The organism is Vicinamibacterales bacterium, from assembly GCA_036504215.1.
GTDB lineage: Bacteria > Acidobacteriota > Vicinamibacteria > Vicinamibacterales > Fen-181 > FEN-299.
Genome location: DASXVO010000039.1, coordinates 1 through 57671, shown reverse-complemented (window position 1 = coordinate 57671; position 57671 = coordinate 1). Strand labels below are relative to the sequence as shown.

General features: G+C 66.6%; 51 protein-coding genes and 1 pseudogene (1 of these 52 running past the window's edge). 22 read left to right on the top strand and 30 right to left on the bottom strand.

Going from position 1 to position 57671, the window contains the following annotated elements:
• The 4 genes in view from VGK32_11525 to VGK32_11510 are tightly spaced (at most 53 nt apart) and all read left to right on the top strand, a layout consistent with a single transcriptional unit that may run on beyond the window.
• Positions 1-1385, top strand: the 3' portion of a protein-coding gene (locus tag VGK32_11525) for a thiamine pyrophosphate-dependent enzyme (protein ID HEY3382391.1). The gene continues 211 nt to the left of window position 1, outside the view; 1385 of the gene's 1596 nt are visible here — the last part of the coding sequence; the start codon falls outside the window, past its left edge; its stop codon occupies positions 1383-1385.
• Positions 1386-1438: 53 nt separating this feature from the next.
• A complete protein-coding gene (locus VGK32_11520; protein HEY3382390.1) occupies positions 1439-2011 on the top strand; it encodes an indolepyruvate oxidoreductase subunit beta in 573 nt (190 codons plus the stop codon).
• Positions 2008-4242: an acetate--CoA ligase family protein gene (locus tag VGK32_11515; GenBank protein HEY3382389.1), complete on the top strand. Its 2235-nt coding sequence runs from the start codon at positions 2008-2010 to the stop codon at positions 4240-4242. The genes VGK32_11520 and VGK32_11515 overlap by 4 nt, the downstream gene beginning before the upstream one ends.
• Complete coding sequence (locus VGK32_11510; GenBank protein HEY3382388.1) at positions 4235-4885, top strand: hypothetical protein; 651 nt, start codon at positions 4235-4237, stop codon at positions 4883-4885. The genes VGK32_11515 and VGK32_11510 overlap by 8 nt, the downstream gene beginning before the upstream one ends.
• A gap of 199 nt (positions 4886-5084) precedes the next feature.
• Here VGK32_11510 and VGK32_11505 read toward each other — a convergent pair whose 3' ends face one another.
• Positions 5085-5390, bottom strand: coding sequence for a hypothetical protein (locus VGK32_11505; protein HEY3382387.1), 306 nt, complete (start codon positions 5388-5390; stop codon positions 5085-5087).
• 6 nt (positions 5391-5396) lie between these two features.
• Positions 5397-5753, bottom strand: a complete 357-nt coding sequence (locus VGK32_11500; protein HEY3382386.1) for a hypothetical protein — start codon at positions 5751-5753, stop codon at positions 5397-5399.
• Positions 5754-5927: 174 nt separating this feature from the next.
• Between VGK32_11500 and VGK32_11495 the strand changes: the two genes are divergently transcribed.
• Together VGK32_11495 and VGK32_11490 are read left to right on the top strand one after the other, a co-directional pair.
• Positions 5928-6827 (top strand): SPFH domain-containing protein, encoded by a 900-nt coding sequence (locus tag VGK32_11495; GenBank protein HEY3382385.1) that lies wholly within the window; start codon positions 5928-5930, stop codon positions 6825-6827.
• 44 nt (positions 6828-6871) lie between these two features.
• Positions 6872-7069: a hypothetical protein gene (locus VGK32_11490; protein HEY3382384.1), complete on the top strand. Its 198-nt coding sequence runs from the start codon at positions 6872-6874 to the stop codon at positions 7067-7069.
• Between the two features lie 287 nt (positions 7070-7356).
• On the opposite strand, the gene VGK32_11485 is transcribed toward VGK32_11490, so the two are convergent.
• The 4 genes from VGK32_11485 to VGK32_11470 all read right to left on the bottom strand — a co-directional run bounded on the left by VGK32_11485 (position 7357) and on the right by VGK32_11470 (position 9689).
• The gene (locus VGK32_11485) at positions 7357-7581 is read right to left on the bottom strand and encodes a hypothetical protein (GenBank protein HEY3382383.1); all 225 of its coding nucleotides are present in this window, start codon (positions 7579-7581) and stop codon (positions 7357-7359) included.
• 63 nt (positions 7582-7644) lie between these two features.
• Positions 7645-8199 (bottom strand): TlpA disulfide reductase family protein, encoded by a 555-nt coding sequence (locus VGK32_11480; protein ID HEY3382382.1) that lies wholly within the window; start codon positions 8197-8199, stop codon positions 7645-7647.
• 109 nt (positions 8200-8308) lie between these two features.
• Complete coding sequence (locus VGK32_11475) at positions 8309-9073, bottom strand: zf-HC2 domain-containing protein (protein HEY3382381.1); 765 nt, start codon at positions 9071-9073, stop codon at positions 8309-8311.
• A gap of 46 nt (positions 9074-9119) precedes the next feature.
• Positions 9120-9689: a sigma-70 family RNA polymerase sigma factor gene (locus VGK32_11470; protein ID HEY3382380.1), complete on the bottom strand. Its 570-nt coding sequence runs from the start codon at positions 9687-9689 to the stop codon at positions 9120-9122.
• A gap of 307 nt (positions 9690-9996) precedes the next feature.
• Here VGK32_11470 and VGK32_11465 point away from each other — a divergent pair, with 307 nt between their 5' ends.
• Both VGK32_11465 and VGK32_11460 read left to right on the top strand, forming a co-directional pair.
• The gene (locus VGK32_11465) at positions 9997-13098 is read left to right on the top strand and encodes a hypothetical protein (GenBank protein ID HEY3382379.1); all 3102 of its coding nucleotides are present in this window, start codon (positions 9997-9999) and stop codon (positions 13096-13098) included.
• Between the two features lie 121 nt (positions 13099-13219).
• Complete coding sequence (locus VGK32_11460; protein HEY3382378.1) at positions 13220-13453, top strand: zf-HC2 domain-containing protein; 234 nt, start codon at positions 13220-13222, stop codon at positions 13451-13453.
• A gap of 13 nt (positions 13454-13466) precedes the next feature.
• Here VGK32_11460 and VGK32_11455 read toward each other — a convergent pair whose 3' ends face one another.
• Together VGK32_11455 and gdhA are read right to left on the bottom strand one after the other, a co-directional pair.
• Entirely contained in the window at positions 13467-16430 is a 2964-nt protein-coding gene (locus VGK32_11455; GenBank protein ID HEY3382377.1) for a PEP/pyruvate-binding domain-containing protein, read from the bottom strand.
• Positions 16431-16500: 70 nt separating this feature from the next.
• Positions 16501-17892 carry an NADP-specific glutamate dehydrogenase gene (gdhA, locus tag VGK32_11450; GenBank protein ID HEY3382376.1) on the bottom strand — a complete coding sequence of 464 codons (1392 nt, stop codon included), beginning with the start codon at positions 17890-17892 and terminating at the stop codon, positions 16501-16503.
• Positions 17893-18057: 165 nt separating this feature from the next.
• On the opposite strand from gdhA, the gene VGK32_11445 reads away from it, so the two are divergent.
• A complete protein-coding gene (locus tag VGK32_11445) occupies positions 18058-18393 on the top strand; it encodes a metalloregulator ArsR/SmtB family transcription factor (protein HEY3382375.1) in 336 nt (111 codons plus the stop codon).
• 53 nt (positions 18394-18446) lie between these two features.
• Here the strand turns inward: VGK32_11445 and VGK32_11440 are convergent, their stop codons facing one another.
• Positions 18447-20579: a VWA domain-containing protein gene (locus VGK32_11440; GenBank protein HEY3382374.1), complete on the bottom strand. Its 2133-nt coding sequence runs from the start codon at positions 20577-20579 to the stop codon at positions 18447-18449.
• 84 nt (positions 20580-20663) lie between these two features.
• On the opposite strand from VGK32_11440, the gene VGK32_11435 reads away from it, so the two are divergent.
• Positions 20664-21830: an acyl-CoA dehydrogenase gene (locus tag VGK32_11435; protein ID HEY3382373.1), complete on the top strand. Its 1167-nt coding sequence runs from the start codon at positions 20664-20666 to the stop codon at positions 21828-21830.
• A gap of 159 nt (positions 21831-21989) precedes the next feature.
• On the opposite strand, the gene VGK32_11430 is transcribed toward VGK32_11435, so the two are convergent.
• From VGK32_11430 to VGK32_11420, 3 genes and pseudogenes are all read right to left on the bottom strand, one after another.
• Positions 21990-22490 carry an HIT domain-containing protein gene (locus VGK32_11430; protein ID HEY3382372.1) on the bottom strand — a complete coding sequence of 167 codons (501 nt, stop codon included), beginning with the start codon at positions 22488-22490 and terminating at the stop codon, positions 21990-21992.
• A gap of 79 nt (positions 22491-22569) precedes the next feature.
• Positions 22570-22965 (bottom strand): annotated as a pseudogene (locus VGK32_11425) (HU family DNA-binding protein).
• 9 nt (positions 22966-22974) lie between these two features.
• The gene (locus VGK32_11420; GenBank protein HEY3382371.1) at positions 22975-24765 is read right to left on the bottom strand and encodes a 30S ribosomal protein S1; all 1791 of its coding nucleotides are present in this window, start codon (positions 24763-24765) and stop codon (positions 22975-22977) included.
• Positions 24766-24906: 141 nt separating this feature from the next.
• On the opposite strand from VGK32_11420, the gene VGK32_11415 reads away from it, so the two are divergent.
• Positions 24907-25428, top strand: a complete 522-nt coding sequence (locus VGK32_11415) for a DUF6335 family protein (GenBank protein HEY3382370.1) — start codon at positions 24907-24909, stop codon at positions 25426-25428.
• Here the strand turns inward: VGK32_11415 and cmk are convergent.
• A complete protein-coding gene (gene cmk, locus VGK32_11410) occupies positions 25418-26083 on the bottom strand; it encodes a (d)CMP kinase (protein ID HEY3382369.1) in 666 nt (221 codons plus the stop codon). The two genes, VGK32_11415 and cmk, sit on opposite strands and share 11 nt — an antisense overlap.
• A 78-nt stretch (positions 26084-26161) precedes the next feature.
• Here cmk and VGK32_11405 point away from each other — a divergent pair, with 78 nt between their 5' ends.
• Positions 26162-27334 carry a hypothetical protein gene (locus tag VGK32_11405; GenBank protein ID HEY3382368.1) on the top strand — a complete coding sequence of 391 codons (1173 nt, stop codon included), beginning with the start codon at positions 26162-26164 and terminating at the stop codon, positions 27332-27334.
• Here VGK32_11405 and VGK32_11400 read toward each other — a convergent pair.
• The 6 genes from VGK32_11400 to uvrC all read right to left on the bottom strand — a co-directional run bounded on the left by VGK32_11400 (position 27306) and on the right by uvrC (position 33427).
• Positions 27306-28091, bottom strand: a complete 786-nt coding sequence (locus tag VGK32_11400; protein HEY3382367.1) for a pseudouridine synthase — start codon at positions 28089-28091, stop codon at positions 27306-27308. The two genes, VGK32_11405 and VGK32_11400, sit on opposite strands and share 29 nt — an antisense overlap.
• A 21-nt stretch (positions 28092-28112) precedes the next feature.
• Positions 28113-28895, bottom strand: a complete 783-nt coding sequence (scpB, locus tag VGK32_11395) for an SMC-Scp complex subunit ScpB (protein HEY3382366.1) — start codon at positions 28893-28895, stop codon at positions 28113-28115.
• 168 nt (positions 28896-29063) lie between these two features.
• Positions 29064-29822: a segregation/condensation protein A gene (locus VGK32_11390; GenBank protein HEY3382365.1), complete on the bottom strand. Its 759-nt coding sequence runs from the start codon at positions 29820-29822 to the stop codon at positions 29064-29066.
• A 22-nt stretch (positions 29823-29844) separates the two neighbouring features.
• Positions 29845-30873: a tryptophan--tRNA ligase gene (gene trpS, locus VGK32_11385; GenBank protein ID HEY3382364.1), complete on the bottom strand. Its 1029-nt coding sequence runs from the start codon at positions 30871-30873 to the stop codon at positions 29845-29847.
• Positions 30870-31508, bottom strand: a complete 639-nt coding sequence (locus tag VGK32_11380) for a site-2 protease family protein (protein ID HEY3382363.1) — start codon at positions 31506-31508, stop codon at positions 30870-30872. Before VGK32_11380 ends, trpS begins: the two co-directional genes overlap by 4 nt.
• 65 nt (positions 31509-31573) lie before the next feature.
• The gene (gene uvrC, locus VGK32_11375) at positions 31574-33427 is read right to left on the bottom strand and encodes an excinuclease ABC subunit UvrC (protein HEY3382362.1); all 1854 of its coding nucleotides are present in this window, start codon (positions 33425-33427) and stop codon (positions 31574-31576) included.
• An 82-nt stretch (positions 33428-33509) separates the two neighbouring features.
• Between uvrC and VGK32_11370 the strand changes: the two genes are divergently transcribed.
• Positions 33510-34301, top strand: a complete 792-nt coding sequence (locus tag VGK32_11370) for a CDP-alcohol phosphatidyltransferase family protein (protein ID HEY3382361.1) — start codon at positions 33510-33512, stop codon at positions 34299-34301.
• Positions 34302-34308: 7 nt separating this feature from the next.
• Here VGK32_11370 and VGK32_11365 read toward each other — a convergent pair whose 3' ends face one another.
• Genes VGK32_11365 through efp form a run of 3 tightly spaced genes read right to left on the bottom strand, consistent with a single transcriptional unit; the run spans position 34309 to position 36040 of the window.
• Positions 34309-34854 (bottom strand): hypothetical protein, encoded by a 546-nt coding sequence (locus VGK32_11365; GenBank protein ID HEY3382360.1) that lies wholly within the window; start codon positions 34852-34854, stop codon positions 34309-34311.
• A 13-nt stretch (positions 34855-34867) separates the two neighbouring features.
• A complete protein-coding gene (locus VGK32_11360; GenBank protein ID HEY3382359.1) occupies positions 34868-35452 on the bottom strand; it encodes a thymidine kinase in 585 nt (194 codons plus the stop codon).
• 33 nt (positions 35453-35485) lie between these two features.
• The gene (efp, locus tag VGK32_11355) at positions 35486-36040 is read right to left on the bottom strand and encodes an elongation factor P (GenBank protein HEY3382358.1); all 555 of its coding nucleotides are present in this window, start codon (positions 36038-36040) and stop codon (positions 35486-35488) included.
• Positions 36041-36263: 223 nt separating this feature from the next.
• Here efp and VGK32_11350 point away from each other — a divergent pair, with 223 nt between their 5' ends.
• The 3 genes from VGK32_11350 (at position 36264) to VGK32_11340 (ending at position 40690) form a co-directional block, all read left to right on the top strand.
• Complete coding sequence (locus VGK32_11350; protein ID HEY3382357.1) at positions 36264-36662, top strand: Hsp20/alpha crystallin family protein; 399 nt, start codon at positions 36264-36266, stop codon at positions 36660-36662.
• Positions 36663-36838: 176 nt separating this feature from the next.
• A complete protein-coding gene (locus VGK32_11345) occupies positions 36839-38005 on the top strand; it encodes a trypsin-like peptidase domain-containing protein (protein HEY3382356.1) in 1167 nt (388 codons plus the stop codon).
• A complete protein-coding gene (locus tag VGK32_11340) occupies positions 38006-40690 on the top strand; it encodes a M1 family metallopeptidase (GenBank protein HEY3382355.1) in 2685 nt (894 codons plus the stop codon).
• On the opposite strand, the gene VGK32_11335 is transcribed toward VGK32_11340, so the two are convergent.
• From VGK32_11335 to VGK32_11315, 5 genes are all read right to left on the bottom strand, one after another.
• Positions 40620-41213, bottom strand: a complete 594-nt coding sequence (locus VGK32_11335; protein HEY3382354.1) for a DNA-3-methyladenine glycosylase — start codon at positions 41211-41213, stop codon at positions 40620-40622. The genes VGK32_11340 and VGK32_11335 overlap by 71 nt on opposite strands.
• A 2-nt stretch (positions 41214-41215) precedes the next feature.
• Entirely contained in the window at positions 41216-42502 is a 1287-nt protein-coding gene (locus VGK32_11330; protein ID HEY3382353.1) for a HEAT repeat domain-containing protein, read from the bottom strand.
• A 25-nt stretch (positions 42503-42527) separates the two neighbouring features.
• The gene (gene uvrA / locus VGK32_11325) at positions 42528-45545 is read right to left on the bottom strand and encodes an excinuclease ABC subunit UvrA (GenBank protein HEY3382352.1); all 3018 of its coding nucleotides are present in this window, start codon (positions 45543-45545) and stop codon (positions 42528-42530) included.
• 77 nt (positions 45546-45622) lie between these two features.
• On the bottom strand, positions 45623-46078 hold the full coding sequence (locus VGK32_11320) for a hypothetical protein (GenBank protein ID HEY3382351.1): 456 nt from the start codon (positions 46076-46078) through the stop codon (positions 45623-45625).
• Positions 46079-46166: 88 nt separating this feature from the next.
• Positions 46167-47162: a D-cysteine desulfhydrase gene (locus VGK32_11315; GenBank protein ID HEY3382350.1), complete on the bottom strand. Its 996-nt coding sequence runs from the start codon at positions 47160-47162 to the stop codon at positions 46167-46169.
• A 58-nt stretch (positions 47163-47220) separates the two neighbouring features.
• Between VGK32_11315 and VGK32_11310 the strand changes: the two genes are divergently transcribed.
• Positions 47221-48207, top strand: coding sequence for a hypothetical protein (locus VGK32_11310; GenBank protein ID HEY3382349.1), 987 nt, complete (start codon positions 47221-47223; stop codon positions 48205-48207).
• 185 nt (positions 48208-48392) lie between these two features.
• Here VGK32_11310 and VGK32_11305 read toward each other — a convergent pair whose 3' ends face one another.
• Positions 48393-49721 (bottom strand): Xaa-Pro peptidase family protein, encoded by a 1329-nt coding sequence (locus tag VGK32_11305; GenBank protein ID HEY3382348.1) that lies wholly within the window; start codon positions 49719-49721, stop codon positions 48393-48395.
• A gap of 107 nt (positions 49722-49828) precedes the next feature.
• The gene (locus VGK32_11300) at positions 49829-51421 is read right to left on the bottom strand and encodes a C69 family dipeptidase (GenBank protein ID HEY3382347.1); all 1593 of its coding nucleotides are present in this window, start codon (positions 51419-51421) and stop codon (positions 49829-49831) included.
• Between the two features lie 84 nt (positions 51422-51505).
• On the opposite strand from VGK32_11300, the gene VGK32_11295 reads away from it, so the two are divergent.
• The 5 genes from VGK32_11295 (at position 51506) to VGK32_11275 (ending at position 57010) form a co-directional block, all read left to right on the top strand.
• The gene (locus VGK32_11295) at positions 51506-52339 is read left to right on the top strand and encodes a hypothetical protein (protein HEY3382346.1); all 834 of its coding nucleotides are present in this window, start codon (positions 51506-51508) and stop codon (positions 52337-52339) included.
• A complete protein-coding gene (locus VGK32_11290) occupies positions 52336-53286 on the top strand; it encodes a DUF4129 domain-containing protein (protein HEY3382345.1) in 951 nt (316 codons plus the stop codon). The genes VGK32_11295 and VGK32_11290 overlap by 4 nt, the downstream gene beginning before the upstream one ends.
• The gene (locus VGK32_11285) at positions 53271-54446 is read left to right on the top strand and encodes a DUF4350 domain-containing protein (GenBank protein HEY3382344.1); all 1176 of its coding nucleotides are present in this window, start codon (positions 53271-53273) and stop codon (positions 54444-54446) included. Before VGK32_11290 ends, VGK32_11285 begins: the two co-directional genes overlap by 16 nt.
• 237 nt (positions 54447-54683) lie before the next feature.
• Positions 54684-55631: a MoxR family ATPase gene (locus tag VGK32_11280; protein HEY3382343.1), complete on the top strand. Its 948-nt coding sequence runs from the start codon at positions 54684-54686 to the stop codon at positions 55629-55631.
• Positions 55628-57010, top strand: coding sequence for a DUF58 domain-containing protein (locus tag VGK32_11275; GenBank protein ID HEY3382342.1), 1383 nt, complete (start codon positions 55628-55630; stop codon positions 57008-57010). The genes VGK32_11280 and VGK32_11275 overlap by 4 nt, the downstream gene beginning before the upstream one ends.
• Positions 57011-57139: 129 nt before the next feature.
• Here VGK32_11275 and VGK32_11270 read toward each other — a convergent pair.
• The coding region (locus VGK32_11270; protein HEY3382341.1) for a stage II sporulation protein M at positions 57140-57671 on the bottom strand (532 nt) is incomplete at its 5' end.

Below are 57671 nucleotides of genomic sequence, written 5' to 3'. Positions count from 1 at the left end.
GCCGCCGCACGATGACCTCGATGAAGCACGTCGGCCTCAATGTGGCCGCGGACCCGTTCATGAACTCCGCGATCGTGTCGATCAACGGGGGACTCGTCGTGGTGGTGGCCGACGATCCGGGCATGCACAGCTCGCAGAACGAGCAGGACACCCGTTACTACGCCGACTTCGCGCGCATCGTCTGCCTCGAGCCGGCGAACCAGCAGGAAGCCTACGAGATGACCCGCGAGGCGTTCGACCTGTCGGAACGCTTCCATATCCCGGTGCTCATCCGCATCGTGACGCGGCTGGCCCATAGCCGTGCCGTCGTGCGTGTCCGCGATGCGCGCCCGCAACAGCCCGTCCGCAAGGCTTCCGAGCCGTCGTCGTGGATCCTCCTGCCGGCCAACGCCCGAAAGCAGTGGCACGACCTGCTCGCGCGCCAGCCGACGTTCCTCGAATGGTCCGAGGCCTCCCCGTTCAACCACCTGCGGTTGAACGAGGACCGTCGGGATCTCGGCGTGATCACCACCGGGATCGGCCGCAACTACTACCTGGAGAACCTGGACGAGCTCGGCTTTCAGCCCTCGCACCTGCACATCGGCGCCTACCCGGCGCCGGTGGAGCTCGTTCGCCGGCTGGTGGGGCACGTGGGCCGCGTGCTCGTGCTGGAGGAGGGCTATCCGTTCGTCGAACGGATGCTGCGAGGGATCGTGTCGCCCGACCTGGAGATCCTCGGGAAGGAGTCGGGACACGTGCCGCCCGATGGCGAGCTGACACCTGACATCGTGCGGCGTTCGCTCGGCTTGAAGGCACGCAAGGGCCTCGACGCGCCGGACATCACGCTGCCCAACAGACCGCCGCAGTTGTGCGTGGGCTGCCCGCACGCCGATTCGTTCGACGCGATCAAGCTGGCGCTGGCGGGCTTCGCGACGCCGGTGGTCACGTCCGACATCGGCTGCTATACGCTCGGCGCGCTGCCGCCGTACTCGGCGGTCGAATCGTGCGTCTGCATGGGCGCGTCGGTCGGCATGGCCAAAGGCGCGTCCGATGCAGGGCTCAGGCCGGCGGTCGCGCTCATCGGCGACAGCACTTTCCTTCACTCGGGCGTCACGCCGCTGATGGATGCGGTGGCGGCCGACACGGACATGACGCTCATCATCCTCGACAACGAGACCACCGCGATGACGGGCGGTCAGCCGACGATCCTGCCGCCCACGCGGATCGAGAAGCTGGTGCTGGGCCTCGGCGTGGCCCCGGCGCACTGCCACGTGATCACGGCCCACCATCGGCACACCGAGGCCAACCGCGAGATCATGCGCAAGGAAATCGAGCACACGGGCCTGTCCGTGATCATCGCCGTCCGCGAGTGCATCGAGACGCTGAAGTCGAAGAAGAAGGCGTAGAGCCCAGAGCCTGGAGCCTGGAGCCTGGAGTCCAGAGCCTGAAGAGGTCACCAGTGAAATACGACATCATCCTTGCCGGCGTCGGAGGACAGGGTGTGCTCTCGGTCTCGGCCATCATCGCGTCGAGCGCGATGAAGGAAGGGCTGTTCGTGAAGCAGTCCGAGGTCCACGGCATGTCACAGCGCGGCGGCGCCGTGCTCGCGAACCTGCGGCTCGCCGACGCGCCGATTGCCAGCGACCTGATCCCGCTCGGATCCGCGTCGATGATCCTGAGCATGGAACCGCTCGAGAGCCTGCGGTACCTGAAGTACCTGTCGACCGACGGCGCGGTGATCACGTCCACCAACCCGATGGTCAACATCCCGGACTACCCGGACCTCGAGGAGCTGCTGGGGCATATTCGGGCGCTGCCGCACGCCCGGCTGGTGGACGGCGAGAAGCTCGCGCGGGCCGCCGGCTCGGCGCGCGCCACCAACATGGTCATGGTCGGCGCCGCCTCGCATCACCTGCCAGTGAAGGTCGAAACGCTCGAGCACTACATCCAGACCGTGTTCGCCGCGAAGGGCGAGAAGATCGTCGAGACGAACCTCGAGGCGTTTCGGTCGGGGCGGGAGGCGGCGGCATGACGATCGACTCCGGGCGGATTGCACAGGTCATCGCCTCGGCACGCCCGCGCAGCGTCCTCCTCGAGACCGAGGGGCTGGAACTGCTGCAGGCGATTGGCATCGGCGCGCCGGCGCACGTGTTCGTCGCGAATGCGGAGCAGGCGGCGCAGGCCGACACGACGGCGCTCGCTGGCGATCGTGTCGTCATCAAGGTCATCTCGCCGGAGATTCTGCACAAGAGCGATGTGGGCGGCGTGAAGATCGTGGAGCACCGGCGCGACGCAATCGCCGCGACGATCCGCGACATGGAGGCGCGCCTGGGCGGCCCGCACGTCGTCGGATTCACGATCAACCAGTTTGCCAGATACGACACCTCGCTCGGCAACGAGTTGATCCTCGGGCTCCGGTGGACGGATGACTTCGGCCCGGTCGTCACGCTCGGCGCAGGCGGGATCTATACCGAGTTCCTGGCGGAGAACTTCAAGCCCGGACGCGAGATCGGCATCTTCTCCCCCACCGTCACGCACGATGACGAGATTCGCGAAGCCATCGCGCGGCTGGCCGTCGGACGCCTGGCGACCGGGCGGCTGAGGGGCCAGGCGCCGCGCATCGCCGTGGCCCCCATCGTCGACGCGGTCCGGCGGTTCACGGCGCTCGCCAGCGCGTTCGCGCCCGAGGAGATCGTCGAGTGCGAGATCAACCCGCTCGTCATCAGCGACGGCCGGTTGACGGCGCTCGACATCCTCGTGAAGCTCGGCACCGGGCAGGTGCCCGCACAGCCGTCTCGGCCGCTCGGCAAGCTGAAACACCTGCTCGAGCCCCGCTCGGCGGCCATCATCGGCGTGAGCGAGAAGCTGAACCCCGGTCACATCATCCTGAACAACCTGATCCGCGAGGGGTTTCCACGCGACCGGATCGTCGTCGTGAAGCCTGGCAGCGCCGACATCGAAGGTTGCCGATGCGTGCCGGACATCGTGTCGATCCCCGGCACGGTGGATCTGTTCATCCTGGCCGTCTCCGCCGCGCAGACGCCACAGGCGATCACCGACATCGTCGAGGGGCAGAAGGCCGAGAGCATCATCGTGATTCCGGGCGGCCTCGAAGAGAAGTCCGGCACCGAGGCCATTGTCGGACGCATGCGCGAGTCACTGGCGTCGGCGCGCGCCAGCACGTGGCAGGGACCGCTCATCAACGGCGGCAACTGTCTCGGTGTTCGGTCGCTGCCCGGCCACTACGACACGATGTTCATTCCGGAGTACAAGCTGCCGGTGCCCTCGGGCGAGGTCTCGCCGGTCGCCTTCGTGTCGCAGAGCGGCGCGTTCGCCGTGGCCCGCATGAGCAAGCTCGGGATGCTGAACCCGAAATACGCCATCACGTGCGGGAACCAGATGGACCTGACGGTTGGCGACTACCTGACCTACCTGAAGGACGACCCGAGTCTCGAGGTGTTCGCCGTCTACATCGAGGGGTTCGCGAAGCTGGATGGGCTGACCTTCCTGCGGGCGGCGAGGGAGATCACCGCGAGCGGGCGCAGCGTGATCCTGTACCGCGCCGGTCGCACCGCGGCAGGCGCCAAGGCCTCGGCCAGCCACACGGCGTCCATCGCCGGCGACTACACGGTGACGCGGGAACTGGCCCGGGCGGCCGGCGTCGTCGTCGCGGAGTCCATCGGGGACTTCGAGGAACTCGTCCGACTGTTCACGTTCCTCCGCGGCAAGCGCGCCGATGGAACCCGTCTCGGCGCCATCTCGAACGCGGGGTTCGAGTGCGTGGCGATCGCCGACACGCTCGGCCGGTTCGAACTGCCGACCTTCGACGCGGCCACCTCGGCGCGGCTCGAGGCCATCTATCGCGAAGCCAGAATCGACTCGGTCGTCGACGTCCACAATCCGATCGACCTGACGCCGATGACCGGCGATGCCGCCTACGAACACGTCGTGCGTGCGGTGATGGAAGCCGACAACGTCGACGTCGGCATCGTTGGCTGCGTGCCGCTGACCTCGGCGCTCAACAGCCTGCCCGCCGGCGACGGCCACCGCGACGACCTCACCAAGCCGGACGCGATTGGGCCGCGGCTCGTGCGGCTGAAGCGGGAATTGTCGAAGGCGTGGGTGGCGGTGATCGATGCCGGCGCCCTCTACGATCCGCTCGCCGCGCTGCTCGAGCGCCACGGCGTCCCGACGTTCCGTGCCGCCGACACCGCCCTGCGCCTGTTCAACGTCTTCGTGGCGGCGCGACAGGGACGTGGCTGAGTTCTCTTCGTCCGAACGTGCCCTGGTGCGGCGCCTGCCGACGCCGGACCGGGTCCAGTGCTATCTCAACTCGCTGCCGTACAACACCGAGCCCCCGCCCGGGGGCCCGACATTGAGGAGCTTCAGGCAGGTGGTGCGGCTCGGCACGGCGCACTGTCTCGAGGCCGCGCTGGCGGCAGCCGTCATTCTCGAGGCGCACGGCTACCCGCCGCTCGTCCTCAGCTTCGAGTCGATCGACGAGCTGGATCACGTGCTGTTCGTGTATCGACGCCAGGGCCGGTGGGGCTCAGTCGGACGGTCGCGCGATCCGGGCCTGCACGGGCGCAAGCCGGTGTTCCGGACGGCGCGGGCGCTGGCGCGAAGCTACGAGGAACCGTACGTCGATTTCACGGGGCGGATCACCGGTTACGCCGTCGTGGATCTGCGAGTCCTGGGCGACTACGACTGGCGGCTCTCGGAGAAGAACGTCTGGAAGATCGAGCGGTTGCTGCTCGAGTACCCGCACCGTCCCATCCGGTCGTCCGACGCGCGGATCGACCGGCTTCGACGCCGCTATTTCGCGTTCAGACGTGAGAACCCGGGTCGCAAGCCCGTTGACTACCGCGGCCGGGAACACTGGACGGACCTGGCGGAGGGGGGATGAGGGGGGGTACAGGTGCTGCGGGTGCTGGACGTGCTACGGGTGCTGAAGGTGCGGTGCTGAAGGTGCTGAAGGTGCTGGCGACGCTTGGTGCTGAAGGTGCGGTGCCTGAGGTGCGGCACCCCCGGCCCCTTCAGCACCCCCGGCACCGCACCTTCAGCACCTATGGCACCCGAGGCACCTTCAGCACCCGATTCCCGTCTCAGTCCAGCTCGAACCCCCGCTTCGGTGGCGGGCCGACGGGGCCCTCGCGGGCCTGCCGCAAGGCTTCCTCGAACCGCTTGGAGAGCGCGTCACCTCGCGTCTTCTCCGCCTCGACCGACTGCAGGAACACCGCCTCGCGGCGGGCTTTCTCTTCAGCGAGAATCTGCTGCGCGGCATCCAGATCGGGTTTGTCCTCTCGCTCGGGTTCACTGTGCGAGATGACCCGGCCGAGGTTCGTGTCGAACACCAGAACAGCGCTGCAGCACGGGCAGGTCACTTCCAGTTCGGACTCGAGCTTGGCCATGCTTGGTTACCTCCGTCGTCCCTTGCCCCACGTGAGACGCACCGGCGTGCCCGCGCCGTCGCGAGCCGTCACCTCGACGCCGAACGCCGACTGCCGCTTGGTGTCGAAGCGCTGACCGAAGCCGGCCACGAACACGGTGATCGGCACATCGAGCCGCTGCCCCGCCGCCAGTTCCCGGACCTGCACCCTGTAGTGGTCGTTCAGCCAGACGTCGACCTCCGTCCACCGGCCGGCCGTGCGGTTGAAGACCGTGACGCGGTCGGCCGCAACCACAATCGACTCCGGTTCCTCGCCGCGACAGGCCACGACCATCGTGACCACCAGGAGGGCCAGCGCGGCCCACGCAAGCGTACGCGTCTTCATCGCCGACACTATAGCAGCTTCGCAACCCACCTCACACCGCACCCGGCACCGCGTTCGGCGCTCGGCACCTGGCGCCTCCCCGCGCACCGAGCGCGTCGCACGTGGTGCTCAGCAGTTGACATGATGATTTCAATATGATATCATTTTAATAGCACCACCAAGGAGGGTGCCACGATGACGCTCGACAATTCGACCATCATCCGGGAGAAACAAACGGCCGCGCTCTCGGGCGGGCTCGTCCTTGCGATTCTGCTGCCCCTGCTCGTGCTGCTGGCCGGCCTCATCGTCGTCGAAGCCAGACGCGGCCCTGACGTCGTTGCCTGGCACATCATCGCCTACGCCCTCCTGGCCGCTGCAGGTGGCGTGTGCCTGGGCGGGCTGTTCGTCGTCAACCCGAACGAGGCGCAGGTTCTCCAACTGTTCGGCCGCTATATCGGCACGGTCAAGGTGCCGGGGCTCCGCTGGGCGAGCCCGTTCTACACGAAGAAACGGATCTCGCAGCGCGTGCGTAACTTCGAGAGCCAGCGGTTGAAGGTGAACGACATCGAGGGCAACCCCATCGAAATTGCGGCGGTCGTCGTCTGGCGAGTCGTCGAGACCGCGGAAGCGAGCTTCGAGGTGGACAACTACGAGAACTTCGTGCACGTGCAGAGCGAGGCGGCGCTCCGCAACCTGGCCACCAGCTATCCGTACGATGCGCACGACGACAAGATCACCTCGCTTCGCGGCCAGACAGTTGCGGTCGCCGAACACTTGAAGACCGAGATTCAGGACCGTCTGGCGAAGGCCGGTGTGGAGGTGATCGAGGCGCGGATCAGCCACCTGGCGTACGCGGCGGAGATTGCCGCGGCGATGCTGCAGAGACAGCAGGCGGGGGCGATCATTGCGGCACGTCAGCGCATCGTGGAGGGCGCCGTGGGCATGGTCGAGATGGCGCTCGAGCGGATGTCGGGGAAGGCACTGCTTCAACTCGACGAGGAGCGGCGAGCGACGATGGTGAGCAACCTGCTGATCGTGTTGTGCGGCGAACGCGCGGCGCAGCCGGTCATCAACGCCGGAACCTTGTATCAATAGCCGCCGCCAGCGTGGCGGCGTTCACCTGGCGGCAGAGAATCAACGTGGCCGAGCGCAAACCGTTTCTGCTTCGTCTCGATCCGGCCCTGTTCGACGCGCTCCAGCGATGGGCGAACGACGAGGTGCGGAGCCTGAACGGACAGATCGAGTTCCTGCTGATGAAGGCGCTGCGGGACGGCGGGCGGGCAAAGTCCCTGCGTCCGCCCGGCTCCTCGTCCCGCGGCGGCGGAAACACCGTGTGAGACCCCTGCCGGCACGTCACCACCTCGGTAGCCGGAGACCCGTCGTCGCCGGAGCCAGGCCATCTTCATGCCGCCCCGATCGTGCCGCCCGGAGGGTGTGGAAGACCTCAGAACCGAGGAGCGGCGGCCGCCGCCGTCGTGATGACGGCCGTGTCGAGTCTCGTCGGAGCCGTGGTCGCACTGGGCGTGGTGATCGCGTTGCTTACAGTTCTACTTGGCTTCGTGCTGGCCAGGAGAATCGGCCGGCGGGGCGGGGCGTAGCGCGAGGCAGGAGACTCTCGGACGAATCAGCCTTCTTCCTCGAACTCTCCCTCTTCGGCGGGAAGTAACCGCGTCGGCGCGCGCAGCGCCTCGCGGTGATCGAACAACGGCAGATCGCGAACGTGGAGCGGCGACACGCACCCGGGCGCTTTTCCTTCGACGACGATCGTGACCGGACTGCCTTCGACGCCTTCACGGAAGCCAATCAGGCAACCACAGGCGAGCCGGGCGTGCGTGAACCCCTTCAACATGACTGACTACCTCTCCGCACGCGGCCAACGCGTGACCGCGCGTGTCCTACAGGAGAGATCATACTACAGCAGCGCCTTGATCTCGCTCTCGAACTGCTCCCTGCTGACCGGGCCGAGATGCTTCACGCAGATCTTCCCGTCGCGCCCGATGATGACGGTCACGGGTACCGCGAAGATCGGCCCGTACGCGTTCTGAATGTCCTCGCGATCGAGTCCGACGAGCAGCGGATAGTTGATCTTGAACTGCTGTGCGAAGGGCGGCAGCTTGTCCGGGGTGTCGTCCACCGACACGCCAATCGCCTGGAACCCCTTGCTCTTGTACTTCTCCTGCAAGGCCACGAACCACGGGATTTCCATCTTGCAGGGCGGACACCAAGTCGCCCAGAAGTTGAGCAGAACGACCTTGCCCTTGAAATCGCTCAGCTTCACATCCTTGCCGTTCATGTCCTTGAGCGTGAAGGCCAAGTTCGCCGGCGTCGCGCTGACCGAGCAGCCGCCGCCCGCCGCTTCCGCGGACGTCCCGTCCGAGAACCACTCGATCATCCGCTCGGGCAGCGGCGTCAGCAACGCGAGCACCAGCACGCCGAGCGCCGCAACCACGACCCATCGCATCTTCATCGGAACCTCATCTCAAACGGGCGGGATGTGAGCCTCGCGGGGGGCCGACGAATTGCGCCCCTTCCGCCAGCCGTTCAACTCCATGGATTCGGAAAGCCACCGATCGGTGTCAGTATCGCGCCGATTCGAAGTACTTGGCAATCGGCTGGATGTCGGGGGCCGTTTCGCTGGCCACCAGCACGAAGGTCGTTGCGCCGCGCGACCACATGCGCGCGACGTGGCCGGCGATCGACATCTGAGCGTCCCCCCGAGCCGTCTGGGACATCATGAACAGCGAGAGCGGTCTGCCGCCGTGTCGATAGAGGACGTGCGCCACGCTCCCGTCGGTCGAGTAGCATCGGCGGGCACCGAGCAGAGTCAGCCGTTCTCGCGCGAGGCTGCCGGGCACCGGCAACCGCCAACCGTAGTCGGCCTGCAGCTGCGCCGCAACGGATTGCGAACTGGCGGCCGGTGTCGACGGTTCGAACAGCGCGAAGCACTTGAGATGGTCGAGCGTCAACTCGGCCACCACGATGGCGGGCGAATGGGTGATGGCCCCGTAGACCAGGACGCTGCAAAGAGCGAGCACGACGAGGCTGGCGCCGGCCAGGCTGAGGCCTCGCCAGCCGAGGAACCACGCCCCGGCAGATGCCGACACCTCCGGCTGCCGCAGCGCGAGTCCGGCACATCGCGCCCGGAGGGCCGGCGGCGCCGGGGCCACGAGCTGGCGCGCCCGCACGTGCAACACGCGGCGCACGGTTGATTCGGCTGACGCCCGCCGTGCGCACGCCGCGCACGCCGCCAGGTGCGCCTCCACGGCCGCCCGATCGGCCGGGGCCGCTTCCTCATCGAGGTACGGCGTCAGCAGCCGCTCCGTGTCCTGACAAGTCGCCATCTCAGCTTCCAACGACAGGCCGCGTCGTACGGGCATCGTGCCGCGTCTACTGTTCACGCGGCGCGGGACTCAGACGGTCGTACAGCATCCGGCGTCCCCGCGAAATGCGCGACATCACGGTGCCGATCGGGACATTCAGCATCCCGGCGATCTCCGCGTATGTGAACTCCTCGACATCGCGCAACCAGACCGCCTGGCGAAACGCTGCCGGCAGCGCGTCGAGCGCCCGGCGCAGGTCCAGATCGAGCGTGTCGCGCAACAGGAGTTGCTCGGGAGTTTCGGCCTGCCCGGCGAGCATCGCGGTCACCGTACGTTCTATCTCGTCGGGCTCGACCGCAACCGGTTCCTTTCCCGCGCGCCGAAGCCGGTTGAGAAACGTATTGTGCAGGATGGTGAACAGCCAAGCCCTCAGATTGGTGCCGGGTTCGAACTGGTCCACCGCGCGAAACGCCTTGAGATAGGTGTCCTGCACCAGATCCTCGGCATCGGCTGGGTTGGCGGTCAACCGGATTGCCGTGCCATACAGGCCGTCCAGGCACGCGAGTGCCTCCCGCTCGAAGGCAGACGCGGTTCCGCCATCAGCCGGCCCCGCTCGACGACCTCGCGTGAACACCATCGTCTTGCCGGGCCTGGTTTGTAGAACCCCACCGTTGCCCGGATTATTCCCCCCCGAGATTCTTTCATACGACGGCCCGGCTGCAAAGGCGGGCTGTCACCTGCGAGGCACGAACGGCGAAAACGATTGGGGACAGAGGACATCGAGACAGGCCGAAAATGGAATGCCGCGTCTGGTATCAGTCTTGCTCCACCGCCTTCGGGACCGATCCATCCGGTTGCAGCGCGTTGGTTGTGAACAGTAAGATTCGCCCATGGGCTTCCCATCGGTCCTCGGTACCCGAAATCCGTTGAACGAGGTGACCGCTATGCGTACGCGCACCAAGGGTGCGTTTTCGGCGATGCTCGTCGCCTGCGCCCTGACTCTGGCCCTCCCTGGCGCCGTCGGCGTGACGAGCGCACAGACGCCTTTCGTCCCCTACTACGGCAAGAACCTGGTTCACTACGGCAACTTCGATTGGCACATCTACGCGACCGACCACTTCGAGATCTACTACTACAGCGAGGTGGCGACGCACCTCGAACGCGTGGCCGGCTACGCCGAGAGCGGGTACCAGCAGGTCAGCGCCGACCTGAAACACGACCTGGCGTTCAAGGTGCCGCTGATCCTGTTCAAGACGCACGTGGAGTTCGAGCAGCAGAACGTCATCCCGGGCGCCGCCCAGGAAGGCGTGGCCGCGTTCGCCGAACCGACGCGCAACCGCATGCTGCTGCCGCTCGACGAGCCGCCCGATCTGCTCTACCGGACGATCACCCACGAACTGACGCACATCTTCGAGTTCGACATCATTCCGCAGTCGCTGATCCGCCGCGAGGCCCCGCTATGGATCAACGAGGGCCTGTCGGACTACGAGACCGGATTCTGGGCGCCGCTCGACCTGGCCACCGTCCGCGACGCCGCGGTCGCGGACATCGTGCCGAAGATGAGCAAACTCGAGGGATACGGCAACTTCTCCAACCCGCGCCTCATCTACAACCTCGGACACGCGGCGTTCGAGTTCATGGAGTCGCGCTGGGGCAAGGAAGGCATCCGCCAGTTCCTGTTCTCTCTCCGCAAGAGCGTAATCGGTGGCGGTGACAGCGCGTACGACGAGGCCTTCAAGCTGAAGGCCGAGGATTTCGACCTGCAATTCGAGAAGTACCTGAAGGATCGTTTCAAGCCGTTCCGCGACAAGGAACGGCCCGCGGACTACGGCCGCGACCTCGCGCCCAACCCCGAGAAGACACGGTACGTCAGCGCGCTGTCGGCCGAGCCGTCTCCGTCCGGCGATCTCATCGCCATCTTCACCGGCAACCGCAAGGACCGCGAGTACGACATCATCCTCATCTCGTCGAAGGACGGTCAGGTCGTGCGCAACCTGACGCCCGGCTTCGACCAGGATCGGGGCTTCGACTCGATCTCGATCCCGGGCACGCGATGGAACACGGTCCCGTGGATGGGCTGGGCCCCAGGTGGCGACCGCCTCGCCTACGTCGTCCGCATGGGCAAGGAAAAGGGACTCATCGTCGAGGATGTCGTCTCGCGAAAGACCGTGCAGCGGATCCCGCTGAGCGTGGACGAGCCCGAGTCGCCGTGCTTCTCGCCCGACGGACGCTCTATCGTCTTCTCGGGCCTTCGAAACGCGAAGAGCGACATTTTCAGCGTGAATCTCGGCGACGGCGCGATCACGAACATCACTGCCGACCAGTTCTACAACTACGCGCCGACCTTCTCGCCCGACGGCAAGTACCTCGTGTACCTGGCGCGCGTCAGCGGCAACGAGAAACTCTTCCGCTTCGACCTGGACACCAAGAAGAAGACGCAACTCACCTTCGGCACGCACGACGACGCCGCCGCGCGGTTCCTCGACGCCGAGACGCTCGTCTTCGCGTCGACCGCGATCGATCCGACCCAGTCGGTCGACCCGGAGGTGGCGCGCAACGGCAACATCTACAATCTGTGGACGCTGAACCTGAAGAACGGCGAGTTGAAGCAGTTCACCGACTCACTCGGCGGCAACACGTCGCCGGTCATCCTCAAGGAGGGAAAGAACTCGAAGGTCGCGTTCATCACCTACTACAAGGGTGAGTACGGCCTCCACGCGATGGATCTGACCAAGCCCCTCAAGACGGCGACGACGGCGGACTTCGGCGCGCCCGGGCCCATCATCGACTTCCAGGCGCCCCTCAGCCACACGCTGGTCGCGCAGAACCAGAAGAAGAAGGGCAAGTTCGAGAAGATGTTCATGGAAGGGCGGCCGCCGATCGCGGTGGGCGTCACCAGCAATTGGGACGTGTTCGGCGGGACGGAACTCGCGCTGAGCGACGTGCTCGGTGACCACCGGTTCACGTTCACCGTGGGAGCGATCCAGCAGTACACGACGTTTGCCGGATCGTACCAGGACGTCTCTCACCGCCTCCAGTGGGCTGTCCAGGGCTTCCAGCAGAAGCAGTTCTTCTACGGCAACAGCGCGTACTACGACCCTGTGTACACGCAGTTCCTGAGCCGCAGCGATGCGACCGCCACGCGGACGATGCGCGGCGGCACCGTGTTTGGCATCTACCCGCTCGACACCTATCGACGCGTCGAATTGTCGGGCGGACTGGTCTACTACAGCGAGGAGTTCAACGATCCCGCGCTGCAGGACTACTCGAACCAGTACCAGCAGTCGCTCTATGGCCGGACGCTCCTCAATAACGGGACGACGATGCCGCTCGGTGTGCGGTTCGTCCAGGAAACGACGGTCTTCCGGGAGTACGGGCCCCTGGCGGGCAACACCCTCTCTCTCTCGTACGATGTCTCGCCGAAGATTGGCAGCCTCCTGTCACGCCAGACGGTGGATGCAGACCTGCGGTACTACCAGCGTCTGGCAACCAACGGCGTGCTTGCGCTGCGGTTCCGAGGGTTCAAGAGCTGGGGCGACTATCCCGACTACACCTACTTCGGCGGAAACTCCGACATGCGGGGGTACGACTACCTCGAGTTCATCGGACACAACGCGTTGTACGCGAACGCCGAACTGCGGTTCCCGATCATCGAGGCCATGCTCACGCCGGTTGGCGTGATGGGCGGCGTGCGCGGGACGTTCTTCTTCGACATCGGCGGCGGCTGGTACAACGGCACGCCGTTCAAGTTCGCGACGTCGCAGCCGGAGACCTTCACGCCGCTCACGGGCTCGGCTCAGGACGCGCAGGGCAATCTCATACCTGTCTACGGCGACGCGCGCACGGTCAGCGGGTTCCGCCTGCGCGACGGCCGGGCCTCGTATGGCGTCGGCGTCGAGACCTTCATGCTGGGCTTCCCGATCCACTTCGACTGGTCGTGGCGGACGTTGTTCAACAAGAACTGGGAGAACGCGCTCTTCGGCGACAGCGCCGCCGCCAGCTGGCGCAAGCCACGCTTCGCGTTCTGGATCGGGTACGACTGGTAGCCAGCCGCTCGGCGGCCGCGGCGGGAGTCGAGGAACGGGGGACGAGGGACGGAGAACGGGTCGAAGATGCCGTTTTCGGTTCTCCGTTCCCCGTTTTCCGTTTTCCGTCTACTCTGTCCTCATGCCCTCCTGCCCTGAGATCCTCGCGCTGCTGGCCGACTTCCTGGAAGGGCGCCTGCCCGAGCGGGAGCGTCGGAGCCTCGAGCGCCATCTGAGCGACTGCCCGGGCTGCGAGGCGGCCCTGTCCACCTATCGCGCCACGGTCGGCCTTCTCCACTCGCTTCGAGAGGAGGACTTGCCCCGGGAGTTGCGGCTCCGACTGCGCGCCTATCTCGACAAGACCGCCCACAACTGAGCCGACGCCGCGTCTACGCCGGCTTCAGAATGGCGCCTTCGTTCGTCTTGCCGTTCATCTTCACGACCAGTGGCGTCCCGAAGCGGAGGTGACGGACGCACGACGCCTCGGCAACCGCCGGCTGCGCTGCCAGCCAATCCCAGTCCACGAATCCGTCACCGGCATCCGGGTTCACCGTGAAGTACCCCACGTTCGACGAGGTGAGGTTCTGGAAGAAGTGCGTGCCCTGAGACGGCGTGACGGTGAAGTCGCGGAAGCCGGCCTCGACGATGGCACGCGCGCCGGCGATTTGATCCCAGGCCACGGGAATCCCCAGGAACGGCTCGCTCGATCCCCATCGTCCGACACCGACCAGCACGTACGGCACGTTGTCCGCCAGCAACTGGCGGTTGAACCGCGCGACATCGAACGCCACGTCCTGACTGCGCTCGCGTTCGAACCGATGGAAGTCGACGACGACAATATCCCGGATGGTATCGAGCCGACCATTGCCCATCACCGACCGACTGTGACAGATGGCCGCGGCGCGGTCCTCGTCGGTTATGGCCAGTTCCGCTGCCTCGCGCGACAAGGCCAGCGGCCGAAGTTGGAGGAACGCGAATTCCGCGGGCTCACCGGGTCTCAGCGGGAAGGTCACCGCGAATTCGACCTCGACGGCCGAGCTGGTGCCCGCCTCACCGATCTCCAGCATGCGCGTCAGGATTTCCGGGAGCGGGAAGAACCCGTGCTTGAGGATCGGCGCGAAGCTGATGAGTCGAACGCCCGGACGCGAGGTGCCGTCGTAGATGGCGTCATTCTCGCTCGAGTAGGTCGAGGCGAGCATCGCCAGCGTGCCGTCGGCTTCGGCGATGTCGAGCCCGAAGCGTGTGAGCTCGCCGCCGCGCGGCCCATCGCCCTCCCCGGGTTCGCCGAGCTGGAGCGCGTAGAACTGCCGCTGGGAATTCCTGAGCGCCAGCTTGACCGACGAGAACTGCAGGAGGTGGTGCGGGTAGCGCGGACAGAACCGCAGGCAGGCTTCTCCGTCCACCACCGTCATCCCGAGGCCGAGCGCCACGGCGGCCACGCCGTCGGCCGCCCCGAGCGGGGGCACCGGGTAGAAGTTGTGCGACCGGGCCACGCCGGCGAAGTCCGGATAGAAGCGCGGGCCGTGCGGGGTGCCCACGAGCTTCTGCAGGATCACCGCCATCTTCTCTTCCTCGAGCCTGTACGGTGTCGCACTCAGGTACCGCTTCGCGTGCTGCGAGAAGGTGGACGCAAACACGCGCCGAATCGCGTCCTGGAGCTGTCCGAGCCTCACCCGCGGATCCGCATCGTCGTTGGCCAGCATGAATGTCGAGTAGATCCCGGCAAAGGGCTGGTACTGCGAATCCTCCAGCAGACTCGACGAACGCACGGCCAGCGGGTACCGGATCAGATCGAGGAACGCGTCGAGATTCACGACGATGTCATCGGGCAGCGGCGCATCCAGGAACCGGCTCAGAACTTCATCATCGTCGTCGCAGCCGATCGCGAAGCCGCGCAGCCCGTTCTCGTCGAGGAACCGATCGAAGACGTCGGTCGCGACCACGACCGAGGGGGGCACGGTCACCCGCGCGTCGGGGAAGCTGTCGCGGACGGCGTATTGATCGAGCAGCATGTTCACGAACGCCAGGCCGCGAGCCTTCCCGCCGAGCGAGCCGCCGCCGATCCGCGTGAACCGGCTTCGACGGTCGAAGGTATGGCGATCGAAGTCGGCAATCACGGAGCGCTCCCGCTGTTCGCGGTACCGCTCGATCGAGTCGATCAAATCGCGGCGCAGCGCTTCATCGTCGGGAAAATCGGACACCTTGCGCGGGCGCATGTGGTGCGCGACGGCGAACTCGGTGCGCGCCTTCAGCCATTTCGAGAAGTGGTTGCGCTCGGAGTGGTAGGCGATGCTCTCCCCTGGCACCGTGTGGAGCAGCTCCTCCAGCGACCGCAGATCGGTCGCGCGGCCCACCTCGTCGCCGTCCGGCAGCCGAAAGACGAAGTCGCCGAACCCGAAGTTCTCCACCATGAACTGGCGCAACTCGTGGAGCAGCACCGGCGAATCCTTGAGGACGAACGCCGCACCCACCGACTCGGCGACCAGCCTGTTCTCCGGAATGCTGGACTGGAGCATGACCGGCACGTCGGGATGCACGGCGCGCACCTGGCGCGCGAATTCGGCGCCGGCCTCGGGCGACACCGCACCGTTCATCGGGAATTCGATGTCGGAGATGACGCCGAGCACGTTTTCCTGGTACCGGGAGAACGCATCCCATGCCTCCTCGAACGTCCCGCAGAGGAGGATCTTCGGCCTCGCCTGGATTCGCATCAGCCGATGCGAGAGGTTCACGCCCTCCGGCGCGAGTTGCTGCGACTGGTGCATCAGTTCCGCGTAGATCACCGGCAGGAACGACGAGTAGTACCGGACGTTGTCCTCGATGACGATGATCACCTGCACGCCCATCAGGGCGGCGTCGCGCGCGACGTTGCGGCGGTCCTCGATGTCCTTGACGATGGCGAGCAGTATCGTCGTGTCGCCCTGCCAGAGGTAGACGCGCTCGAGGTCGCGGGCGTCGTGGCGCGCAAGGAAGAGCGACAGCTCGCGGCTGTCGTAGGCGAGCAGCACGACCGGAATGTCGAGCCCGGCCGCCCGCACGCGCCGCGCCAGCGTGAGCGCGTCCATGTCACCGACGTGCATGGACGAGATGATCAGGTTGAAGCGGCCGGCGGCCGCGAGTTCCAGCGCCTCGACGCCTGACGACACGCGCGTGATCCCCGGGCTGTGACGGAAGCTCAGGTCGAGAAACTCTCCGAGAATCACCTCGCCGAGCTGTCCGTCCTCCGCGAGGATGAACGAGTCGTACACGCTGCTGACGAGCAGGATGTTCTCGATGCGATGCTGGGCGAGATCCTGGAAGCCGCGAAAACGGCCGAAGGCGAGCGCGCCGGTCTCTGGTGCGATTTCGGCCATGACGGGTGTGAGGGAACGAAAAGGCGGTGGCGCGGGAGAGGGGCCCCGCGCCACCGGACATGCAGGTATTCTAGACCAACCCCTGGTCCATCATCGCATCGGCCACCTTGAGGAAGCCCGCGATGTTGGCGCCGTTCACGTAATTGCCCGGGCAGTTGAACTCCTTCGCGGTCTCGTAGGCGGCCTTGTGGATCGCAATCATGATCCCGTGGAGCCGCTGATCCACCTCTTCACGAGTCCAGCTGAGGCGCAGGCTGTTCTGCGACATCTCGAGACCGGAGGTCGCCACGCCGCCTGCGTTCGCCGCCTTGCCAGGCCCGTAGAGGATCTTGGCCTGCAGGAACGCGTTCACGCCGTCGAGGTTCGTCGGCATGTTCGCGCCCTCGGCAACGACGTAGACGCCGTTGCTGATGAGGTGCATGGCATCCTTGCCGTTGATCTCGTTCTGCGTGGCGCTCGGGAACGCGCAGTGCGCCGTGTGGTTCCAGAGCGGGTTGTAGTCGAGCTTCGGGTCGACGGGCGTGTAGACGACGCCCTTGAACTTGTCGGCGTACTCCTTGATGCGGCCACGGCGAACGTTCTTGAGCTCCATCGCAAACGCCAGCTTCTCGGCGTCGATGCCCTGCTCGTCGTAGATGTAGCCGCCCGAATCCGACAAGGTGACCGCCCGGCCACCGAGCTGGGTGATCTTCTGGACGGCGTACTGGGCGACGTTGCCGCTGCCGGACACCAGGCAGGTCTTCCCTTCGAGCGTCTCGCCACGAGTCTTCAGCATCTCGGCGGCGAAGTAGACGGCGCCGTAGCCAGTCGCTTCCGGACGAATCAGCGAGCCGCCCCAGTTCAGGCCCTTGCCCGTCAGGACGCCCGTGAACTCGTTGCGCAGTCTCTTGTACTGGCCGAACAGGAAGCCGATCTCCCGGCCGCCCACGCCGATGTCGCCGGCGGGTACGTCCGTGTTCGGACCGATGTGGCGGAACAGCTCGGTCATGAAGCTCTGGCAGAACTTCATCACTTCGTTGTCGCTCTTTCCCTTCGGGTCGAAGTCCGACCCGCCCTTGCCGCCGCCCATGGGCAGCGTGGTCAGCGAGTTCTTGAAGACCTGTTCGAAGGCGAGGAACTTGAGGATGCCGAGGTTGACCGAGGGGTGGAGACGGAGACCGCCCTTGTAGGGGCCGATCGCGCTATTCATCTCGATGCGGAAGCCACGGTTCACCTGCACGTTCCCCTGATCGTCCAGCCAGGGCACCCGGAACATGAGGACCCGCTCGGGCTCCACAATCCGTTCGACGATCTTCGCTTTCCGGTACTCCGGCCGACGCTGCAGCGCGAGGTCGAGCGATTCCAGAACCTCGGTCACCGCCTGGTGGAACTCAGGCTCTGCCGGGTTCTTCGCTTTGACTTCAGCCAGAACATCCTTGGTGTAACCGGACAGCTTGTGTTCCCCTTCTTTCGCGACCACCATGACGAGTCCTCCTTGGAGATTGACAACCGCAACGACCAACGACCCAGGGGCACCAGCGACAGGCTCAATGGCACTGTCAGTTGAGGTTGTACTCTCTTGCGCAAAGAGGGCGCAATAGACGTTTAAGCGTATTCTTATGTATAATAATTTCGGCGTATGGCTAGAATGACTTCGTCTTTCGACGTCTTCCAGGCGATTTCCAGCCCGATTCGTCGGGCTCTGCTCGATAAACTCAGTAGTCGCGAACAGACCGTTCGGAGCCTGGCGGCCCCGTTCGAGATGACGCTGCCGGCCATCTCCCAGCAGCTTCAAATCCTCCGGCGCGCGGGCCTCGTGAGCGCCCGCCGCGCCGGTCGCTGGCGCGTCTACCGCCTGAACGCCGAACCCCTCCGCGAGATCGGTCGGTGGCTTGAAAACTACGACCGCTTCTGGACAGCGCGGCTGAAGGCTCTCGGCGAAGACCTCAAGCGCTACGAACAGCGGGAAGAGCGCTGGCGGTAGTCGGCGACGCGGGAACGCGGCCAGACGGCCGGCCGAGCCCGCTCGATCCCAACCTACGACGTAATCCGCAACGGCACCAGTTCCTTCGCCTCGCCCTCGACGCCTTTGGCCTTCACTTCGACGAGGTACTCGCCGGCGGCAAATCCCGCGAGCGGCAAGTCCACCTGATACGGCTTCCCCGCAGCCTCCGGGGCCTTCACCAGTAGATCGGCCATCCCGTTGCCGACGCGGTTCAGCACGCGCGCGGTCACAACCGGCGTTTCGTTGCCCGGCGCGAATGCATCGAACCGGATCAACAGTCGCTCCGTGCGCCGGAACTCGCGACCGGCGGTCGGGACCGAGTCGGGGTTCGCCACGAGCGCCCGGTACTCCAGCGCGTTGCCGGCACGGAGGACCGACGGCGTGCTGAGCGCGATCTGCGGCGTGGTCAGGTCCGGCACCTTGAACTCGCGAACATCCGTGTCCACCGTCTCACCCTTCGGGCCGTGGACCGCATAGCGAATCTGGAGCGGCCCCGGATCGGCGTCGAAGGTCGCACGCGCCGGCCCGCGGACGGCGGGGAGCGTCCCCTTGCCCTCTGCCGTGGGCGGCTTACCCGCCGCGCCGTCGTTGGCGGGAGGCGGGGCGGCTTCGGGCGACCCGTCGCGCGGGGAGTCCGGCACGTCCCCCCTGAAGTACGGGCCCTCGACACCCGACGCGATCAGCGTGAGACCAGTCGTTGCCGTGCGCTCGACACCCGGCACGGACGGAAGCGGCTCCCAGACGAACGTCACCCTCGTCTTCCCGTTCTCGCCTCGCGTCGTCCCCAGCCAGGTGCGGATGTAGCGGCCGCGCCTCGATTCGGACATCGAGCCCAGTGCCTTGCTCACCGCGCTGGGGATGGGCGGCGGCGGCGGCGCCAACGACTTGGCGAGTTCCTCCTTCGTGAGCGCCCAGTACCCCTTGCGCGCGCGCACCTGGACGCCCGGCCGCCGGATGCGCACCTTGATCTCATGGTACTTCCCGTCGGCAGCGGTTCGCGTCGAGTTGTAACCGAGCAGGTAATAGGCGCTCGAGTCCTTGACGACCTGTTTCAGCCCGCCTTCGAGATCGTTCCGGTTCACGATCGCGCGGCCGTCGGTGTTCTCGGCGAGCACACGCAGTGTGTCCATCGTCGACTGGAGGAAGCGCCGGTCCGTCTGCTGTCCGACGTTCTCGTTGATGTCGAACTCGGATCCGGCCAGGCCGCGCGGATCGAGCGTGTAGATGGTCGTGTTGCTCCGGTTGGCCGCGTCGTACACCTCGCGCAGTTCCTGCTGGATGTCGAGATTCGCGAAGAAGGACGTCCGGTCGTCCACGTCAGCCATCGGATTACCGCGGTTTGGATTGCCGATGCCCGGCATGCCGGCAATCGGGTCGTTCAACTGCGGCGGCAGGATGTTGCTGAACCCTTCGCTGACCAGAATCACGGCCTTGCGCCCTTCGCGGAGGGCCCCCATGTGGACAACGAGCGACCGAAGCGCTGACAGGGTCACCTGGTTCCGCACCTGTTCGACGATGGTTGCCGGGTACATCGCGTACTGCTCTTCGAACTCGTTGCGAGGAATGTAGTCGAACTTGCGCCCTTCGAAATGCTGCACCGCTTCCATCAGCTTGTCGCGGCTGCGCGTCATCAGCAACGCGCTCACGGGCGTCAGCGGGAACATCACGCCCACCATGTCCGTGGCGGACAGCTGCTTCTGGATGAACGAGGTGAGCGCCGGCTTCACGACCATCGACGCTCCGCGGCGCACGTGGTAGTCGTCCAGGAACAGCGCGAACAGCCGCACATCGTCGCGGGCCGCCTCGGATTCCTCGTCGTAGTCGCTGCGAATCTCCTTCGGCTCAGGGTCGCCAGGAGCCGGGTTGCCCGTCACTTCTATGAAGCGAAACGTCTCGATCGCCTGCGGCTTGCCATCCTCGGTCACCTCGAAGTCGGTCTGCTTGAGGTCGGGGATCGGCTTGCCGTCCTTGTCGCTCGCGATCACGTCGACCCGCACGAAGTTGACGCCCGTGCGGAAGGTCGGCCCCGGTTGCGGCGTCGCCGGCTTCTGCCCACCTTGGGCCGCCGGCGCCTGTGCCGATGGCGGAGGCGCCTGCGTGGCGCCGAGCCATTCAGACGACGGCACGGACAGCAGGAGTGCGACAGCGCCGAGAATTCGGATCACGCGGTGTTTCTGTCCCATAGGGAGAGCCCGATTGTCTGGATACGTTGATGATAACATTATGTGTTCTTCCCAGGAGACATGCCAATGGACCAGGAATCGCTCCAGAGCGGCGTTCCCCTCACCGTTCTCGCCGAGGACGAGCAACTCTTCCGTGACAGCGTGCTCGAGTTCGCGCAGCAGCGCATCCGGCCCCTCGTCCGCGAGATGGACGAACATGCCAAGGTTGGTCGGCCGCTCGTCGATGACCTGTTCGCGCTCGGGGTGATGGGCATCGAGATCCCCGAGAGCTTCGGCGGCGCCGGCGCGCGCTTCTTTCACGCGGTGCTCGCCGTGGAAGCGCTGTCACAGGTCGACCCCTCCATCGGCGTTCTCGTGGACGTTCACAACACGCTCGTCATCAACGCATTGATGCGCTGGGGCACCGACGACGTGAAGCGGCGGTTCCTGCCGGCGCTCGCCAGCCGCACGGTGGGTGCCTACGCGCTCTCCGAGGCCGGATCGGGCAGCGATGCGTTCGCGATGGCGACGCGGGCCGTCGAAAGCGGCGACGGCTTCCGCCTGAACGGTCAGAAACTCTGGATCACCAACGGCAATGAAGCCGACCTGTTCATCGTCTTCGCCAACGTGAAGCCCGACGCCGGCTATCGCGGAATCACGGCGTTCCTCGTCGAACGCGGCTGCCCCGGCTTCACGGTCGGCAAGAAGGAGGACAAGCTCGGCATTCGCGCGAGCAGCACGTGCGAGCTGCTCTTCGAGGACTGCATCGTCCCTGGGCAGAACGTGCTCGGTGAGGTCGGCAAGGGCTACAAGGTCGCCATCGAGACGCTGAACGAAGGCCGCATCGGCATCGGCGCCCAGATGATTGGCCTGACGCAAGGGGCCCTCGATCACGCGGTCGCGTACACGAAGGAGCGAAGGCAGTTCGGCAAGGCCATCGCCGATTTCCAGGCCGTGCAGTTCCAGCTGGCCCAGGCGGCGACCGAACTCGAGGCCGCGCGGCTGCTCGTGTACAACGCGGCGCGCCTCCGCGATTGCGGCCGGCCGTTCCTGAACGAGGCGGCGATGTGCAAGCTGTTCTCGTCGCAGGTTGCCGAACGAGTCACGTCGCTGGCTGTCCAGCTCTACGGCGGGTACGGTTACGTCAAGGACTACCCCGTCGAGAAGCTGTTCCGCGACGCGAAGATCGGCCAGATCTACGAAGGCACATCGAACATGCAGTTGCAGACGCTTGCCAAGCAGCTGCTGGGATGACGCCATCATTGTGTTATTGGCGGGGAGCGGCCCGGTTGTAACGTCCCGACCCGCGATTGAATCTCGGACGCGGGGGGGGCGCGGCGCACCGTCCTCGTGCCTTATACGGTGGAGAGCTAGGAACGCAGACCGGAGGACGATGGACGGAGAAGGCGGTCGCTAGGCCGTCCGGACCAGGGTTTCGAAGAGCGGCCGGAGGCGGTTCCCGGTGGCCTCGAGTTCCTCTGGCACGACGCGCACGTTTCCCACGACGGACATGAAGTTCGTGTCGCCCGCCCAGCGCGGCACGACGTGGATGTGCATGTGGTCCGCCACGCCCGCGCCGGCCGGCCGCCCCAGATTCATCCCGACGTTCAGACCCTGCGGATGGTAGGCCTCGGTCAGCGCCATCTCGGCGCACCGCGTCAGCCGAATCATCTCGGAGAGTTCGTCGGGCGTCGCCGTGGCGAGCGTCGCGATGTGGCGGTTGGGCACGACCATCAAATGGCCGTTGTTGTAAGGGAACAGATTGAGGATGACAAAGCAGGTCGCGCCACGGAAGAGCACGAGGGGCGCCGCGTCTTCCTGCACCTGCGCGTCGCAGAAGACGCACCCATCCGACTCGCCGCTGCCGCTGACGTAGGCGAGCCGCCAGGGGGACCACAATCGCTCGAAGGACATGAGGCGGCTAGATCCCTGTCGAAACCGGCTCGGTCGGCCCGGGAGCCAGTTCCAGTTCCTCGGTCGCCGAGGCACGGTTGATCAGTTCCTTCAACTCCTTGCCCGGCTTGAAATACGGCACCTTCTTCGGCGGTACGTCCACCTTGTCGCCGGTCTTCGGGTTCCGCCCCTTGCGCGGTTCCCGGCGGCGGAGGCGAAAGCTGCCGAAACCCCGAAGCTCGATCTTCTCACCACGCTGCAACGCCGTGATGATGCTGCGGAAGACGGTATCGACGATGACCTCCGAGTGCTTCTTGGTGAGGTCCGAGACTCGTGACACTTCCTCCACGAGCTCCGCCTTCGTCATGCTGCCCCCTGGTACCACAGGCTCACTCCTCCTGGAACAGGCACGGGTCGAACGGTCACTCGATCGAGACTGGCGCTCCGAACGGTCAACGGTTGGAAAGGCCGCCGCCACCGCGCGGCGGCGGCCCATCCACGTTCCCTACTCCACGTTCTTCAGATGTTCCGCAATCGTCGCACCGACACTGCCACCATCCGTGTAGTTCTGCCAATCGGCCCGTTCCTGGTCCATCCGGAGCGCCCGGAGACTGAGCCCGATCTTTCGTTCGCCGGGACTGAGCTTGATGATCTTCATCGGATAGTTCTGCTCGACCTGCAGTTCGATCTTCTCGCCGCCCTGCGTGTCATCGAACTCCGATATGTGGATCAGCCCCTCGATCCCCTCGGCCAGTTCCACGAAGGCGCCGAAGTTGGTCAGCCGTACGACCTTGCCTTCGACCGTGTCACCGACCTGGTGCCGAGTGAAGAACTCGTCCCAGATATCGGTGGCGAGTTGCTTGAGCCCGAGTGACAGGCGCTGATTCTCCGCGTCGATATTCAGGACGACGGCCTCGACCTTGTCGCCCTTCTTCAGCACCTCGGAGGGGTGCTTGACGCGCTTGCTCCACGACATGTCGGAGATGTGGATCAGGCCGTCGATGTCCTCTTCGACCTCGACGAACGCGCCGAACTCCGTCAGGTTGCGCACCTTGCCGACGATGCGCGAACCCACCGGGTACCGGTCCGCGAGCTCCTGCCACGGGTTGGACCCGATCTGCTTGAGGCCGAGCGAGATGCGCCGGGCCTGCGGATCGAGGCCGAGCACCAGTGCTTCGACCGTGTCGCCGACGTTGAGGATCTTCGACGGGTGCTTGACCCGCTTGCTCCACGACATCTCGGAGACGTGGATGAGCCCCTCGACGCCTGGTTCGAGCTCGATGAAGGCACCGTAGTCGGTCAGGCTCACGACCTTGCCCGCGACGCGGCCGCCGACCGGATACCGCTCCGCCACGGCCGACCAGGGGTCTGCCGAGAGCTGCTTGTACCCGAGCGAGACGCGCTCGGTCGCCGGGTCGTACTTCAGGACGATCACGTCGATCTCGTCGTTGACCTTGAACAGTTCGGACGGGTGTCCGACGCGGCCCCACGACATGTCGGTGATGTGCAGCAGGCCGTCGATGCCGCCCAGGTCGATGAAGGCGCCGTAGTCGGTGATGTTCTTCACCACGCCGCGCAGCACCTTGCCCTCGGCCAGCGTCTCGAGCGTGTGCTTCTTCTTCTCGGCGTTCTCCTCCTCGAGGAGGACCTTGCGGGAGAGCACGATGTTCCCGCGCTTCTTGTTGACCTTGATGACGCGCATCCGGAGTTCCTGACCGCGCAGCGCGTCCAGGTTCCGCACCGGCCGGACGTCCACCTGCGAGCCGGGCAGGAACGCCCGCACGCCGATGTCCACCGCCAGACCGCCCTTGATCCGTTCGATGACGCGGCCGATCACGACCTTCTTGTCCGCGAAGGCCTTCTCCACGTCGTCCCAGATCTTCATCTTCTCCGCTTTTTCGCGGGAGAGGACGACGTATCCGTCGCGGTCCTCGGTCCGCTCGAGCAGGACATCGACGATGTCGCCGGGCTGAACGGTCACCTGACCGTTCTCGTCGAAGAATTCCTGCACGCCGATGATGCCTTCCGACTTGTACCCGACGTCAACGATGACCTCGGAATCGGTGACCTTCAGCACCGTCCCCTTGACCACTTCACCTTCCGCGATGTTGCGGAAGCTGCTATCGTAGAAGTCAAGAAGCTGGGCGTATTCCGCAGAGTCGGTGTCGAGCTGGTCTCCGGGCTCCGTGGGTGTCCCGGCGGCCGGTGTCGGCTCACCTCCTTTGTGCTGGGCCTCAGGGTCGGTCGTACTCTGGGTACCCAGTTTCGTGCCGTTGGCGGTGTTGGCGTTCGCCATGAATTGCGCGTCCTCCTCTATCGAGATTTGCCGGTTCACAGCACCGGCGGGCTGAAGTAGCGAATCGCTCAATGGCGATAAGCATTTCATTTTAGGATAGTTATCGCCAGACTGTCAAGAAAACGGAAAGGACCGGGTACCATGGCCAAGCGCAAGGTCGCGACGCGACCCGGCCGCGCGGCGGCCGGCAGGAAACCCTCGAAACGTGCGGGGCAAGTCCGGAGCAGCGGTACCGAGAAGTCCACTTCAGCGGCCGTGCCCAAGGCCACCCGGATGGCGGCACAGCCAACCCTGCCTTCATCGCTCGACTTCGACCGGCGCCCCTCGGCGGCCAGGAGCGGCCGCGCCGAGCTGGCTGAGCGGTTCCGCGAGCACCACGAGACCGATCCCAGCATGACCGGGGGCGACGTCGACGCCGACTGGCCTTCGGCCTACAGCGTGGGCGACGAGGCACCCGGCGGCGACAACCCGACGCCGGACCAGGCCGTCGTCGAGGACATGGGGCGGGCGCTGGGCGTGGCCTACGCGGACGAGGAAGAACTCCAGGCGGCCGACAAGATCGAGGATCGCGACCGGCACCGCTGGGAACTCGACCCGGCCTCCGCGGAGGATTACCCGGAACGGATCAAAGGCAGGAAGACCAGGAAGTCGACTACCTGTTGACCTGTGTCCGTTCGACGATGCCCAGGACGCGCGCCACGACCTCGTCGATCGTGAGCCCGGTCGTGTCGACGAGGTGGGCGTCGGGAGCCACGGCGAGTGGGCCGACCGCGCGGGTGCGGTCCGATTCGTCGCGGGCGGCCATTTCGTTGGCAACCTGCGTCACGTCACCCGCCCCGTTGTGCGCCTGGTCGTTGGCCCGTCGCCGCGCCCGTTCCTCGGCTGATGCATCCAGGTAGATCTTCACCTCCGCGGCGGGGAAGACGACCGTCCCGATGTCGCGGCCTTCCATCACGACGCTGCCAGCCGCGCCCATCGCCCGCTGCTGCTCGACGAGCGCAGCTCGCACGCCGGCAATTCGCGCGACGCGGGCCGCGCCCCGGTCGATCGCCGGCGTCCGAAGCGCCGTGGTCACATCCACGCCGTCCACCTCGAGGACGCGGTCCGACGCCCGAATCGCAACCGACGCGGCGAGCGCGGTCAGGCGCCGCTCGTCATCGAAATCGATCCTGTCCCGAATCGCCCGCCACGCCACCGCGCGGTACATCGCGCCCGTGTCGATGTGCCGGTACCCGAGCGCCGCGGCAACCGCACGCGCGACCGTTCCCTTGCCCACTCCCGAAGGCCCGTCAATCGCAATCACCCACCGCTTCCGCATGTCCGCCTCTCCGCCTCCGCGCCTTCGCGCCTTCGCGGGCAGGGACGCCCGCGGCCGGACAGTGTAACATCTTCGACCATGCGAGCTCCTCTCCGGTGGACGGTCGTCCTGCTCCTGTTGGCTGCGGTCCTGGTTGGCGTTCGGCTGATCGCGCGGCCGTACGTGCGAGCGACCTCGCTCATCGTGCGGAGTGCCGGCCTCGAACGGCAGCATCCCACACTGGCGGCCCTGCAGACCGACGCCGTCGCCGAGCGCAGGGAAACCGTACCGTCGCGCTACGGTCCACTCCGGGCGAAGATCTACACGCCCAAGCTGCATACCGACGGGGCGTTGCTGCTCACACCCGGCGTCAACGCCCTGGGCATTGACGAGCCGAGGCTCGTGGCGTTTGCGCGCCACATCGCCTCGACGGGATTCCTCGTGCTGACGCCCGAGTTGCCCGACCTCAGCGAGTACCGGATCACCGCGCGGTCCACCGACATGATCGAAGATGCGGCCCTCTGGTTCTCGAACCGAACGGACCTCACGCGCGGGACGCGCGTTGGGCTCGCGGGCATCAGTTTCGCCGGCGGACTGTCGGTGGCGGCGGCGGGCCGGCCGGCCCTGCGCGGCCGACTGGCCTTCGTGTTCTCGTTCGGCGGCCACTCGAATTTCCCGCGGGTCGTCCACTATCTGTGCACCGGCGTCGAACCTGTCCCGCCGGGCGTGGCCGCACCCGGCAGGACGCCGGCTCCGCACGACTACAGCGTCGCGATCGTCACGTTGGATCTGGTCGAGCGGCTGGCGCCTCCCGAGCAGGTGGAACCGCTCCGCCGGGGCATCCTGAAATTCCTCCACGCGTCACATCTCGCGCTGTTCGATCAGAAGAAGGCGGAGGCGGAGTTTGCGGAGGCGCGCGCGATGGAGGCGGCGATGCTGGAACCGGGGCGGACGTTCATGCACCTCGTGAACATCCGCGACGCGCAGGCACTCGGGCCGAAACTGCTGCCCTACGTCGGCGATCTCGGCAGCGACCCGGCGCTGTCCCCCGACCAGTCCCCCGCGCCCGACGCCCCGGTGTTCCTGCTGCACGGCATCGAGGACAACGTGGTGCCGGCGGTGGAGACGCTCATCCTGGCGGAGCACCTCCGGGCCGGGACCGCGGTCCGCGTGCTCCTCACTCCGCTCATCAGCCATGCGGAGGTCGATCGCCCGGCGCAGACGAACGAAGTGGTGGAGTTGATCAGGTTCTGGGCGGGGATGATGATGTAGGGCGGGTTTCAACCCGCCCCGACGGCTGCTGTACCGCCCTCTTCAGCACCGCCACCTCTCTGCTCGTCAGGTGTCGGAACGATCCCAACTTCAGCCTCGGATCCTCGATTGGCCCGATCCGCACGCGACGGAGCCTCACCACCGGGTGACCGACGGCCTCGCACATGTCGCGAACCTGACGCGTTCGTCCTTCGTGCAGGATGAAGGAGACGAGTCCCTGGTCGCGATTCTGGCCCAGACCAGCGTCGACCAGCGCCACCTCGGCCCGCGCGGTCTTGCGGCCCTCGATGACGACGCCGTGGGCCAGACGACGAAGCGCATGCGCGTCGGGGATGCCGCGGACGCGCGCGTGATACTCCCGGGCCACCTCGTGACTCGGATGCGTGAGCCCGGCGGCCAGCTCGCCGTCGTTGGTCAGGATCAGCAGGCCTTCAGAATCGTAGTCGAGGCGTCCGACGGGAAAGACGTAGTCGTGGATGCCGGGCAGCAGGTCGAGGACGGTCGGCCGCCCTTCGGGGTCCGATCGCGTGGTGACGTAGCCTCGGGGTTTGTTGAGGAGCAGGTACAGACGCCGTGCCGTACGCTTGATTGCGCATCCATCGACGCGGATGTCGTCAGCCTCGGGATCGGCCCGGGTCCCGAGCTCGCGCACGACCAGGCCGTTGACCGACACGCGCCCTTCCGCCATCAAACGCTCGGCGGCGCGGCGAGACGAGACACCAGCCGAAGAGAGGATCTTCTGAAGGCGGATCTGCATAGGACTGGCGGCTGTCCGATCTCAGCTCTGCTCTTCCGGTTCCGGGAACAGCGTCTTGTCCGGGTCCACTGCCCCGTCGAGCGGCAGGAGCGTTTCGGATGGTCCCGCCTCGGCCAGGCCCGTCGGCGGCTCGAAGCCGAGGACGTCGGCCATGTCCTCCATCTTCGGCAGGTCGTTCAGGTCCTTCAAGCCAAAGCGGATCAGGAACTCGCGCGTCGTCGCGTAGAGGAACGGGCGGCCGACGACCTGCTTGCGCCCGGCGATCTTCGTCAGGCGGCGCTCGAGCAGCGTGGCCACGACGCCCGAGGTGTTGACACCGCGGATCTCGGTGATCTCAGGTGCGGTAATCGGCTGCTTGTAGGCGATCACGGCCAGCGTCTCGAGCGCCGCCACCGAGAGCTTCGAGCTCTTGCGCTCGTGGAACAGGCGGCGCACCCACTCGGACAGTTCGGGGCGGGTGACAATCTGGAACCCGCCCGCGACCTCGACCAGGTGCAGCCCGCCGCGGCCCTGCTCGTAGTCCACGCGCAGTGCGTCGAGCGACGCCTGCACGTCTTCCTTCGGCTCGGATTCGAGCACCTTGAACAATGTCTTGGGCGTGAGCGGATCGGGCGACGCGTAGACCAGTGCCTCGATGACGGCCTTCAACTCGTCAGACGCCTTGCCGACATAGGGTTGGTCGGACTCGCCGGGGTCGGCCGCTGCCGATTCGGTCGGCTCGGCGGTCGCGGCGGTCGCCTCTGACCCGGCCGCGGGGGTTGGTTCGGCGATCTCGTCCTGCTTCTTCTCGCTATCCACGCTCATGTCCTGGTCGTCCTTGCGCACGGGCGAGACGCCCGTGCCACTCCACCATGGCCGCCCGTGCCACTCCACCGTGGCCGCCCGTGCCACTCCACCATGGCCGCCCGTCGCACTCCACCGTGGCCGCCCGCGTCACTCCACCGTCTTACCGCCGCCACCCTCAACCAGCCGCTAACCGCTCTTCTTCGCCTTGTAGATTCGGATCGGGCCGAAGCTGCCAGCCTGGAACACGCGCACGACCTTCATTCGAATCATCTCGAGCAGCGCGAGGAAGGTCACGATCATGTCGCCCTTCGACTGCACGTCGTCGAACAGATCCTCGAATCCGCACGCCTCGGTTTCCGACAGCCGCGCGAGCAACTGTTCGATCCGGGTCTCGATCGGGATCTGCTCGACCGGCAGAACGACCTTCGGTCGGTGCTTGGCCCGCTCGATCACCGCGCGGAACGCGGCCATCAGGCTGAACAGGTCGACCTCGAGTTCCGGTTCGTATTCCTCGCCGGCTATCGGCGCGACGCGGCCGTCGGGTCGCTGCCACTGCGCGTCGCGCAGCGTCTCGCGTTCGTGCAGCAGTTCTGCCGCCTGCCGATAGCGCTGGTGCTCGAGCAGGCGCCGGACCAGCGCCTCTCGGGGGTCCTCCTCGGGATCTTCCTGCGACGGATCCGGCCGCGGCAGCAGCATCCGCGACTTGATGTGGATGAGCGTGGCCGCCATCACGAGGAATTCGCCCGCCACATCCAGGTCCAGATCCTGCATCAGCTCCAGGTACCCGAGGTACTGGTTGGTGATGAGCGCGATCGGGATGTCATAGATGTTCACCTCATTCCGCTTGATGAGGTGGATGAGGAGATCGAGAGGCCCCTCGAACTGATCGAGCTTCACCGAATAACTGTCGAGCGACGACTCGAATTCCTCGACCGGAGGTTCCATTCCTGCTCGCACCTTGACGAGTTTAGTACCTGACCCGCACGGCTTCCCTGACCCGCTCCATCGTCTCTTTCGCGACCAGACGTGCGCGGGCGGAGCCCTCGAAGAGGATCTCGCGAATGCGGCCGGGCTTCGACAGGACTTCGACGCGCCGCGCCCGCATCGGCTCGAGGACACCGTTCAGGGCGGCCACCAGCTTCTTCTTCACCTCGACGTCGCCCACCTTGCCGAGCCGGTAGCGCGACTTCAGATCCTCGACCTCCTCGACGTTGCTGTTGAAGGCATCGTGGTAGAGGAAGACGGGATTGCCTTCGACCGTGCCAGGGATGTCCGCCCGAATCCGTTTCGGGTCGGTATACATGCTCATCACCTTCTTGCGCACGGCCTCGGCATCGTCGGTCAGGTCGATCGCGTTACCGTAGCTCTTGCTCATCTTGCGGTTGTCGAGGCCGGGCAGGCGCGCGAACGAGGTGAGCAGCGGCTGCGGCTCGACGAGGACGTCCTTCCCCGTGGTCTCGCCGTCGCGTACGCCGATCTTCTCGCCGTAGAAGTTGTTGAAACGGCGAACCACCTCGCGGGACAGCTCGAGATGCGGCACCTGGTCCTCGCCCACCGGGACGAATTTCGCGTCGTACATCGCGACGTCAGCCGTTTGCAGCAGCGGATAAGCCAGGAACCCAATTGTCGAGAGATCCTTCTCGGACAACTGCTCGCGCTGCTCCTTGTAGGTCGGCACGCGCTCGAGCCACGGAATCGGCACCACCATCGACAGTAAGAGGAACAACTCGGCGTGCTCGGGCACGAGCGACTGCACGAACAGCGTGGATCGCTCCGGGTCGATGCCGGCCGCAATCCAGTCCGCGGCGTTGTCGTACGCGTTCTCGGTCAGCGAGGCCGTGTCGGCGTACTCGCTGGTCAACGCGTGCCAGTCCGCCACGAAGTAGAAGCACTCGTACTGATCCTGGAGCGTCGCCCAGTTCCTGAGCGCGCCAACCAGATGGCCGAGATGGAGTCTGCCGGTCGGGCGCATGCCCGAAACAACGCGAGGTTTCACAGTAGCCACGATAGCAGGTGATGGTACGGCCGGCCGACCACGATGCTGAAGCCACCCGATAGCAGCAGCGCGTAGAGCAGGACGAATCCGTACGGGCGAAGGCGATCGAACTGTGCGGCCAGGCGCTCGGGCAACACACCCGCGAGCACCGAACTTCCGTCGAGCGGCGGAATCGGCAGCATGTTGAAGATCGCCAGGAGCAGGTTGACCTGGAGCGCGACCGCCACCATCTTCCACATGGGGATGATGACCGCGCTCGTTGAACTCCCAGGGGCGAGTGGCAGCGGAACATGGATGACCGCGGCCGCGATGAACGCCAGCAGCAGGTTGCTGATTGGACCGGCCGCCGCGACCAGGAGATACGCGCGCCGCGGATGGTCGAACCGCCACGTGGCCACCGGTACCGGCTTTGCCCATCCGATGAGCGGCGCCCCGGTGACGAGGCCGACCAGGGGGAAGAGGAGCGTGCCGATCGGATCGGCGTGAACCAGCGGGTTCAGGGACACGCGTCCGAGCAGACGGGCGGTGGGATCGCCGAGGCGGTCTGCGGCCCACGCGTGGGCCGATTCATGGACCGTCAGCGAAAACACCAGCACGAGAAACGAAATGAAGACCTGACCGAAGTTGATGTCCACGTGTTGAGCCGAGAGCTAATCAGGCTAACACCGGGTTCCGTGGGCTGTCAAAGACACCGGCGACATCAACCCGACCGGCCAAGGGCGGCGAAATAGGCGAGTACCGTGTCGGCGACCTTCGGGCCGACGATGGCCGTCAACTCCTCGCGGCTGGCGCGTCGCAGGCCGGCCACGCTGCCGAACGCCGTGAGCAGCGCCCGCCGCCGGCGAGGCCCGACGCCGGGGACGCCGTCGAGTTCGGACGTGAGGTCCCTGATCCGGCGGGCCTGTCGGTGGAACGTCACCGCAAAACGGTGAGCTTCGTCGCGAATCTGCTGGAGGAGCAGCAGCGCGGCATCCGCCCGCGGGAGGGCCAGCGGTTCGTCGCGGTCGCGCGTGAAGACGAGTTCCTCCTTCTTGGCGAGGCCGACGGCTACGAGATTCGCGAGGCCAAGTTCCTCGAGCGCCGCGTACGCGGCCGACAGCTGCCCCTTGCCGCCGTCGATCAGAATCAGATCGGGGAACGGCCCGCCCGCCTCCAGGACACGCTGGTACCGTCGCATCACCACCTGGTTCATGGCTGCGAAGTCGTCGAGGTAGCGGCCGGTCTTCAGTCCGGACTTGATCCGGAACTTCCGGTAGTCTCCCCGCTTCATCCTCCCGTCTTCGCACACCACCATCGACGCCACCGTCTCGCTTCCCTGGATGGTGGAAATGTCGAAACACTCGATGCGGAGCGGTACGCCGGGCAGGCCGAGGACGACGCGAAGCGTGTCGAGCCCGTCGTAGTGGGCCGCCTGTCCCTGATTGTGGCGCGACTCGTACGCGATCGCCGCATTGCGGGCGGCGAGGTCGAGCAGACCGCGTTTCTCGCCCCGCTTCGGCACGACCAGCCGCACCCGACGGCCCGCCCGCGCCGACAACCAGGCCTCGGTCGCCTCGGCCTCGGGCAGTTCAACGGGGAGGTGGATCTCCGGCGGCGCCTCGCGATCCAGATAGAACTGAGGCAGAGTCGCCTGCAGGGTATCGGTCGCGCCGACAGTCCCGGAACCCATTTCGGAAAATGGTCCCGACCCCAATTCCGCGAACAGGCCCACGCGTTCGACGACGCGGCCGTGGCGGACCTGGAAGACCTGGATGGCCGCGCCGGCGGGGCCGATCTTCACACCGAACGCGTCGCGGTCGCCGAGTTCGACCGACGCCATCTTCTGCTGGCGGTCGCGCAGCGTCTGGACCGTTCGCGCGGCGTCGCGCAACTGCGCCGCCTGCTCGAAGCGCTCATCCGCCGCGGCGGCCGCCATTCGGCTCCTCAGTTCCTCCAGCAACTCGTCGGTCCGGCCCTCGAGAAACAGCCGCGTGTCCTCCACTGCACGGGCGTACCGGTCCTCGGTGCACAGCGATCCGACGCACGGCGCCAGGCATCGCTTGATGTCGTATTCGAGGCACGGCCGGCCGCGCCGCCCGTTGATTTCCTCGTTGCACGAGCGGATACCAAACAGCCGGTGGCTGAGCGACATCGCCCGGCGCGCGAGGCTCGCCGGCATGAACGGTCCGGCGTAGACCGCCCCGTCGCGCTCGACACTTCGCGCAACCAGCACCCGCGGGAACGGTTCGGTCGTCGTCAGCCGGAGGTAGGGGTAGTTCTTGTCGTCGCGCAGCAGGATGTTGTATTTGGGCATCCGCTGCTTGATGAGATTGTTCTCGAGCGCCAGCGCCTCGACCACCGAGTCGGTGACGATGAACTCCAGCCCGTCCGCCTCGTCGAGCAGGGCATCGGTCTTCGGGCTGGTGCCATAGGCCCCGAGGTAGCTGCGAACACGATCCCGAAGAGAACGTGCCTTGCCGACGTAAATCGTTTCCCCAGCAGCATTTGCGTACAGGTAGACACCCGGCTGTTCGGGCAATCGATCGATCCGGCTCTTGAGATCACAGATGGGCATGGACTACTATGTTGCGTTTTTCGCACGGTCGGCCGGTCTTCGATTATAGCCGCGGCCGCGTGGGCGCCGGGTAGTGCCGGCGATGGAGCCTGAACCGCTGATGACGTTTACGGGCGCTATCGGAAAGGTCTGCAACTGGCCGCTCCGCGCGATCATCGCGACGTGTGTCGCGCTACGGATCTCGCCAAACGTCCTGACGTTCACCGGCGTCGTCGTCAACATCACGGCCGCCTGGCTGTTGGGCGTCAAGGCGTTCCGTACGGCCGGTTTCGTGATGCTGGCCGCCAACATCTTCGACTTCATCGACGGCAAGGTCGCCCGGGCGCGCGACCGCGAGACGCTGTTCGGCGCCTTCTGGGACTCGGTGATGGATCGCTTCTCGGACATCACCCTGTACATCGGTCTCGTCTATCTGTATACGAAGGCAGGGCGCGCCGACTACGTCATCATCGCCGCACTGGCGATGATGTTCTCGGTGATGACCAGCTACACACGGGCCCGCGCCGAGTCGATCATCGAGAAGTGCAAGGTGGGATTCATGGAACGGCCCGAGCGGATCGTGCTGTTCATGATCGGCGCCTTCACGAACCGGATGGCCGCGGTCCTGTGGGTCATCCTGATCCTGTCCATCGTCACCGTGGCGGATCGAATCTACTTCACGTGGCGCGAGTTGAACGGGGTGAGGGAGAGCAAGAAGTCGCTGCCGGCGCTGGTCTTCTGGCGCGCGTTCTTCTGGACCGACGAGCGCGCCACCTGGCAGTACGACCTGTGGGTCATCGCCATCCTCGCGTTCACCTGGCTGACCCCGCCCGCCTGGATCGGTGACCCGATGACCAGCGGCCCCGGATTGATCGGCTGGCTGCTGGGGCACTGACCCGCCGCTACACGTCTTCCCGGTAATCCTTGAGACCGAGATGCAGACCGGTATCTGCAAGCTTCAGGACACCCGTGCCGATGAGATCGCGCAGAATCCGGCGGACGGCGCCGTAGAAACGGCTCGGCACGACCATCAAGGCCGCCGTCGGATCCGTGCGCGCGGCCAGTAGCAGCACGGGATCCCGGCCTTCGCGCCAGGTGACGGCACCGATTCGACCGTACCGAATGAACCGCCGGTCGGTCCAGACGCCGTCGCGGTAGAAGCCGCGTTCGATCCGCGTGGACATCGGGACGACGTAGCCGTAGTAGAGGAGCATCATGCCCTCGCCGAAGAGCTGCTCGGCGGCGGCCGGGCGGAAGAGCAGGTTGAAGACGAACAGCACGCCGATCGCGACGCCGATGCCGACCTGCAGCACGAAGAACGGCGGGCGCGCCGCGGGCCACGTGAGCAGCGCGGTGCGCCGACGCTGCCAGTAGCGCACCTGCTCGACGAGCGCGCGCACGTCAGCGATCAGGAAGCCGAGGCCGAAGAGCAGCAGCAGCCGAGCCATGGGCCGGCCGACCTCAGACGGGCTCGGAGACCGAGGCGAGAGACGGGTCGAAGCAGCGGCGGCACCGGGCCTCGTAGGTCCCCTGTGCGCCCAGCAGGACACGGTCCTGACTCGCCACGAGGCGCTGCGTGTGATTGGCCGGACTGCCGCACACCATGCAGATGGCCAGCGTCTTGGTGATGTACTCGGCAATCGCAAGCAGTTGCGGCATCGGCTCGAAGGGCTTGCCGAGGTAGTCCTGGTCGAGCCCAGCGACGATCACCCGCTTGCCCTTGTTCGCCAGCTCGTTGCACACCGCCGGCAGGTCTGCGTCGAAGAACTGTCCCTCGTCGATCCCGACGACCTCCGTGTCGTCATCGACCTCGGCAATCAGCCCGCGGGAATTCGCGACGGCTTCCGACGCAATCCGCATGTCGCTGTGCGACACGATGTGGTGCTCGCTGTACCGATTATCGAAGGTGGGCTTGAAGATCTGTACCTTCTGGCGCGCGATCTGCGCGCGGCGAAGCCGCCGGATCAATTCTTCGCTCTTGCCGCTGAACATGCTGCCGGTGATCACCTCGATCCAGCCGGCTTGTTGTGTGCGTGGAACGTCCACTCGCGTGCTCCCCCCGAGTCCTGAGCCCCGAGCCTAGGCTCGCGACTGATACTCGCCCGTCTCCGTCACGACGCGTATCTTCTCGCCCTCGTTGACAAACGGAGGCACCTGCACGACCAGACCGGTTTCGAGCTTGGCCGGCTTGAGCTGTGCGCTCGCCGTCGCCCCCTTGATCGCGGGCGCCGTCTCCACCACCTTCAGATCCACGGTCTGCGGGAGTTCGATGCCGACCGGCTCGCTGCCGTAGAACTCCATCTTGATCACGGCTTCCGACACGAGATAGCCCACGGCATCCCCAAGGACCTCGTCGGTCAGCTGGATCTGCTCGTACGTGTCGGTGTCCATGAAGTGGTACGCCGAGCCGTCGTGGTAGAGGTACTGCATCGACTTCTCGTCGAGCGTCGCGCGCTCGACTTCGTCTTCCGACCGCAGCTTCTGATCCGCCAGCGCGGTCGTCCGGATGTTCCGCAGTTTCACGCGGACGAAGCCGCGCAAGTTGCCGGGCGTCACGTGCTGCAATTCGATGACGCGCATCAGATCCGCGCCCATCTTGATCAACATTCCCTTACGGAGTCTTGTCGCTTGCATGTCACCACCTGGCGTGTCGGTCACTGGGGACTTCGGGTCCTGGCGGGAGCTCCAACGGCAGGCCTTACCCGCGACTCATTGCGCCACGCCTTCAAGAAGTCGCAAGAGTCGAAGTTAGTAAGTGTAGCACAGCCGGCCGCGTGAGCCGCCGACCCGCCCACCCGCTGCCAACGCCGCGGCGGCCGCCTGCTGCCCCCACCCGGCGCGTATGCTACGATGGGCTGTGGCCTTCACACGCTGGGATCCGCTCCAGGACCTGCTGGCGCTGCACGAGCGCATCAACCGTCTCGCCGGCGCCGACGAACCCGGATGGATGCCGCCCGTCGATTTGTACGAAACCCCCGAAGGCTACGTCGTCACCGCCGAGGTGGCGGGACTCTCACGCGACGACATCCAGATTCAATTTCAGGACGGCAAGCTGACGTTGCGCGGAGAACGGCCGGCGCGCGACATCCCGTCGCCCCGCTTCGAACGCGTCGAGCGGGGGCACGGCCGGTTCGCCCGCACGTTCGTCCTTCCGCACGCCGTGAACGTCGCGAGCATCAGCGCCGACCTCGACAACGGAATCCTGACGATCACCGTCCCCAAACTGTTCGATCTCCGCCGGATCGACGTCCAGTAGCCCCGCCTTCGTCGCTCTTTCTCAGCTGTCCGCTGTTCGTGCTCGGGTTTCGCGACTTCACATCGGCCCGCCCGCCGTCGTCGGTTTCGTCCGTGTCTCGTTTTCGATTCTTCATTTCGCGTTCTGTTGCTACGCTATCTGTGCGGGCACCCGTGTCAGCCCGATAGGTTCTCCACATGCACCGAAATCTGTTCTTCGGCCTGATGTTCGTCCTCGCCGGCTTCGCTGCCGGCCTTGTCGTCACCGGACGCTTCCACCAGACCACCGACTCCACTGCGGCACCGCAGGCAGCCACGCGCGCGGCCGCCACGACGCAGCCGAACGCGCTCGCTCCGTCGGGGTTGCCTGACTTCAGCGGGATCGCCGCCCGGGGTGTCAGCGGGGTCGTCAACATCTCGGCCGAGAGCATCGTCCGCTCGACGTCCCCGTTTGCCAACGACCCGTTCTTCAGCCAGTTCCTGGGCGAGGACGAGGACTGGTTCGGCGGGCGCAACCGGCCGCAGCAGAGCCTCGGGTCGGGCGTCATCATCTCCGCCGACGGCTACGTCGTCACGAACAATCACGTCGTCAGCGGGAACGTCCGGCAGATCACGGCGGTGTTGCCGGACAAGCGCGAAGTGAAGGGACAAATTGTCGGTCGTGATCCGACGACCGACATCGCCGTCGTCCGCATCAACGCCACCGGCCTCCCCGTCGTACCGTGGGCCGATTCGAGCAGGTTGAAGGTCGGTCAATGGGTCCTGGCGATCGGCAGCCCGTTCCAGCTGAACCAGACGGTGACGCTCGGGATCGTCAGCGCGACCGGCCGGATGGGAGTCGGGGTCGCGGACTACGAGGACTTCATCCAGACCGACGCGGCAATCAATCCGGGTAATTCCGGCGGCGCGCTGCTCGACGCACGAGGCGAGGTCGTCGGGATCAACACGGCGATTCTCAGCCAGAGCGGCGGCTACCAGGGCGTCGGGTTCGCGGTGCCGAGCAACCTCGCGCGACGCGTCGCGGACGATCTGATCAGATTCGGCGAAGTGCGGCGCGGGTCGATCGGCGCACTGCGCATCGAGGCGCTCACGCCCGAGTGGGCCGAGCAACTGGGCGTACCCAACGTCCGCGGGGCGTTGATCACCCAGATGGCGCGCGCGTCATCGGCCTTCCAGGCCGGCCTGCGGCCGGGCGACGTCGTCGTCGGCTTCAACGGCCAGGCCGTCGAAGACGATGCACGGTTCCGGCGCTCGCTGTCGGATACCAAGATCGGCAGCACGGCGACGATCGACATCCTGCGGGAAGGCCGCAAGATGCAGATCAAGGTGCCGGTGGTCGGGCGAAGCGCCCCCCGGACGCGGTAGATGTCTATCCTCCGTCAACTGGGCACCGTCGTGTCGTTCGCGGCCTGCTGTCTCATCGCGACGGCGGCCGTCGCCGAGCGCCTGCCCCTCGACGTCATTCCCCTCCACTATCAACTCACCCTCGCTCCCGACTTCACGACGACCAGCTTCGATGGCGATCTGACGATCGACCTCCGCGTGGACAAGGCGACGAACAAGATTGTCCTGAACGCGGTCGACCTCGAGGTCTACGACGCGATCGTGTTGTTGCCCTACGACCGGACGCTGACGCCCACGGTCTCGACCGATCCGCCTCACCAAACGGTGACGTTCACGACGCCCAGGAAGCTGTCGCAGGGAACGATCAAGCTGCAACTCCGCTACGGCGGCCGCCTCAACTCGGAGTTGCGAGGCTTCTACCTGAGCCGCGCGAACGGGAAGAAGTACGCCATCACCCAGTTCGAGGCCACCGACGCGCGGCGCGCGTTTCCCTGCTTCGACGAACCGGCCGTCAAGGCGAGCTTCACCATCGCCGCGGTGGTGGATGAACACGACACGGCCATCTCGAACGGCCCACTGCTCTCCGACACGCCGGGGCCGAAGGCCGGCAAGCACACACTCAAGTTCAGCACGACGCAGAAGATGCCGTCGTACCTGGCTGCGCTGGCCGTCGGCGACTTCGCGTGCGTCGAGGGAGGTGCCGATTCGATCCCCATTCGAGTGTGCACCACACCCGACCGCCGGCAGCTCGGACGGTTCGCGCTCGACGCCGCCGAGAACGTCCTGCGCTTCTACAATCACTACTTCTCGATCCGCTATCCGTTCCGCAAGCTGGACCTCGTGGCCGTTCCCGACTTCGATGCGGGCGCCATGGAGAACACCGGCGCCATCTTCTTCCGCGAGCAGGATCTCCTCCTGGACGAAGCGACCGCCACACAGGCCAATCAGGTCACGGTGGCGTCTGTCATCGCGCACGAGATTGCGCACCAGTGGTTCGGTGACCTGGTGACGATGCGCTGGTGGGACGACCTGTGGCTGAACGAGGGATTTGCCACCTGGATGGCCTCGAAGCCACTTGTGGCGTGGAAACCGCAGTGGCACGCGGAGCTGGCCGACATCGCGGAGACCGGCCGGGTGATGGATCTCGACACGCTCCGGTCGGCCCGGGCGATCCGGACGACGCTCACGACCCCCGCCGAGATCGACGAGGCATTCGACGCGTTTGCCTACTCGAAGGCCGGAGCCATCCTGCGCATGGTCGAGAGCGACGTCGGCGCCGACGCGTTCCGCGCCGGCGTCAACGCCTACCTGCGTGCGCACGCCTACGGGAGCGCGACATCCGAGGATTTCTGGAACGAGCTGGCGCGCACGTCGGGCCGGCCTGCCGATCGGGTGATGGCCCGGTTCATCGACCAGAGCGGCGTGCCGGTGGTCTCGGTGGCCAGCGGGTGCGACGGCACCGACCGAACGGTCGTCGATCTGGCTCAGCGTCGGTTTGCGGTGGAGGCGCCGAGTCGGCCGGTCGCGGGGGGAGGCTGGCAGATTCCCATCGGACTGCGGTCAATCGACGATCGCTCCGCCAGCACGAGTACGACCCCGCTCCTCCTGTCCGCCGCGCGACAGACCGCCACCATCCCCGGCTGCGCACCACTCATCTTCGCGAATGCTGGCGCCCGCGGCTACTACCGCGTGTCGTACACCGCCGGAGTCGTGTCACGGCTGGCCGCGGTGGCCCGTGAGCGGCTCACGCCGGCCGAGCGGCTTCGGCTGATCGACGACGAGTGGGCGCTGGCGCGCGCCGGAACCCACGGGCCGGGCGACTATCTCGGGCTGGTGGGCGCGCTGGCTGGCGATGCGACTCCGGAGGTTCTCGAGGAAGCTGCCGATGGCCTGGCGTTCCTGCACGACAGGGTCGTGGCCGACAACGATCGCGCGATGTTCGAGGGGTGGGTGCGCACGACATTCGCCCCGGTGCTCGCGTCACTCGGCTGGTCGCCTGCGGCCGACGATTCCGGCGACCGACTTCGGCTGCGTGCGGTCGTGCTGGGCATCGTCGGTGAGATCGGCCGGGACCCGGAGGTGGCGACCAAGGCCAGGCAGATGCTCACAGCGCATCTGGACGGCAGCCTTCGCCTCGACCCATCGCTGCTGGAGGTCGTCATCAGGCTGGCGGCGTCGGGCGAGGGCGCCGACCTCTTCGCGCGCGTGCAGGACGCGGCCAACACGGCGCCGCCCGCCATCCAGACGGCCATGCGACTCGCGCTGGCTCGTGGGCAGGATCCGACACTGGTCGGACGACTGCTCGCGTCCACGCTGTCGGATGAGGTCCGCGGGCAGGACGTGGCTCCCTTGCTGGCCGTCGCGCTGGAAAACCCCTCCGCGAGAAACGCCACCTGGAGCTTCGTCACCTCTCGCTGGGCAGAGGTGGCGCGGAAGGCGGGCCAGGGGTCGGCCCTGTCTGTCATCGCACCGGCCGCCGGCTCGTTCTGTGATTCGGAGTCTCGCGACAGGGTGCAGAAGTTCTTCGGTGCGATGTCGCAGGGATCGCGTTCGCTTCAGTTGACGCTGGAGAGAATCGACGCCTGCCGGGACACGCGGCTGCGGCTGGCCGGCAGACTCAAGGACTGGCTCACGCTCACTTCCGCCCCGACACGGCAGGATGACTCGGAACGTAGCAGCGCCACGGCCGGTCGATCCCCACGCTGATGCCGATCCTCGGGCCCCACGCGATCTCTTCGACGACGAGCCCGCGATCCTCGAGATAGATCGTCCGCCCGCACAGGTCCGTTCTGTTGTGCGCGAGCGTGATGCCCATCGCACGGGCAACGTTGCCCGGCCCGCGACACAATTCGTCGTGCGGAATCACCGCGCCGCGCCGGTCGGGCGCCCGCCGCCGCTGCATCAGATCGAGGCCGTCGATCGGCTGGAGCGCTCGGACCAGGACTGCCGCTGGTCGTCCGTCGCCCTCGGTCACCACGTTGAAGAGGAAGTGAATGCCGTAGTTGAGATAGACGTAGGCGTGGCCCGGTGGGCCGTAGAGCGGCTGGTTGCGGGCCGTCGGACCCGGGGCTGCGTGGCACGCCGGATCGTTCTCGCCGATGTAGGCCTCGGCCTCCACGATGGCGCCGGAGGACGTCCCCTCCGGGGCGCGGTGCACGAGGACCTTGCCGATCAGATCGGCCGCGACGGCGAGCGTGGGACGATCGTAGAACGATCTCCGGATTGCCACCGCTACTGCCGCGCCTTGAGCCTGAGGGACGTCCGCTCCGCCACGCTCGCCAGCCTGGCGTTCTTGTCGCTGCGCAGGATGTCGATCGCCGGCACCTGGGCCGTGCCGCCGACGGCGCTCAGCACCTCGATCAGCGCGATCCGAGCCTCGGGCGAATCCGCGTGCAGCGTTTCGGACTGCAGCGCGGCGGCGACCGGACCCGCGGCGGCAGGACCGAGTTCGACGAGGTAGTCCTGCGCCTGCAACCGGTTCACACGCGTGCCGACCGCCTGAACGAGCACGTCGATGTGCGAGCCTCGGCCCGCACGGTGCAAGGCGAACGCGACGGCCAGTTGCAGCGGAACCGACCGTTCGGACGCCAGCAGTGGCTCGAGGGCCGCCACGGCGGTTGTGTCACCTGTCCGGCCGATCCCCTCGATGGCCTCGCGTCGGAGGTCGTCGTCGTTCCGCGCCATCACGCTCTGGAACAATGGAAGCGACGACGGGTGACCGATCTGCGCGAGCGTCGCGAGCGCCGCCAACGCGTCGTTCCCCTTCTTGTAGTACTCGTAGCTGGTCGTCAGCGCCTGCACACCGCGCTCCCACCGGAGGTCGCCGAGAGCCTCCATCGCGGACACGCGAACGCCGGCCTCCGAATCGTTCAGCACGTGCACGAGGGCGTCGCCGAGGCGCTCGATCCCGATGCCTGCGCACGGCGCGGTGCACCGGCGGAAGATGCGGCCCGCCACCCGTGCCGTCGTCGCCCGCACGGCGGAAGCCGGGTCGCCGAGGCCCTCCACCATGGCGTTCACGACCTCTCGGTGGCTCGGGAGCGGCGGCGTCCCGTCCACCTGCGCGAGGATGCCGAGCGCGTAGAGCACCTCGAGGCGGAAGGCGACATCGGGTGACTGTGCGGCGGCGAGCAGACCCGACACGATCTCCGGTGGTACGGGTGCGATCGGAAGCGCCGACCAGCCGCCGGTGTCGAACGCGCGGGCGGCCGGCCGGGAATCGCGGACCTCGACCACCATGGCGACACGTTTCTTGGGCTCGATCCGCGAACCGGTGTACAGGCCGAGCTCCGCATACACGGCGCGCCGCATCACGCGCTCGTCCGGATCCTTCAGCAGCGCGGCAATGGGCCCGCCCGCCTCGGGATAACCGGACTCCTCGAGCAACCTGAGGGCATCCATCCGAGCCGCAGCCTCCGGTGCCTTGAGTTGTGCAACGACCTGTTCGAACGACAGCTGCTGCGCGTGAACTCCGGCAGCGCAGGCGATGGCAACGAGGAACGGAAGGACGCGTCTCATCCGCACCATCCTATCATTCCCGATTTCACTCCCGGCTGAGGAGAGGCCGAAGGTAGCGGCCGGTGTGGGAGGCGTCGATGGCGGCCACTTCCTCCGGCGTGCCGACGGCCACGATCCAGCCGCCGTCCTCGCCGCCCTCGGGCCCAAGGTCGATCACGTGGTCGGCGGTCTTGATGACATCGAGATTGTGCTCGATGACGAGCAACGAGTGGCCCGCCTGCAGCAGCTTGCGGAAGGCGGCGAGCAGCTTCGCGATGTCGTCGAAGTGCAAGCCGGTGGTCGGCTCGTCGAGGATGTAGAGCAGCCGATCGCCCGTGCGCGACGCGAGGTGCGCGGCAATCTTGATGCGCTGGGCCTCTCCGCCCGAGAGCGTCGTCGCGGGCTGGCCGAGTCGCAGGTAGCCGAGGCCAATCTCGTCGAGCACGTGCAGCCGTCGCAGGACCTTTGCCGATCCGGCAAAGAACGTCAGCGCCTCGCGCACCGTCAGGTCCAGCACCTGGTGCACGTTCTTGCCGCGGTAGCGCACGTCGAGTACCTGCGGCTTGAACCGCTTGCCGTCGCACTGCTCGCACGGCACGAACACGTCCGCCAGGAACTGCATCTCGACGCGAATCTGCCCTTCGCCCTCGCAGGTCTCGCAGCGGCCGCCGGGCACGTTGAACGAGAAGTGGCTGGCCGTCAGGCCGCGTGAGCGCGCGTCCTTGGTCGACGCGAACAGCTCGCGGATCGGGTCGAACGCCTTGAGATAGGTCACCGGGTTCGAGCGCGGCGTCCGGCCGATCGGTGCCTGGTCCACCAGCACGACATCGGTGATCGCTTCGGCCCCCGACACTCCGCGATGTGAGCCGACTTTCTTCTCCCAATCACCCTTGAGCCGCTTGATCGCCGGGTAGATGATGTCGTGGACGAGCGTGGACTTCCCGGACCCGCTCACGCCGGTGACGCACGTCAGCGTATTCAGCGGGATCGTCACGTCGATCTTCTTCAGGTTGTGCTCGCTCGCGCCCAGGATTCGCAGCCGCTGTCCCGTCCCGCGACGCCGCTCGTGGGGCAGGGGAATCGACAGCTCGCCCCGCAGGTATCGGGCGGTCAGCGACCGCTGCTCGTGCTGCAGGCCGTCGAACGTCCCCGAGTAGACGACCTTCCCTCCCTGTTCGCCCGCACCCAGCCCGAGATCGACGATGTGATCGGCCACCCGAATCATGTCCGCGTCGTGCTCGACCACCAGCACCGTGTTGCCCTGGTCGCGCAACTGGCGGAGGATCTCGATCAACCGCAGGTTGTCGCGCGGGTGCAGGCCGATCGACGGCTCGTCGAGCACGTAGAGCGTCCCGACCAGCGCCGAGCCAAGGGAGGTCGCGAGGTTGATCCGCTGGGATTCCCCCCCGGACAGCGTCGACGACAGCCGGTCGATCGTCAGGTAGTCCAGGCCCACCTCGCCGAGGAAGGACAGGCGCCGGCGAACCTCGGCCAGCACCTTCTCGGCAATCGTGGCTTCACGCGCGCCGAGTTGCAGCTCACCGAAGAAGCGTTGCGCCTCGCGGACGGTCAGACGGCAGACCTCGTCGATCGTCCGGCCGCCGACGCGGACGTCGCGGGCCTCGCGCCGGAGCCGCGCCCCGCCACAATCGGGACACGTCTGGTAGCCGCGGTAACGGCTCAGAAACACCCGGACGTGCACCTTGTATTTCTTCCGCTCCAGCCACGCGAAGAAGCCGCGGACGCCCTCGTACTCCGCGCCATCACCTTCGACGACGAACCGCTTCTCCTCCGGTGTGAGGTCGGCCCACGGAACGTTGAGGCGCACGTCGTGCTGTCGTGCCGCCCGCTTCAGCTCTGCCAGGCTCGTCCGGTAGTGGGGCTTGCTCCACGGCTCGATGGCGTTGTCCTGGATCGACCGCGTCGGATCCGGCACGACGAGATCCATGTCGAGTTCGATGATGTTGCCGAATCCGTGGCACGTCGGACAGGCGCCGAACGGATTGTTGAACGAGAAGAGGCGTGGCTGCGGGTCCTCGTACGCGATGCCGCACGCGCGGCACTCGAAGCGCTCGGAGAACACGTGCCGCGTGCCGGCGCCCGGCCCGGAGGACGCCTCGCGCCCACCGGTCTCCGGCACCTCGAGTGCGAACGCCGCCCCGCCGCCTTCGCCGTACGCCGTCTCGATCGAATCGGTGAGACGCGTCAGCATGTCGGGCTGGATCCGCAACCGATCGACGACGACGTGCAGGGTCGACCGGTCCTCGAGCAGCGCCACCTCCACATCGTCGAACGACACCGCGGCGCGTCCGCCAATCAGCAGTCGGCCGAACCCCCGGCGGCGCAGGGCCTCGAGTGTTGCCGTCACCGGGTCCGCGCTCTGGCCGTTCGTGCCGTTGCCGTTGGCCCCGTGCCCATTCCCGCCGCCATCCCCGCTGCCGTCTCGGTCGGCCTGGTCGTGCCCGCCGCGACCGTTCAGGAGGTCCGCGTCGGCAGCGGCGGCCTCCGCGACCTCGTCGGAGGTCTCGGGCGTGTCTGGGCCTTCCGCGGGTCCGGCCTTCGGGGCGGCCACGACCGGCATCTCGAACCCGATGATGAGCCGGGTCCCCTCGGGAAGCGTCGCCAGGCGCCGGGCGACCACCTCGGGGCTCTCGCGAATGACCTCCTGCCCGCAGTTCCGGCAGAACGTCCGGCCGACCCGCGAATAGAGGAGGCGCAGATAGTCGTGGATTTCGGTCGTCGTGCCGACGGTCGAGCGCGGGTTGCGGATGCTGTTCTTCTGCCGGATGGCAATCGCGGGCGAGACGCCGTCGATCTGGTCAACGTCCGGCTTCTCCATCCGTTCGAGGAACTGCCGGGCGTACGCCGACAGCGACTCGACGTAGCGCCGCTGACCTTCGGCGTAGATCGTGTCGAAGGCGAGCGAGGATTTCCCTGACCCGCTGACGCCGGTGATGATCACCAGCGCGTTGGTCGGAAGGGTGAGATCGATGTTCTTGAGATTGTGCGTGCGGGCGCCGCGGATGACGAGTTCCGCGCTGGCGCCGGCGGTAGTCTCAGACATGAGAACAGGGTCCACTGGCGGCAATCTCGTGGCTGCCGCAACAGACCATGGTACTGCAGCCAAGGACCCCGTTCAACCTACTTGGTCTTCCTCTTCGCGCCCCAGTTCGCCACCATCTGGCCGCCGCCGTAGCTGAGCGACCCGTTGAGCGTGTCGTCCTTGAGCGTTCCGGCCATCGTCACGGGCTGGCCGTCAACGTAGATGAAGCTGATGGTCAGCTTCCCGTCGGCCCAGGTGCCTTCCTTGATGGGGGTCACGCCCTGGTTGCTGCCGACCTCACCGGTGAGCTTGTCCTTGTCGAGTTTCAGCGCCAGGCTGAATCCCATGGCTCCGTCCGGCATGTCCACCAGACCATCCCAGTCGCCCGAGATCGGATCCGCCGGAGCAGCCTTGTCCTTTTCCTTGTCGGGCGGCGCCTGTTGCCCCTGCTGCGCCTGTTGCCCCTGTTGTGCCTGTGCAAAGGCCGCGGTGGACACGCCGAACGCCACCGCCGCGGCGACGACGAACGCAAACGCTGTCAGACCACTGCGCATGGAGCCTCCGATCGTCACGGGCGGGTCCGACTCGCATCGCCGAAGCCGTTCGGCGAAGGCGTGAGACCCGCCCCCACACCGCCTGCTGCTACACCAGCACCGACTGATACGCATACAGCGCCGGCGACCCGCCGGTGTGCACGAACAGCACGTTCTCGCCCGCCTTGAACGTCCCCCGCCGGATGAGACCGATCAAGCCGGCCATCGTCTTGCCGGTGTAGACCGGGTCCAGCAGGATCCCCTCGACCTGCGCCACCATGCGCACGGCCTCCACCATCTCGGGCGTCGGCAGCGAGTAGCCTGGACCAACCCAGTCTCCAAGCGCGGTCACCGCCTCGCGAGGAATGCCGCCCGGAATCCCCAGCTTGGCAGCGACTTCCTGCGCGAGCTTGTGGACGTTTGGCTCCTGCTCTTCGCGCGTCCGGCGGACGTTGATGCCCGTCAATGGAATGTGGCTGTTGTTGCCGACCAAGCCCGCCAGCAGTCCTGCGTGGGTGCCGGTGCTCCCGCTCGCGCACACGATGTGATCGAGTCGCAGCCCGAGTTCGAAGGTCTGGGCGAGAATCTCCTCGGCGCACGCCACGTAGCCGAGCGCCCCAATCGGGTTCGATCCGCCGCCGGGAATGATGTAGGCCTTGCGCCCGAGCGCCGACACCTCGGCGGCCACCTTCTGCATCTCAGCCGCGAGGTCCACGCCGGACTTGACGACGGTGATGGCTTCGACGCCGAGCAGCCTGAACAGGAAGTTGTTGCCGGTCGCGTCCGGGGTGTAGCTGTTCGCCACGCGCTCTTCGAGAACCAGCCGGCACTTCAGGCCTTCCTTGACCGCGGCCGCCAGGGTCAGCCGACAGTGGTTCGACTGGACGGCGCCGCAGGTCACGAGCGTGTCGGCGCCATGCGCGAGCGCGTCGGCTACCAGGAATTCGAGCTTGCGCGTCTTGTTGCCGCCGCCGGCGAGGCCGAGCAGGTCGTCTCGCTTGATATAGAGGTTTGGACCGCCGAGCCGCTGCGAAAGACGCTCCATCTGCTCGAGCGGTGTCCAACCCTGGGTATAACGTCGCCTGGGAAATCGTGCAAGGTGCATGGATGTATGACTCCTCGAGGGCCGTTACAGGCTACCACGTGGCGTGTAGAATCTGAATATGACCAGTCCCCTGACGCTCGCCCGCGTGTGGCGCATTCTCAAGGAAGTGGACCTCGATGCGATCCGCCGCGAAGCGGACCGGCAGGTCCGACTGCTCATCGTCGGCGAAACGACGGCGGAAGCCGACATGTTCGCGGTCCTGCTGGCCGAGGGCCTGACCGAAGCGATCATGTGGCTCACCGCCATCGATGCCTCGCTGGCCGGTCCGCCCGGAGGGCAACGGGAAGCTCCGGTCGTCGACGGCCCCGACATCGTCTTCATCCTGGCGCGGGGCACGGGCATGTCGGCGGAATTGCGGACCGCGCGCGAGATGTGGCTGAAGCGGGGCGTGAGGCTCGTGACGGTCGCCGTTGGCACGGACGAGCGTCCTGGCAAGGTGCACACCCAGGGCAGCGCCGCGCGTGTGGCGGTGGACCGCCTCGACGCCCAGGGGGTGGGACATGCGGTGGACGCCCTCCTCACCGTCGTCGAACCCGAGCGGCGCCTGGCGCTCGCGCGCGAGTTCCCGCTGCTGCGGCGGAAGATTGTCGACGCGCTGATCGACGAAACGGCCCGCACCAATGCCGGCTACGCGTTCAGCACCGGCCTGGCCGAGGTGGTCCCGCTGCTCAACATCCCGCTCAACATCGGCGACGTGATCGTGCTGACCAAGAACCAGTTGATGATGAGCTACCGCATCGCACTGGCTTCGGGCAAACGGGGCCAAGCGCGGGATCTCATCGGCGAGATCATCGGGGTGCTCGGCGGCGGCCTGCTCTTCCGGCAGATCGCGCGGCAGTTGGTCGGTCTGCTTCCAGTGATCGGCATCGTGCCGAAGGTGGCCGTCGCGTACGGTGGCACGTGGGCCATCGGGCGCGCGGTGCTGCTGTGGGCGACGCAGGGTGACAAGCTCACCACGGCGCGGCTCCGTGAACTCTCGCGCGAGGGCCTGACCCGCGGCCGCGCAGTCGCGCGCAGGATGAAGCGGTCGGACGACTATTTCTAGACCCGCCGCTTCGGCGTGACAAGGCTGCGGGGCCGGCCAGCGAAGCGTCGCCTCACACCGCCGAACTCGCTTCGCCCACGTGGTTTCTGGACGACGCCTCCGGCGTCGTCATCGACATCTTCAAGGGGCGGAAGCGAGGCGCGAGACCGTGCTTCATTCGTCACGCTCTGACACCTGGAAGATGTCTAGTGTCGCGTCACCCCAGGCTTTCCACTCCTCACCAGCTTTTCGATCTCCGCAATCTCCTTTGGCGCACCGGCCGTCAGCACCTCGCACCCGGTGTCGGTGACCAGGACGTCGTCCTCGATGCGGATACCGAGGTTCTTTTCCGGGATGTAGATTCCGGGCTCGATCGTGAACATCGTGCCCGGCACGATCGGCTTGTCGTTGCTGAAGCCAGGTCGCGTCGTCCGATCGGGCACCAGGCCCGACCCATGGGGCAACCGCTCCGACCCGCCGTTCAGCGTGTGGTTGGTGCCGTGAATCAGGTATTTCCCGTAGCCGGCCTTGTCGATCACGTCGTAGGCGACCCGGTGCACGTCGGCCAGGGTCATGCCCGGCTTCACGGCCGCAATCGCCTTCTTGTTCGCCTCGAGGACGATGTCGTAAATCTTCCGCTGCTCTGGCGTGAACGTGCCAGACACCGGGATCGTCCTCGTCAGGTCGGTCTCGGTGTGCTTGTAGACCGTGCCGATGTCGATCAGGAGCAACTCGTCCTGCCTCATCTGCCGATCGTTCGACATGTGGTGCAGGATGCACGAGTTCGGACCGGATCCGATGATGAGAAACGCCGGTCGCGAAGAGCCGCGCGCGCGGAAGATGTGGTTGATGCCCGCCTCGATCTCGTATTCGAACATGCCGGGCGCCGCCCGCTTCGCCGCGTCGATGAACGCGTCAGCGGTGATCGCCTCGGCTCTTCTCATCACCGTGATCTCGGCGGCCGACTTTGCCCAGCGCATGTCGGTGATGAGCGGCGCGAGGTTCTTGATCCGGACCTCGGGCAGCATGCGGCGCACCGACTCCACGAATTTCAGATCGGCCGCCAGCTCGCCGTCTCCCGCCGGAGCGCTTCGATAGGGAATGTAGATGGTGTCGGCAATCAGGGCGAGCTTCGCGACATCCGCGAGCAGGCGTGAGACCGGGGCCGTGTTGTCGATGCCGGTCTGCGCCTTGATGTCGTCCCCCACCGACGTGAGCGTGTCGTTCCACACGCCGGCGCGCGGCGAACGCGCCGGCAGGTAGGCGGTGGTCTTCCAGGCTTCGGGATTCGGGGCCCGGCGCGCGGCCCCGGGCGGCACGAGGATGAGGCCGACCTCGCGACCCTCGATGCCGCTCAGATACCACACGTCGGCATTCGAAGGCGGGACGACGGCCACCGCGTCGCCTATCTGCGATATGAGCTTGTCGCGGCGAGCGGTGAAATCGGCCGCCGAGAACCCGGCCTCCTGCGCGACGGCCGGGCCTGACAACACCACGACCAGACCGATCGCCACCAGCCACGTCATCCCGCGCATGTGGATCTCCCCTTGCGAATGACACAGAGCACGCAGAGCCCTGTCCGCGCGGTCGGCCGGCAGCCGCAAAGGACAGGGGGAATCGAGCCTCAGTGTCGAAACCGTGATCAGTGGAAGTAGTTCGTGTACTTCGTCCAGAGATCGTCCGCCAGCTTCCAGTAGGCGTTCACCGCGTTGTTGGCGATGTCGTGCGAGTACTTCGTGAGGTACTCGCGCCCCTTCTGCGGATCCTGCTTCAACAGACGCACGGCCTCTTCCTCGACCTTGACCTGATCCGCGAACGCCTTCGTCTCGATCGGCTCCCAGACCTGCTGGACGTCCTTGACCATATCCTGCCAGCGCAGCGTCGCCAGTTGGCTCACCTGGCGATAGGCCCACCAGGCCGAGTCTCGGCGGAAGCGCTCGCGCCCATCGACCATGTAGGACGCCGGCATCTGCGCAATCCCGATGTAGAACGGCGTATGCGGCGTCGTCATCGGATTGTCGTAGCCCAGCCACACCACGCCGCCGACCGGATTCGGCAGCCAGTCGCGCGACTGCGTGATCTGCAGATAGGTCGCGCGCTTGCACGCGATCGTCCGCTCGGAGGTGATGTTGAAGATCTCGAGATAGTCGTTGCTCATGAAGGGATTGGCGACTGGGTTCTTCCCGACCTTCCCGTCCTTCGACACCTTGATGAGCGATCGCGTCATGTCGAATGGCGTGTCCTGGTAGGTGTCCCGGAAGATGTCGAGGACGTCCTTCACCGACAGCTTCTTCTCGGCCTTGACCGACAGCGGGTAGTTCTCCGAGTTCGGATCGAGTTTCAGCGACGGAGCAATCCGGCTGAGCGCGCGCCACTCGCGCCGGCGGCTCCCCATCGCCGTCCGCGCCCCGTAGACCGTGCAGAACTCGAACGCGTCGCCGCTCTTCGGGCTCCAGAAACCCAACTCCTCGGCAACCGTGAGGATGTTGTCCGAGGCCAGGTAGTGGTCCTTGTCGTTCAGGTCGAGCTTGCGGATTCGTGGCGCGTTGGCCGACACGAACACGTGATCGTCAGGGATCCGAACGGCCGCCCACACCGCGCCCACTTTGCCCGGGCCCGGCCCGACGATCTCGAAGATCCAGACTTCTTTGGTATCGGCGAATGTGAAGGCCTCCCCGTAGTCGTTGTAGCCGTACTTCCTCGTCAGCTCGTCGGCGATCCGGATCGCCTCGCGCGCAGTCTTCGCCCGCTCCAGCACGAGTCGATACAACTCCGGGCAGTCGATGATCCCCTTGTCGCTGACCATCTGCCGCTTCCCGCCGAACGTCGTCTCGCCGATGGCGAGTTGGTGCTCGTTCATGATCGGGTAGGCGGAGTTCAAGTACGCGTACGTCTCCGGCACCTGTGGGATCTCCCCCGTCTCGACGCGATCCGGCTCGTCCGGCCCCTTCGTGCGCTTGGGCTCGTAGTACACCTTCGCCATCTCACCGGGCTTGTGCTTCTGGTTCGGGACAATGTTCATCCAGGTGCGGTCGGTCGTGCTGTCGCACGAGTGCGAGGTCATCGTCGCCCCGTCAACCGACGCCGCCTTCCCGACCAGTACGCTCGTGCAACTCTCGCAGGTGGGACAGGTGAGAACACTCTGGTCCTGCTGCCTGGCCGCCGTCCCCGGCATGACGACCAGGCCGGCCGCCGCCACTACGATGAAGGCCAGTGACACACGCTGATGACGCATGGAAACTCCTTGCGGAATCGGTCGAACCGTCGCAGTCGCCGCAGAGGATAGCACACCCTATTCTCTGTGCTACTATCCGCCCCAATGCCCACACCCGCCCTCCGCCCGCTCAGCACCGGCGAACTCCTCGACCGGACGTTCCTGCTCTACCGCAGCCACTTCCCGCTGTTTGTCGGCATCATTGCGGTCACGCACCTCGTCATCCTTGCGGTGCAGCTCGTCGGCATCGCGATCCTGCCCAAGCCGGCCGGTCCCCTGGACCTCGGCGCCACCCTGCTGTGGCTGCCGGTGACTCTCCTGACCATGCTGGCCGTCACCGCGGCATCGCAGGGAGCGACCGTCGTGGCCGTCTCGCACGTCTACCTCGATCGCCCGGTCACGGTCGTGGACGCGCTGTCGCACATCCGCGGGCGCATCGTGTCGCTGGCCATCACGATGATCGTGATCGGCCTGGGCGTCGCCCTCGGCCTGATCCTGCTCATCGTCCCCGGCATCATCCTGTCGCTGATGTGGGCCGTGGCCATCCCCGTCGCGGTCCTCGAGGAGCGCAGCATGCTCGATGCCGCCAGCCGAAGCGCGGATCTGACAAAAGGCGACCGCGGCCGCGTGGCGGTCATCTACGTCCTCTTCGTGGTGCTCGTCTGGATCGTCTCGATGGTCGTCAACGTGCCGATCGGCATCATCGGATTCCTCTACTCGGGCGGCGATATGACGGCCGTGAACGCGTGGGTGCAGGTGGCGTCGGCCGTCGGGTCGTTCCTCACGCAGTGCCTGGTCGGACCGCTCATGACGATCGCGTTCTCGCTGCTGTACTACGACGAACGCGTCCGGAAAGAAGCGTTCGACCTCGAGTTGATGATGTCAGCCATCGACGGCCGGCCAGCCGACGGCGCGCCGGCACCGTTCACGGGCGCATGAACGCCACCCTGAGCGCCTGCCCGCTCGTCGTCTTGCTGCTGTTACCCGTCGGCGCCCAGGGCGCCGGAGCACCCCTGTCGCCAGCCGCCTACCGCGCCGAACTCGATCGCGTGCTGGCGGCGTGTGACCGGGTCGAACAGCGCCCATCCGAGGTGCCCGCGATCGTCGCCAGCCTCCCGGACACCTGGCAGATCCGCGATGGCTCGACGGTGTTCGAGATCTCGACCGCCTCGCTGCGTCGCGACCTTCGCGAGCTGCAGCAGCGGCCCGGCGCTCGGCGGGTCCTGGCGATCCGGGAGCGGATGCTCCGTTTGCGTGACGAACTCGATGCCTACCAGGCGGCGCCCGCCGACGCTCGGCCGGTCCGCGCGCGGCTCGAGCAGATCCTCTCGCGGCCGGAGTTCGCGGGGATCCACGGCCCCACGTGGATCGAGCGCCTCAAGCAGGCGGCCCTCGGCTTGGTCGTCGGCCTGCTGGAACGGATGATGGGATCGTCCGCGATCCCGACGATCGGACGCGTCGTCGTCTACGGACTGGCCGTCGTCGCCGTGATCGTCATGGCGGTCTGGGTCTACCGAGGCTTCCGGCGGGCGGCCCGCGTCGAGTCGATCCTGCCGGAGGCGCTCCCCGTCTCTGCCAGGGGGTGGAGTCTCTGGCTGGCCGACGCCAGGGCTGCCGCCGATGAGGGCCGCTGGCGTGACGCCGTTCGCCTGGCGTACTGGGCGGGCATCTCGTTCCTCGAATCGACGCGCGTCTGGCCGCCGGACCGGGCGCGCACGCCGCGCGAATACCTGCGCCTCCTTCCCGTCGACCACGAGCATCGGCCCGCGCTCTCGGCGCTCACCCGCACGTTCGAGCTAGCCTGGTATGCACGGCAGGCCGCGGACGGCGGGACGTTCGAACGCGCCATCTCGAGTCTGGAGAAGCTCGGATGTCGACCGCGCTGAATCGCAGCGACCGCCGGACGCTGCTGATGGTCGGCCTGGTGTTCCTGGCCCTCGTCATGGGCGCCATCTTCCTCACGCCCGGCCAGGGCGTGAAGAGCGAGGTGCCGACGACGTATTCCACGGCATCGGCGGGTGCCAGGGCTGCATACCTCCTGCTGCAGGACATGGGCTACCGCGTCACGCGGTGGGAGCGCGAGTTGCGGCAACTGCCCGATCCGAGCAGGACGACGCTCGTGCTCGCGGAGCCGACGGGCGCACCGACCGAGCGGGATACCGCCCGACTTCGTCTCTTCGTCGAGTCAGGGGGGCGCGTGGTGGCCACCGGCCCGATGGCCGGAGCCTTCCTGCCCGAGGCGTCCATCGTGCCGCGCCCGTGGGTGCTCACGTGGGAGAAGGCCACGGCCGTGTCACCAGCCGGCCCGACACGCGCGGCCCGCGAGATTACGCTCGTCGCCCGCGCCTACTGGGCCGAGCAGACGTCGGCGACACCGCTCTACACCGCGGAACGGCGAATCGTGGCCGTGCGATACGGCATGGGGAAGGGCGAGATCATCTGGTGGGCGTCGGCCACGCCACTCACCAACGCGGGCCTCCGCGAGACCGCGAACCTCGAGTTCTTCCTGGCGTGCCTCGGCGAGCGCGAGGGCCGGCAGATCCTGTGGGACGAGTACTTCCACGGCTACCAGGAATCGACCGGCCGGTCGGCCGTTCGAACGCCGCTCGTCTGGCTCGGCGCGCAGGGCGCGATCCTGGCGCTGGCGGTGCTCGTGACCTTCGCCAGGCGCAGCGGTCCCGTGCTGGCGCCACTCGCCGACGTGCGGCTGTCGCCGCTCGAGTTCGTGCAGACGCTCGGGGGGCTGTACCAGCACGCCAACGCGGCCTCGGTGGCAGTGGACATCTGCCACCAGCGCTTTCGCTATCAGCTGTGCCGGCGGCTCGGGATGGCCATCAACACACCCGTCGAAGATCTGGAACGCGCGCTTCGCGAACGCTGGCACGTCGAGGACGACTCGTTCGCTCCGACGCTCCGCCGTTGCCAAGCGGCGCGCGACAACCCGAACCTCGGCGCAAAAGAGGCGCTGCGGATGGTGCAGGCGCTCTATCGGCTGGCCGGAGGGACTCAGGCTGCACGGAGGGCGGGGGGGGGGGACAGGTGCTGAAGGTGCTACAGGTGCTGATCGTGCCGCAGGTGCGGTGCTGAAGGTGCTACAAGTGCTGCTGGTGCTGCGGGTGCTGCAGGTGCTGCTGGTGCTGCTGGTGCTGCTGGTGCTGCAGGTGCGGTGCTGCCGGCTGCGCACCTGCAGCACCCGCAGCACCCCCGGCACCCCCAGCACCAGCACCCGTAGCACCCGCAGCACCTCCAGCACCTTCAGCACCAACATCGTAAGGGAGTATTCATGTCTTCCGTTTCCGTCCTCGTTGACCATGTGCGGGCCCAGATGTCTCGCGTCGTTGTCGGGCAGGAGCAGTTGTGCGACCAGTGCCTCGTGGCGTTGCTCTGCCAGGGACATGCGCTGGTCGAAGGGGTGCCTGGCATCGCGAAGACGCTGGCGGTCAAGACGCTGTCGCGCCTGCTGAAGCTGGAATTCCAGCGCATCCAGTGCACGTCCGACCTGATGCCGGCCGATATCGTCGGCACCAACGTCCTGAACCTGGCCACCAGCACGTTTCAGCTCCATCAGGGACCGGTCTTCACCGACCTGCTGCTCGTGGACGAGGTGAACCGGATGCCGCCCCGTACGCAGGCGGCGCTGCTCGAGTGCATGGAAGAGCGGCAGGTGACGATCGACGGCACGCGCTACCCGCTCGGTGCGGCGTTCACCGTGTTTGCGACACAGAATCCCGTGGAGTTCGAGGGCACCTACCCGCTGCCGGAAGCGCAGCTCGATCGCTTCCTGCTGAAGATCCGTGTGCCGTATCCCGAGGCGACCGCGGAGGTCCAGTTGCTGGCCAACGTGCAGGCCGGGTTCGATTCGCGCCTGCTCGATCAGATGTCGCTCTCGGCCGTCGAGCCGGCGCTTCTCGCGGAGGCCCGGAAGGAGGTTCACGCTGTCACGGTGGAGGAAGCGCTCTTCACCTACCTCGTGCAAATCGTCCGGCGCACGCGCGACTGGCCCTCGCTGTCGCTCGGCGCGAGCCCCCGCGCCGCCGTCAGCCTGATGGCGGTATCGAAGGCGATCGCGGCGATGGACGGCCGTGACTACCTGATCCCCGATGACGTGAAGTCGGCGGCGGGGCCCGTGCTGAGACACCGCATCGTGCTCAAGCCCGAGGCCGACCTCGAGGGTCTCACGCCGGACCAGGTGCTGCAGGACGTGATCCGCGCGGTCGAGGTCCCGCGGTGAACGCCGCGTCCGACCGGCTGATCGCGCCGGCGGTGGAGGCGGAGGCGCGGCCACACACGTGGTGTGGGGTGGCGTTCGGCCGCCGCGTGCTCCTGCTGCTCGGCGCCGGTCTGTTCTGGTCGCTGCCCGCGTTTTTCGACCTGCGTCTGATCTGGGCGATGCTCGCATGGGACGCCCTGGTCCTGTTGGCGTGGGCGATCGACCTCGCGCAGGTCTTCCGTGCCCGCCCGTTGGTCGTCGAACGGCGCTGGATCGCCCCGGCTGCGCTGTCCGTCGAGTCGTTTGTCACACTGGTGCTGCGCAACGGATCCGCCACGCTCGTCCATGTCGGGATCGTCGACGCCGTGCCGAGCATGCTGCGCGGAGCGCCGCCGCTCGTCACGATGACCGTGAGGCCGCGGGGCCAGGCGTCGGCGTCGTACTCGATCCGGCCGACCGCGCGCGGTGACGTTCCGATCGGGGATGCGTTCCTGCGCTGCCAGGGCCCGCTCCGACTCGCCGAACGCTGGCTGCGTGCGGCGTTGCCGCAGATGGTCAGGGTCTATCCGAATCTCGAAGAGGCGAAGCGGCAGTCGGTCTATCTCGTGAGAAGCCGGCAGATCGCGCTCGAGAAGCGCCACATGCGGGTGCGCGGGGCCGGCCGCGAGTTCGAGAGCCTGCGCGAGTACCGCGAGGGAGACGAGTTCCGCGACATCTGCTGGACCGCGGCGGCGCGGCGCGGCAAGCTCGTGACGCGAACCTACCAGGTCGAGCGCAGCCAGACCGTCTGGCTGGTCATCGACACCGGCCGCCTGATGCGCGCCCGCGTCGGCCATCTCACCAAGCTCGACTACGCCGTCAACGCCGCGCTGGGCCTGTCGCAGGTCGCGTTGGCGTCTGGCGATCGCGTCGGGCTGCTCGCCTACGGCCGCGAAATCCGCAATCGGATACCCGCCGCGCGCGGCAGCGCACATCTGCGCAATCTGATGGCGGAACTGGCCACCGTGCGGGAGGAAACCGGCGAGGCCGATCATCTGCAGGCCGCCGGACGCCTGCTCAGCGACCAGAAGCGGCGCAGCCTAATCGTCTGGCTGACCGACCTGGCCGAAACGGCCATGACGCCGGAAGTCATCGACGCGGCTTCGGGCATGATGCCTCGACATCTCGTCCTCTTCGTCGTCATCGGCCAGCCCGACATGCGAGAGCTCGCCGCGCGCAATCCGGAGAACGAGACGGCGATGTTCCAGGCGGCCGCCGCGCAGGAAGTGCTGCAGCGCCGCGACCTGCTCCTGGCGCGCCTCCGCGACCGGGGCCTTCTGGCGCTCGAAGCCGACTCCGCCACCCTGTCGCCCACGCTGGTGAATTCCTACCTGTCGGTGAAGGCACGCAACCAGCTGTAGGGAGAACTGCACAGACCTCGCAGAGGACGCAGGGACGGATCCGTTGCAGCGACCTCGACACCAAGGCACTCGGACAAGCGACAACCGGACATGGATCCGTCCGACTCTGCGCGCTCCGCGAGTTCTTTGTCAGCTCCGTGATTCGAGCGGACGGAACAGGTAGAACACCAGAAGGACGAACAGCGCGGCGGCCATTCGGAACTTGAGCGACGGCGCGAGGGCGGTCGGCGAGATGAAGGCCTCGATGATGCCGGCGAGGATCAGGATTGGCACGACGCCGACCAGCAGCCGCACGGCTTCGGTGCCGGCCGAGGCCAGCGAGTCGCGACGCGGCAACGTGCCCGGGAACAGCAGGCCGAGGCCGACCCGCAGCCCCGCACCGCCGGCGATGAAGATCGCCGGGAGTTCGAGGACGCCGTGCGGCGCCACGAAGCTCCAGAGCGCCACGCTCATCCCCGCCAGCCAGCACGCCATCCCGATGACGCCAATCATCACGCCGTTCAGCACCATCATGTAGATCGTGCCGAGACCGCCGGTGATCCCGAGGGCGAATGTCGTGAACGCCACGCTCATGTTGTTCGTCATGATGGCGCTCGACGCCAGGGGCTTCACGGCCAGGATCGAATGCGTCCACATCTCGCGTCGCTGGATCGTCTCCACG

Bases quoted from the DNA above. Each gene is read 5' to 3' on its own strand.
- VGK32_11515 (HEY3382389.1), top strand. From the start codon at position 2,008: ATGACGATCGACTCCGGGCGGATTGCACAGGTCATCGCCTCGGCACGC.
- VGK32_11505 (HEY3382387.1), bottom strand. From the start codon at position 5,390: ATGGCCAAGCTCGAGTCCGAACTGGAAGTGACCTGCCCGTGCTGCAGC.
- VGK32_11500 (HEY3382386.1), bottom strand. From the start codon at position 5,753: ATGAAGACGCGTACGCTTGCGTGGGCCGCGCTGGCCCTCCTGGTGGTC.
- VGK32_11495 (HEY3382385.1), top strand. From the start codon at position 5,928: ATGACGCTCGACAATTCGACCATCATCCGGGAGAAACAAACGGCCGCG.
- VGK32_11485 (HEY3382383.1), bottom strand. From the start codon at position 7,581: ATGTTGAAGGGGTTCACGCACGCCCGGCTCGCCTGTGGTTGCCTGATT.
- VGK32_11480 (HEY3382382.1), bottom strand. From the start codon at position 8,199: ATGAAGATGCGATGGGTCGTGGTTGCGGCGCTCGGCGTGCTGGTGCTC.
- VGK32_11475 (HEY3382381.1), bottom strand. From the start codon at position 9,073: ATGGCGACTTGTCAGGACACGGAGCGGCTGCTGACGCCGTACCTCGAT.
- VGK32_11470 (HEY3382380.1), bottom strand. From the start codon at position 9,689: ATGGTGTTCACGCGAGGTCGTCGAGCGGGGCCGGCTGATGGCGGAACC.
- VGK32_11465 (HEY3382379.1), top strand. From the start codon at position 9,997: ATGCGTACGCGCACCAAGGGTGCGTTTTCGGCGATGCTCGTCGCCTGC.
- VGK32_11460 (HEY3382378.1), top strand. From the start codon at position 13,220: ATGCCCTCCTGCCCTGAGATCCTCGCGCTGCTGGCCGACTTCCTGGAA.
- VGK32_11455 (HEY3382377.1), bottom strand. From the start codon at position 16,430: ATGGCCGAAATCGCACCAGAGACCGGCGCGCTCGCCTTCGGCCGTTTT.
- gdhA (HEY3382376.1), bottom strand. From the start codon at position 17,892: ATGGTGGTCGCGAAAGAAGGGGAACACAAGCTGTCCGGTTACACCAAG.
- VGK32_11445 (HEY3382375.1), top strand. From the start codon at position 18,058: ATGACTTCGTCTTTCGACGTCTTCCAGGCGATTTCCAGCCCGATTCGT.
- VGK32_11435 (HEY3382373.1), top strand. From the start codon at position 20,664: ATGGACCAGGAATCGCTCCAGAGCGGCGTTCCCCTCACCGTTCTCGCC.
- VGK32_11430 (HEY3382372.1), bottom strand. From the start codon at position 22,490: ATGTCCTTCGAGCGATTGTGGTCCCCCTGGCGGCTCGCCTACGTCAGC.
- VGK32_11420 (HEY3382371.1), bottom strand. From the start codon at position 24,765: ATGGCGAACGCCAACACCGCCAACGGCACGAAACTGGGTACCCAGAGT.
- VGK32_11415 (HEY3382370.1), top strand. From the start codon at position 24,907: ATGGCCAAGCGCAAGGTCGCGACGCGACCCGGCCGCGCGGCGGCCGGC.
- cmk (HEY3382369.1), bottom strand. From the start codon at position 26,083: ATGCGGAAGCGGTGGGTGATTGCGATTGACGGGCCTTCGGGAGTGGGC.
- VGK32_11405 (HEY3382368.1), top strand. From the start codon at position 26,162: ATGCGAGCTCCTCTCCGGTGGACGGTCGTCCTGCTCCTGTTGGCTGCG.
- VGK32_11400 (HEY3382367.1), bottom strand. From the start codon at position 28,091: ATGCAGATCCGCCTTCAGAAGATCCTCTCTTCGGCTGGTGTCTCGTCT.
- scpB (HEY3382366.1), bottom strand. From the start codon at position 28,895: ATGAGCGTGGATAGCGAGAAGAAGCAGGACGAGATCGCCGAACCAACC.
- VGK32_11390 (HEY3382365.1), bottom strand. From the start codon at position 29,822: ATGGAACCTCCGGTCGAGGAATTCGAGTCGTCGCTCGACAGTTATTCG.
- uvrC (HEY3382362.1), bottom strand. From the start codon at position 33,427: ATGCCCATCTGTGATCTCAAGAGCCGGATCGATCGATTGCCCGAACAG.
- VGK32_11370 (HEY3382361.1), top strand. From the start codon at position 33,510: ATGGAGCCTGAACCGCTGATGACGTTTACGGGCGCTATCGGAAAGGTC.
- VGK32_11365 (HEY3382360.1), bottom strand. From the start codon at position 34,854: ATGGCTCGGCTGCTGCTGCTCTTCGGCCTCGGCTTCCTGATCGCTGAC.
- efp (HEY3382358.1), bottom strand. From the start codon at position 36,040: ATGCAAGCGACAAGACTCCGTAAGGGAATGTTGATCAAGATGGGCGCG.
- VGK32_11345 (HEY3382356.1), top strand. From the start codon at position 36,839: ATGCACCGAAATCTGTTCTTCGGCCTGATGTTCGTCCTCGCCGGCTTC.
- VGK32_11340 (HEY3382355.1), top strand. From the start codon at position 38,006: ATGTCTATCCTCCGTCAACTGGGCACCGTCGTGTCGTTCGCGGCCTGC.
- VGK32_11330 (HEY3382353.1), bottom strand. From the start codon at position 42,502: ATGAGACGCGTCCTTCCGTTCCTCGTTGCCATCGCCTGCGCTGCCGGA.
- uvrA (HEY3382352.1), bottom strand. From the start codon at position 45,545: ATGTCTGAGACTACCGCCGGCGCCAGCGCGGAACTCGTCATCCGCGGC.
- VGK32_11320 (HEY3382351.1), bottom strand. From the start codon at position 46,078: ATGCGCAGTGGTCTGACAGCGTTTGCGTTCGTCGTCGCCGCGGCGGTG.
- VGK32_11315 (HEY3382350.1), bottom strand. From the start codon at position 47,162: ATGCACCTTGCACGATTTCCCAGGCGACGTTATACCCAGGGTTGGACA.
- VGK32_11310 (HEY3382349.1), top strand. From the start codon at position 47,221: ATGACCAGTCCCCTGACGCTCGCCCGCGTGTGGCGCATTCTCAAGGAA.
- VGK32_11305 (HEY3382348.1), bottom strand. From the start codon at position 49,721: ATGCGCGGGATGACGTGGCTGGTGGCGATCGGTCTGGTCGTGGTGTTG.
- VGK32_11300 (HEY3382347.1), bottom strand. From the start codon at position 51,421: ATGCGTCATCAGCGTGTGTCACTGGCCTTCATCGTAGTGGCGGCGGCC.
- VGK32_11295 (HEY3382346.1), top strand. From the start codon at position 51,506: ATGCCCACACCCGCCCTCCGCCCGCTCAGCACCGGCGAACTCCTCGAC.
- VGK32_11290 (HEY3382345.1), top strand. From the start codon at position 52,336: ATGAACGCCACCCTGAGCGCCTGCCCGCTCGTCGTCTTGCTGCTGTTA.
- VGK32_11285 (HEY3382344.1), top strand. From the start codon at position 53,271: ATGTCGACCGCGCTGAATCGCAGCGACCGCCGGACGCTGCTGATGGTC.
- VGK32_11280 (HEY3382343.1), top strand. From the start codon at position 54,684: ATGTCTTCCGTTTCCGTCCTCGTTGACCATGTGCGGGCCCAGATGTCT.